The 57,671-nt window shown below is 43.0% G+C and carries 59 protein-coding genes and 1 tRNA gene (2 of these 60 running past the window's edge); 51 read left to right on the forward strand and 9 right to left on the reverse strand.

Annotation, left to right across the window (positions count from 1 at the left end; genetic code table 11):
• From betB to V1497_RS08930, 4 genes are all read left to right on the forward strand, one after another.
• On the forward strand, positions 1–652 hold the final stretch of the coding sequence (betB, locus tag V1497_RS08915; RefSeq protein WP_349410620.1) for a betaine-aldehyde dehydrogenase. 824 nt of this gene lie to the left of the window's left edge; only the last 652 of its 1,476 coding nucleotides appear in the window; the start codon falls outside the window, past its left edge; it ends in the stop codon at positions 650–652.
• 46 nt (positions 653–698) lie between these two features.
• Positions 699–1,907, forward strand: coding sequence for an iron-containing alcohol dehydrogenase (locus V1497_RS08920; protein WP_349410621.1), 1,209 nt, complete (start codon positions 699–701; stop codon positions 1,905–1,907).
• Positions 1,908–2,101: 194 nt separating this feature from the next.
• On the forward strand, positions 2,102–2,446 hold the full coding sequence (locus V1497_RS08925; RefSeq protein ID WP_349410622.1) for a hypothetical protein: 345 nt from the start codon (positions 2,102–2,104) through the stop codon (positions 2,444–2,446).
• A 165-nt stretch (positions 2,447–2,611) separates the two neighbouring features.
• Positions 2,612–3,049, forward strand: coding sequence for a hypothetical protein (locus V1497_RS08930; protein WP_349410623.1), 438 nt, complete (start codon positions 2,612–2,614; stop codon positions 3,047–3,049).
• 29 nt (positions 3,050–3,078) lie between these two features.
• On the opposite strand, the gene V1497_RS08935 is transcribed toward V1497_RS08930, so the two are convergent.
• Positions 3,079–3,175, reverse strand: a tRNA-Sec gene (locus tag V1497_RS08935).
• A gap of 684 nt (positions 3,176–3,859) precedes the next feature.
• Between V1497_RS08935 and V1497_RS08940 the strand changes: the two genes are divergently transcribed.
• The 6 genes from V1497_RS08940 (at position 3,860) to phnC (ending at position 9,849) form a co-directional block, all read left to right on the forward strand.
• On the forward strand, positions 3,860–4,423 hold the full coding sequence (locus V1497_RS08940) for a recombinase family protein (protein WP_349410624.1): 564 nt from the start codon (positions 3,860–3,862) through the stop codon (positions 4,421–4,423).
• Between the two features lie 71 nt (positions 4,424–4,494).
• On the forward strand, positions 4,495–6,426 hold the full coding sequence (selB, locus tag V1497_RS08945) for a selenocysteine-specific translation elongation factor (protein ID WP_349410625.1): 1,932 nt from the start codon (positions 4,495–4,497) through the stop codon (positions 6,424–6,426).
• On the forward strand, positions 6,401–7,429 hold the full coding sequence (locus tag V1497_RS08950) for a glycosyltransferase family 4 protein (RefSeq protein WP_349410626.1): 1,029 nt from the start codon (positions 6,401–6,403) through the stop codon (positions 7,427–7,429). Before selB ends, V1497_RS08950 begins: the two co-directional genes overlap by 26 nt.
• A gap of 6 nt (positions 7,430–7,435) precedes the next feature.
• Positions 7,436–8,332, forward strand: coding sequence for a phosphate/phosphite/phosphonate ABC transporter substrate-binding protein (phnD, locus tag V1497_RS08955; protein WP_349410778.1), 897 nt, complete (start codon positions 7,436–7,438; stop codon positions 8,330–8,332).
• A gap of 6 nt (positions 8,333–8,338) precedes the next feature.
• Complete coding sequence (gene phnE, locus V1497_RS08960) at positions 8,339–9,097, forward strand: phosphonate ABC transporter, permease protein PhnE (protein ID WP_349410627.1); 759 nt, start codon at positions 8,339–8,341, stop codon at positions 9,095–9,097.
• Entirely contained in the window at positions 9,097–9,849 is a 753-nt protein-coding gene (phnC, locus tag V1497_RS08965) for a phosphonate ABC transporter ATP-binding protein (RefSeq protein ID WP_349410628.1), read from the forward strand. Before phnE ends, phnC begins: the two co-directional genes overlap by 1 nt.
• 32 nt (positions 9,850–9,881) lie before the next feature.
• Here phnC and selD read toward each other — a convergent pair whose 3' ends face one another.
• On the reverse strand, positions 9,882–10,934 hold the full coding sequence (gene selD / locus V1497_RS08970; protein WP_414703616.1) for a selenide, water dikinase SelD: 1,053 nt from the start codon (positions 10,932–10,934) through the stop codon (positions 9,882–9,884).
• Positions 10,935–11,398: 464 nt separating this feature from the next.
• Between selD and V1497_RS18695 the strand changes: the two genes are divergently transcribed.
• Positions 11,399–11,542 (forward strand): Rdx family protein, encoded by a 144-nt coding sequence (locus V1497_RS18695; RefSeq protein ID WP_414703617.1) that lies wholly within the window; start codon positions 11,399–11,401, stop codon positions 11,540–11,542.
• 69 nt (positions 11,543–11,611) lie between these two features.
• Positions 11,612–13,009, forward strand: coding sequence for an L-seryl-tRNA(Sec) selenium transferase (gene selA / locus V1497_RS08980; RefSeq protein WP_349410631.1), 1,398 nt, complete (start codon positions 11,612–11,614; stop codon positions 13,007–13,009).
• 94 nt (positions 13,010–13,103) lie between these two features.
• Here the strand turns inward: selA and V1497_RS08985 are convergent, their stop codons facing one another.
• The gene (locus V1497_RS08985) at positions 13,104–13,244 is read right to left on the reverse strand and encodes a small acid-soluble spore protein P (RefSeq protein WP_349410632.1); all 141 of its coding nucleotides are present in this window, start codon (positions 13,242–13,244) and stop codon (positions 13,104–13,106) included.
• 126 nt (positions 13,245–13,370) lie between these two features.
• Between V1497_RS08985 and V1497_RS08990 the strand changes: the two genes are divergently transcribed.
• A complete protein-coding gene (locus V1497_RS08990; RefSeq protein WP_349410633.1) occupies positions 13,371–13,628 on the forward strand; it encodes a hypothetical protein in 258 nt (85 codons plus the stop codon).
• A gap of 49 nt (positions 13,629–13,677) precedes the next feature.
• On the opposite strand, the gene sspO is transcribed toward V1497_RS08990, so the two are convergent.
• A complete protein-coding gene (gene sspO / locus V1497_RS08995) occupies positions 13,678–13,803 on the reverse strand; it encodes a small acid-soluble spore protein O (protein ID WP_349410779.1) in 126 nt (41 codons plus the stop codon).
• Between the two features lie 271 nt (positions 13,804–14,074).
• Here sspO and acnA point away from each other — a divergent pair, with 271 nt between their 5' ends.
• The 8 genes from acnA (at position 14,075) to V1497_RS09035 (ending at position 21,918) form a co-directional block, all read left to right on the forward strand.
• Positions 14,075–16,786 (forward strand): aconitate hydratase AcnA, encoded by a 2,712-nt coding sequence (gene acnA / locus V1497_RS09000; RefSeq protein WP_349410634.1) that lies wholly within the window; start codon positions 14,075–14,077, stop codon positions 16,784–16,786.
• A 66-nt stretch (positions 16,787–16,852) separates the two neighbouring features.
• Positions 16,853–17,533, forward strand: coding sequence for a thermonuclease family protein (locus V1497_RS09005; RefSeq protein ID WP_349410635.1), 681 nt, complete (start codon positions 16,853–16,855; stop codon positions 17,531–17,533).
• A 119-nt stretch (positions 17,534–17,652) separates the two neighbouring features.
• Positions 17,653–17,781, forward strand: a complete 129-nt coding sequence (locus tag V1497_RS09010) for an FbpB family small basic protein (protein WP_349410636.1) — start codon at positions 17,653–17,655, stop codon at positions 17,779–17,781.
• Positions 17,782–17,870: 89 nt separating this feature from the next.
• Positions 17,871–18,011, forward strand: coding sequence for an acid-soluble spore protein N (locus tag V1497_RS09015; RefSeq protein ID WP_349410637.1), 141 nt, complete (start codon positions 17,871–17,873; stop codon positions 18,009–18,011).
• A gap of 163 nt (positions 18,012–18,174) precedes the next feature.
• Positions 18,175–18,684 carry a hypothetical protein gene (locus V1497_RS09020; protein ID WP_349410638.1) on the forward strand — a complete coding sequence of 170 codons (510 nt, stop codon included), beginning with the start codon at positions 18,175–18,177 and terminating at the stop codon, positions 18,682–18,684.
• A gap of 129 nt (positions 18,685–18,813) precedes the next feature.
• The gene (locus tag V1497_RS09025; protein ID WP_349410639.1) at positions 18,814–21,147 is read left to right on the forward strand and encodes an AAA family ATPase; all 2,334 of its coding nucleotides are present in this window, start codon (positions 18,814–18,816) and stop codon (positions 21,145–21,147) included.
• Between the two features lie 11 nt (positions 21,148–21,158).
• Positions 21,159–21,590, forward strand: coding sequence for a thioesterase family protein (locus V1497_RS09030; RefSeq protein WP_349410640.1), 432 nt, complete (start codon positions 21,159–21,161; stop codon positions 21,588–21,590).
• Between the two features lie 7 nt (positions 21,591–21,597).
• On the forward strand, positions 21,598–21,918 hold the full coding sequence (locus tag V1497_RS09035) for a hypothetical protein (RefSeq protein WP_349410641.1): 321 nt from the start codon (positions 21,598–21,600) through the stop codon (positions 21,916–21,918).
• 34 nt (positions 21,919–21,952) lie between these two features.
• On the opposite strand, the gene V1497_RS09040 is transcribed toward V1497_RS09035, so the two are convergent.
• Positions 21,953–22,255: a HesB/YadR/YfhF family protein gene (locus V1497_RS09040; RefSeq protein ID WP_349410642.1), complete on the reverse strand. Its 303-nt coding sequence runs from the start codon at positions 22,253–22,255 to the stop codon at positions 21,953–21,955.
• A 154-nt stretch (positions 22,256–22,409) separates the two neighbouring features.
• On the opposite strand from V1497_RS09040, the gene V1497_RS09045 reads away from it, so the two are divergent.
• Positions 22,410–23,291 (forward strand): GDSL-type esterase/lipase family protein, encoded by an 882-nt coding sequence (locus tag V1497_RS09045; RefSeq protein WP_349410643.1) that lies wholly within the window; start codon positions 22,410–22,412, stop codon positions 23,289–23,291.
• A gap of 9 nt (positions 23,292–23,300) precedes the next feature.
• Here V1497_RS09045 and V1497_RS09050 read toward each other — a convergent pair whose 3' ends face one another.
• Positions 23,301–24,704 (reverse strand): Na+/H+ antiporter NhaC family protein, encoded by a 1,404-nt coding sequence (locus tag V1497_RS09050; RefSeq protein ID WP_349410644.1) that lies wholly within the window; start codon positions 24,702–24,704, stop codon positions 23,301–23,303.
• A gap of 90 nt (positions 24,705–24,794) precedes the next feature.
• Between V1497_RS09050 and dat the strand changes: the two genes are divergently transcribed.
• The 4 genes from dat to V1497_RS09070 all read left to right on the forward strand — a co-directional run bounded on the left by dat (position 24,795) and on the right by V1497_RS09070 (position 28,595).
• Positions 24,795–25,643 (forward strand): D-amino-acid transaminase, encoded by an 849-nt coding sequence (dat, locus tag V1497_RS09055; protein WP_349410645.1) that lies wholly within the window; start codon positions 24,795–24,797, stop codon positions 25,641–25,643.
• A 349-nt stretch (positions 25,644–25,992) separates the two neighbouring features.
• A complete protein-coding gene (locus V1497_RS09060) occupies positions 25,993–27,486 on the forward strand; it encodes a DEAD/DEAH box helicase (protein WP_349410646.1) in 1,494 nt (497 codons plus the stop codon).
• A gap of 32 nt (positions 27,487–27,518) precedes the next feature.
• Positions 27,519–28,010 carry a metallophosphoesterase family protein gene (locus V1497_RS09065; RefSeq protein ID WP_349410647.1) on the forward strand — a complete coding sequence of 164 codons (492 nt, stop codon included), beginning with the start codon at positions 27,519–27,521 and terminating at the stop codon, positions 28,008–28,010.
• A 24-nt stretch (positions 28,011–28,034) separates the two neighbouring features.
• Entirely contained in the window at positions 28,035–28,595 is a 561-nt protein-coding gene (locus tag V1497_RS09070; RefSeq protein WP_349410648.1) for a GNAT family N-acetyltransferase, read from the forward strand.
• A 93-nt stretch (positions 28,596–28,688) separates the two neighbouring features.
• Here V1497_RS09070 and V1497_RS09075 read toward each other — a convergent pair whose 3' ends face one another.
• Complete coding sequence (locus V1497_RS09075) at positions 28,689–30,281, reverse strand: cation:proton antiporter (RefSeq protein ID WP_349410649.1); 1,593 nt, start codon at positions 30,279–30,281, stop codon at positions 28,689–28,691.
• A gap of 186 nt (positions 30,282–30,467) precedes the next feature.
• Between V1497_RS09075 and V1497_RS09080 the strand changes: the two genes are divergently transcribed.
• From V1497_RS09080 to V1497_RS09100, 5 genes are read left to right on the forward strand one after another with little or no spacing between them, the layout of a single operon-like run.
• Entirely contained in the window at positions 30,468–34,091 is a 3,624-nt protein-coding gene (locus V1497_RS09080; RefSeq protein ID WP_349410650.1) for a dynamin family protein, read from the forward strand.
• On the forward strand, positions 34,084–34,263 hold the full coding sequence (locus tag V1497_RS09085; protein WP_349410651.1) for a hypothetical protein: 180 nt from the start codon (positions 34,084–34,086) through the stop codon (positions 34,261–34,263). The genes V1497_RS09080 and V1497_RS09085 overlap by 8 nt, the downstream gene beginning before the upstream one ends.
• Positions 34,264–34,275: 12 nt before the next feature.
• A complete protein-coding gene (locus V1497_RS09090) occupies positions 34,276–34,536 on the forward strand; it encodes a DUF2533 family protein (protein WP_349410652.1) in 261 nt (86 codons plus the stop codon).
• Between the two features lie 59 nt (positions 34,537–34,595).
• Positions 34,596–34,928, forward strand: coding sequence for a thioredoxin family protein (locus V1497_RS09095; RefSeq protein WP_349410653.1), 333 nt, complete (start codon positions 34,596–34,598; stop codon positions 34,926–34,928).
• A gap of 44 nt (positions 34,929–34,972) precedes the next feature.
• Positions 34,973–35,422 carry a CBO0543 family protein gene (locus V1497_RS09100; RefSeq protein WP_349410654.1) on the forward strand — a complete coding sequence of 150 codons (450 nt, stop codon included), beginning with the start codon at positions 34,973–34,975 and terminating at the stop codon, positions 35,420–35,422.
• Positions 35,423–35,446: 24 nt separating this feature from the next.
• On the opposite strand, the gene V1497_RS09105 is transcribed toward V1497_RS09100, so the two are convergent.
• Positions 35,447–36,610 (reverse strand): aminotransferase A, encoded by a 1,164-nt coding sequence (locus V1497_RS09105; protein ID WP_349410655.1) that lies wholly within the window; start codon positions 36,608–36,610, stop codon positions 35,447–35,449.
• Positions 36,611–36,762: 152 nt separating this feature from the next.
• Between V1497_RS09105 and V1497_RS09110 the strand changes: the two genes are divergently transcribed.
• The 14 genes from V1497_RS09110 to V1497_RS09175 all read left to right on the forward strand — a co-directional run bounded on the left by V1497_RS09110 (position 36,763) and on the right by V1497_RS09175 (position 52,054).
• The gene (locus V1497_RS09110) at positions 36,763–37,593 is read left to right on the forward strand and encodes a sulfurtransferase (RefSeq protein WP_349410656.1); all 831 of its coding nucleotides are present in this window, start codon (positions 36,763–36,765) and stop codon (positions 37,591–37,593) included.
• A 257-nt stretch (positions 37,594–37,850) separates the two neighbouring features.
• Positions 37,851–38,456: a trimeric intracellular cation channel family protein gene (locus V1497_RS09115; RefSeq protein WP_349410657.1), complete on the forward strand. Its 606-nt coding sequence runs from the start codon at positions 37,851–37,853 to the stop codon at positions 38,454–38,456.
• A 148-nt stretch (positions 38,457–38,604) separates the two neighbouring features.
• The gene (gene ablB, locus V1497_RS09120) at positions 38,605–39,471 is read left to right on the forward strand and encodes a putative beta-lysine N-acetyltransferase (RefSeq protein WP_349410658.1); all 867 of its coding nucleotides are present in this window, start codon (positions 38,605–38,607) and stop codon (positions 39,469–39,471) included.
• A 64-nt stretch (positions 39,472–39,535) separates the two neighbouring features.
• Positions 39,536–40,951: a sigma-54 interaction domain-containing protein gene (locus V1497_RS09125; RefSeq protein WP_414703618.1), complete on the forward strand. Its 1,416-nt coding sequence runs from the start codon at positions 39,536–39,538 to the stop codon at positions 40,949–40,951.
• A 199-nt stretch (positions 40,952–41,150) separates the two neighbouring features.
• Positions 41,151–42,542, forward strand: a complete 1,392-nt coding sequence (ablA, locus tag V1497_RS09130) for a lysine 2,3-aminomutase (RefSeq protein ID WP_349410659.1) — start codon at positions 41,151–41,153, stop codon at positions 42,540–42,542.
• An 11-nt stretch (positions 42,543–42,553) separates the two neighbouring features.
• Positions 42,554–42,826: a YokU family protein gene (locus V1497_RS09135; RefSeq protein ID WP_349410660.1), complete on the forward strand. Its 273-nt coding sequence runs from the start codon at positions 42,554–42,556 to the stop codon at positions 42,824–42,826.
• A gap of 103 nt (positions 42,827–42,929) precedes the next feature.
• Positions 42,930–44,300 (forward strand): aspartate aminotransferase family protein, encoded by a 1,371-nt coding sequence (locus tag V1497_RS09140; RefSeq protein ID WP_349410661.1) that lies wholly within the window; start codon positions 42,930–42,932, stop codon positions 44,298–44,300.
• Between the two features lie 17 nt (positions 44,301–44,317).
• Positions 44,318–45,052, forward strand: coding sequence for a CoA transferase subunit A (locus V1497_RS09145; RefSeq protein ID WP_349410662.1), 735 nt, complete (start codon positions 44,318–44,320; stop codon positions 45,050–45,052).
• The gene (locus tag V1497_RS09150; protein ID WP_349410663.1) at positions 44,995–45,657 is read left to right on the forward strand and encodes a 3-oxoacid CoA-transferase subunit B; all 663 of its coding nucleotides are present in this window, start codon (positions 44,995–44,997) and stop codon (positions 45,655–45,657) included. The genes V1497_RS09145 and V1497_RS09150 overlap by 58 nt, the downstream gene beginning before the upstream one ends.
• Positions 45,658–45,720: 63 nt before the next feature.
• Positions 45,721–46,971: a peptidase gene (locus V1497_RS09155; RefSeq protein ID WP_349410664.1), complete on the forward strand. Its 1,251-nt coding sequence runs from the start codon at positions 45,721–45,723 to the stop codon at positions 46,969–46,971.
• A 118-nt stretch (positions 46,972–47,089) separates the two neighbouring features.
• Positions 47,090–48,580, forward strand: coding sequence for a hypothetical protein (locus V1497_RS09160; RefSeq protein ID WP_349410665.1), 1,491 nt, complete (start codon positions 47,090–47,092; stop codon positions 48,578–48,580).
• A 23-nt stretch (positions 48,581–48,603) separates the two neighbouring features.
• Positions 48,604–50,067 carry a hypothetical protein gene (locus V1497_RS09165; protein WP_349410666.1) on the forward strand — a complete coding sequence of 488 codons (1,464 nt, stop codon included), beginning with the start codon at positions 48,604–48,606 and terminating at the stop codon, positions 50,065–50,067.
• Positions 50,064–51,569, forward strand: a complete 1,506-nt coding sequence (locus tag V1497_RS09170) for a hypothetical protein (RefSeq protein WP_349410667.1) — start codon at positions 50,064–50,066, stop codon at positions 51,567–51,569. Before V1497_RS09165 ends, V1497_RS09170 begins: the two co-directional genes overlap by 4 nt.
• A gap of 80 nt (positions 51,570–51,649) precedes the next feature.
• Positions 51,650–52,054: an ester cyclase gene (locus V1497_RS09175; protein WP_349410668.1), complete on the forward strand. Its 405-nt coding sequence runs from the start codon at positions 51,650–51,652 to the stop codon at positions 52,052–52,054.
• A gap of 34 nt (positions 52,055–52,088) precedes the next feature.
• Here the strand turns inward: V1497_RS09175 and V1497_RS09180 are convergent, their stop codons facing one another.
• Entirely contained in the window at positions 52,089–52,349 is a 261-nt protein-coding gene (locus V1497_RS09180) for a DNA alkylation repair protein (RefSeq protein ID WP_349410669.1), read from the reverse strand.
• Between the two features lie 93 nt (positions 52,350–52,442).
• Here V1497_RS09180 and V1497_RS09185 point away from each other — a divergent pair, with 93 nt between their 5' ends.
• The 6 genes from V1497_RS09185 to V1497_RS09210 all read left to right on the forward strand — a co-directional run.
• Entirely contained in the window at positions 52,443–52,574 is a 132-nt protein-coding gene (locus V1497_RS09185) for a hypothetical protein (RefSeq protein WP_349410670.1), read from the forward strand.
• A gap of 231 nt (positions 52,575–52,805) precedes the next feature.
• Positions 52,806–53,510 (forward strand): YveK family protein, encoded by a 705-nt coding sequence (locus V1497_RS09190; protein WP_349410671.1) that lies wholly within the window; start codon positions 52,806–52,808, stop codon positions 53,508–53,510.
• Between the two features lie 5 nt (positions 53,511–53,515).
• Positions 53,516–54,148 carry a CpsD/CapB family tyrosine-protein kinase gene (locus V1497_RS09195; RefSeq protein WP_349410672.1) on the forward strand — a complete coding sequence of 211 codons (633 nt, stop codon included), beginning with the start codon at positions 53,516–53,518 and terminating at the stop codon, positions 54,146–54,148.
• 188 nt (positions 54,149–54,336) lie between these two features.
• Positions 54,337–56,157, forward strand: a complete 1,821-nt coding sequence (locus V1497_RS09200; RefSeq protein ID WP_349410781.1) for a nucleoside-diphosphate sugar epimerase/dehydratase — start codon at positions 54,337–54,339, stop codon at positions 56,155–56,157.
• A gap of 17 nt (positions 56,158–56,174) precedes the next feature.
• Positions 56,175–57,059: a UTP--glucose-1-phosphate uridylyltransferase GalU gene (gene galU / locus V1497_RS09205; RefSeq protein ID WP_349410673.1), complete on the forward strand. Its 885-nt coding sequence runs from the start codon at positions 56,175–56,177 to the stop codon at positions 57,057–57,059.
• Positions 57,060–57,131: 72 nt separating this feature from the next.
• Positions 57,132–57,671 carry the start of a glycosyltransferase family 4 protein gene (locus tag V1497_RS09210; protein ID WP_349410674.1) on the forward strand. 615 nt of this gene lie beyond the right edge of the window, so 540 of the gene's 1,155 nt are visible here — the first part of the coding sequence; its start codon is at positions 57,132–57,134; its stop codon lies off the right edge, out of view.

The following is a 57,671-nucleotide window of genomic DNA, read 5'->3' on the forward strand; positions in this document are numbered from 1 at the left end:
AGTCTATTTCCATGCTGGTCAAGTATGTTCAGCAGGATCCCGACTACTTGTAGAGGATTCCATCCATGATGAATTCGTAGATGCTCTTGTTGAACGTGCAGAGAAAATCCGTCTAGGTAATGGCTTTGATGAAGATACGGAATCAGGTCCTTTAATTTCTGCAGAGCACCGTGCAAAAGTAGAGAAATATGTTGAGATTGGTAAAGAGGAAGGTGCGAAACTGGTCGTTGGAGGTAAACGCCCGGACAATCCAGAGCTTCAGGACGGCTTCTTCTACCTGCCGACGATCTTTACAAATTGTGAAAACGATATGCGTATCGTACAAGAAGAGATTTTCGGTCCCGTATTAACGGTTGAGCGTTTCAAGTCAGAGGATGAAGTTGTCAAACGGGCTAACAGCACGACGTATGGTCTTGCTGGAGCAGTGTTTACGACGGATTCCAAGAAAGCTGAACGAGTTGCGAACAAACTGCGACTTGGTACAGTTTGGATCAACGATTTCCATCCTTACTTCGCGCAAGCGCCATGGGGTGGCTACAAACAATCCGGTATCGGTCGTGAACTAGGTAAACAGGGACTTGAGGAATATACAGAAGTGAAGCATATCTTTGAAAACCATGCTCCTGAACCGGTTAACTGGTTCAAAGGATAAATAACAGAAAAGAGAAACTTTATCACATCATAGGAGGAATTCAGCAATGGCACTAAACATGAATATTGAACACATGAACAACTTCCACACTTTCGAAATCCCTACAGTAATCAAGCACGGAATCGGTGCAATCAAGCATGCTGGGGAACAAGTGAAAAATTTAGGCGTATCAAAGGTACTACTTGTAACAGACCCTGGAATTTATGATGCAGGGGTTACGAAGCCTGTAACGGATTCGTTAGAAAATGCAGGAATCGAAATCGTCGTCTTCAATAAAGTCGAGCCGAACCCTCCTGTCCGTGTTGTCAACGAAGGATCCAAACGATTTTTAGAAGAAGGCTGTGACGGTCTTATAGCAGTTGGTGGCGGTAGCTCCATGGATACGGCAAAGGCAATCGGTGTAGAAGCTGTACACGGTGAATCAGTACTTGAATACGAAGCAGCGGAAGGTAAGAAGCCGCTATCGAAACGTATTCCACCATTGACTACAATTCCGACGACTGCAGGTACTGGTTCTGAAGTGACGCAATGGGCAGTTATCACAGACGAAGATCGTGAATTCAAGTTCAACACTGGAGGCCCATTAATTGCTGCGCATATGACGATCATTGATCCAGAATTGCATGTATCCATGCCTCCACACGTGACAGCAATGACAGGTGTCGATGCACTTTCTCACGCGATCGAGTGCTACACGATGCATTTTGCTCAACCGGTCACGGATGCTGTTGCGCTGATGGCAATTGAATACGTTGCAACATATATCCGTCGAGCATATGCAAATCCAGAAGATGTTGAAGCACGTTACGGAATGGCTCAAGCGGCTATGCTTGCTGGTCTATCTTACGGTAGTGAATCAGCAGGTGCAGCACATGCGATGGCGCAAACACTAGGTGGAATCGTTCCGGTCGCCCATGGTCAGTGTGTAGCAACAATGCTTGGACCTGTCATGGAATATAACTGGAAAGGAAACCCTGCTAAATTCGCTCGCATCGCAAAAGCAATGGGTGTGAACACGCACGGTATGACTGAAAATGAAGCTGCTAAAGCAGCAGTGAACGAAGTGTACAAGCTTGTTGAAGAAATGGATATTCCAAGTTTGAAGGAACAAGGTGTACCAGAAGATATGATTCCTCGTCTGGCGAAGGAAGCAATGAAGGATCCTCAAACAGTCGGTAACCCACGTAAGCTTAATGAAGAAAGCTATAAGTGGATCTACAACCGCTGCTATGATTTGACTCCGAAAACTGTTTAATTGATATAACCGTAAATTGTCCCACGCAAGGACTTGTGCCACTACAGGCACAAGTCCTTTTTTATGAATCGCAGAACAAACATCACCTTCAAACCTTGCCAGGAAATACCTGTAATGCCGAATGGTCATCGTCCCACTCAATATACGGGTCATTAACATACAATAATGTATCTTATAGAAGGGGAGGTTTGGAAATGAGCTTGTTCGATTCGGATTGCAATGACAAGAAGCGTAAAAAGAATCGTTGTGAAGGATGCGTGTGTGATCAATTAAAGGACCTGGAACCTGGTACACCTGTGTTCGTCAGAACGATCGCAGGGGGCCTCAAATCGTCGATCAAGGGAAGATTTTTGTGTTTTGATAAGGAAACGTGTTGTGCTACCTTTTCAGAAAGGGTTTTCAGCACAGATATGACAACGGTGATTGATTGTAATGATATCGTTTCCTTAGCGATCGGAAATGATGAATATATGGAAAACATGAACAGAATCATGAATGACGTCTATGAAGCACTAAGGAGATTTACTCCACCAAGTTGATGGAAGAAAGCGGCTGAAAATCAGCTGCTTTTTTAATTTGCCTATTTGTGTGTTGTAGGCAGAAAATGGGATGGTGCTATCTTATGGTGGGGGAGGGGAGTGATAAATGCGTGAGGATGCGGTATAATGTACAATTACGAACAAGTACGACTCGGGAGGCTTCTGATGAGTAAAATATTTGAAACGACAGTCTCAATTAATGGAACGTTGATAGACGTTTGGGAATACTTCATCGCTTTAGAGGAAAATGGTTCGGAATGGATGGGCATCAGCCAATCGCTTGAAAAAGAAACAGATGGGGAAGTTCATGAAGGTTCGAGGTTTGTCTTCTATGCAAGAGGTAAAAAGCAAACAACTACAATTACAGAATTCGAACCGATGAAAAAGGTGACGTTGACTTCGGTGCAAGGGGATTTCAGAGCTGATTACACCTATCATTTCATCAATGCAGCTGAAGCAACGGATGTGAAGCTGATTGCACACTGTGAAGCAAAAGGGATCATGAAGCTGTTGTCGCCGCTTATAAAGATGGCAATCAAGAAATCTGATCAGCACCATTTGGAAGCAATGAAAACGGCATATGAAAAAAAGAGGGTGACCTAATCGGTCACCCTCTGTGTTTTTTTATGTATTGGCGGGACTGTGTGGGAATCGAACCCACCGGAGACGGCACGCGCCTCCCGAGAGGTTTTGAAGACCTAGGCGGACACCAGTACCGCAGCCAGCCCCAAGTTGATTACAGATTATCATTATAAACTCGCTTCGACAAAATATCAAATACTTTGACCTGAAGGCAGAAAATTGTTGAGGACTATAGTCAACAGATTGCAAATTATGACATCTTTCGTGAAATTAAAAGCGAGACAATCCGTAGTGTAGAGTACCTTGCCTATTGAATTCTGATCTGGAACTGGAGGCCAGGATTCTTTTTATTTACCTATTGATGAAAATGTCGATTTATATTAAGCTTGAGAAGCGTGTCGAAAAATGACATTGTAACAATACTGAAACAATGTTATCCCCAATTCTATAAGTTATCCACGATAGAAAAATAAATCTCATATATATAGGATATTTATACAAAAAACGAGCATTTTAATTCCAAGCAAAATTATCCACAACGATCTGGAGTTTTCCACGATTTCCTCCTGCTCTTAAAAAGTCAGCGTTTAGAGACATTTTGTTATGTTACAGGAATGCTACAAAGTTATCCCCGGTTACCCACAGTTATCCACCAAAAGATAACCCTTCTCTAAAACACTATAATTTGAGAAGATTATAGGCACATTGTACTATTGTCGTTTGTCCTGTGTCAAAATCATGTCTCAACGAAATTGGTGAGATATAATTATGAAACATCCCTTTTTTGATATATCATAGAGTAAAAGATGTTTTAGAAGGGAGCTGGCAGGATTGGCGAAACTCGGGTATGCAAGAGTAGCGGCAGGTCGAGAGGCACTTCATGATCAAGTAGACGCACTGAAGGAATACGGATGCAATAAGATTTTTACCGATGATAAAACAAGTAAAAATACAGACAAAGATGGTTTGAAAGCGATGCTGGATTATGCAAGAGAAGGTGATGTCGTCGTTGTATTGAAATTGGATCGCTTAGCCCGCAGCATCCAGGAGCTTCAACAGACCACTGATGAGTTGAGAAGCAGAGGCATCGACATCATTTCTTTGACCCAAAACATTGATACGTTATCCAAACAGAAGGACGCCCTATTTGATTGGATTGATATTTTTGCAGAGTTCGAGCGGGAGTTACATAGTGAGAGAATCAAGCTTGGAATTGAAAATGCGAGAGAAAAAGGTGTCAAGCTAGGGAGGACAGAGGCCGATCTATCCCTGAAAGAACAAGCATTTGAGATGTATTGTTCAGAAGATCATACGATGAAGGAAATAATAGAAGAAACTGGACTGAGCAGAGCGACAATCTATCGATATATTGATAAGAAGAAAGCGGAGAAGTAAGCCGATTTGTTGCTTCTCATCCTTCCAATCGATAAAGTAGAAAAAGAGACACAAGACGGCAGGTGAAGAACATGTCTGTGAATTATTTTACCATTGGTATGGCAGGCCATATCGATCATGGGAAAACGACACTTACGAAGGCATTGACGAACGTCGATACGGATCGATTGAAAGAAGAAAAGGAGCGGAACATCTCCATTGAACTCGGTTATGCACCGTTTAATCTGGGTGAAGGGTTTCAAGTGTCCATCATTGATGTTCCTGGCCATGAAAAATTCATCCGTCAGATGATTGCTGGTGTAGCTGGCATCGATTTCGTGATATTGGTCGTTGCAGCAGATGAAGGGGTCATGCCGCAAACGAAAGAGCATGCACAAATATTGGATTATCTAGGTGTAGAAAACGCTGTCATAGCTGTCACAAAAACATCCAAGGTTGATCAAGAAATGCACCTCCTCGTTGAAGAGGACATCCGTAGTGAATTTTCAGGGACTGTTTTCGATGATGTTCCGATGTTCTTTGTAGATAGTCTATCTGGTGATGGAATCGAGGAATTGAAGGAAGGGATCATCCAACGTCTTCCACGTGTGGAGCAAAGGAATTCAGCTGGGAAATTCAGAATGCCGATTGATCAAGCCTTCACGTTAAAAGGAAAAGGTGCAATCGTCAGGGGGACGGTGTTTGAAGGAACGGTGAATACTGGTGATGATTTGTTTTTACTCCCCGGCATGGAAACTGTCCGGGTCAGGCAGCTGCAAGTGCATAAAGAGACAGTAGAGACAGCCTATGCAGGCCAAAGGACAGCGATCAACCTCGGAGGAATTTCTTCAAAAGAGATTGTTAGGGGAGACATCCTGACAACGAATCCAGCTTTAAGGCCTACAAAAACGATCGATATCGTCCTCCAGGTAAATGGAGAATTGAGTTATAAACTCAAGCAGCGTTCCAGAGTCAAATTACATACAGGTACATCAGAGGTTATGGGAACGATTGTCTATTTCGATCGTAATGAGCTTAGTGAGGGTGAAACTGCAAATATCCTTTGTCAGTTAAGGCTTGATGAGCCTGTCGCTGTGCTCCGTGGAGATCGCTTCATCATCAGGCGTCCTTCTCCTGTTGAGACGATCGGAGGAGGCTGGATTCTGGACCCACTCGGATCTAGATATCGATTTGGTTCTGAAACGATAAAGATGCTTCAACAGAAAATGGAAGGTTCGGTAGAGGAGCGGATCTCGGATGCAATTGAAACACGAAAAGTCATCTCCACCATCAAGCTGAGTGAAGCGATCGGTGCATCAGAGGATGAAACGACCGAAGAATTAACAAAGATGGTTGATAAGGGAGCTGTAGTATACCTGGAGCCTGACGTCGTAACGTTACAGACACTGGTTGATCAAGCCCGGGATAAGTTGATGAATGAATTAAAAGCATTCCATCAGCGATACCCGATGCGTTTGGGTCCTGGTAAGGCAGAAGTCGTGCAAGAACTGAAGAAGCATTATCCAACGATGTTAATTGAATATGCCATTTCAGATTCACTCAGAAAGGAAGCTGTTGTCCAGCACGGTCCTTACTTGAAAGCTTCGCTTCACGAGCCGGCTTTTCCAAAACAATGGGAGAAAAGGATGCGCAATGTCGTCGACCGACTTCAAGAAGGCGGTATCAAGCATGAAGGATTGGCTGAAATGGTTCGCCAGCAAGATATACCAGAAACGTTTCTCCCAGAATTGGAAAGATATTTGCTTGAAACAAACCGCGCCATTATACTCGAGGACGGCACATTCGTGCATATGAATGTCTTCGTCGTCTCGTTGAGAAAATTATATAAGCAAACCAATAATGAAAGCTTCAATGTCCAGGATGCAAAGGGGATCCTCGATCTATCAAGAAAATATTGCATCATGTTTTTAGAGAAACTAGACTCGATGGGATTGACGAAACGGATTGAGGACCAACGGAAGTGGGTGAATCATAAGCTTGGACAATATATCGAAACTGAATGAATCCTTTTCGGTAGGATTCTGGACGCCTTACCTGTACACGCAACGAGGTAATGCGACGACTGCAAAGAGAATCATCTCAGGTCTGCAGGCCGAAGGGCATCATGTAGAAGCATTCGCATATGAGGAAGAAAAGTGGACGTCAACGATTCAAAGCAGGATGACAGCCTGCGATGTGTACCATGTCCTTCATTTCAATCGTTTCGCAGCCTGGATGAACGAACGGAAAGAAAGATTGAATAAACCTTATCTCGTCACATCTGGCGGGACAGACGTGAATGAACACATGGAAGAATCGCATTCGAAAAGATTACTTGAGGATGCGGAAGCGTTAACCGTCTTTACTCAAGAATCCGCTCAGCGCGTTTTGTCGGTTTACCCGCAATTCAAGGAGAAGCTCCATGTCATTCCACAAAGTGTGTACATCCCTGAAAAGAATGAAGCACCTACAGTTTCATTTCCGAAAGGATCTCCTAACGTCTTGTTGCCCGCTGGATTACGCGAGGTGAAGGATGTCTTCCATGTGTTTGGATGCTTGGAGAGACTTCAAAAAGTGTATCCTGCGTTGAAGTTCATGATTGTCGGTGAGTCCCTTGATTCTGAGGTGTTAGCTCGCGTCGAACAGTTGGAACAAGAATTTTCATGGTTTCACTATGCAGGGAGCATGCCGATTGAGCAAATGACATATGTTTATGGATGGGCGGATATCGTGCTGAATACTTCCATTTCAGAAGGACAATCGATTGCCATCATGGAGGCCATGTATTATGGTGTCCCCGTCATTGCAAGGGCAAACGGAGGGAATAAAAGTCTGATTTCTCATGGTATGAATGGATACATATACGAAGACGAAAGAACTTTTGAGCGTTTGTTCGTCCAATTGCTGAATAACCGCAATCTCTACCAAACGTTTTCTGAAAAAGGAAAAGAAATCATTTCAAGAGAGTTTTCGGTGAAGAAAGAAATAGAAAACTACATGAAGATCTATAAACAACTGATGAGGTGAAAAATGATGAAGAAATTGATGATGGCAGTGTTTGCAATGCTCTTGATGCTAGGTCTGGCAGCATGTGGAGGAGCAGATGAAGAACAAGGTGAAGGAAATGGTCAGAAGAAAGAACTGACGATTGGAGTCATTCCTGCACAGACAGAAGGTGAAATGCAAGGAGCTATGGATAAGCTTGAAAGTCTCCTTGAGGAAAAAATGGAACGAGAAGTGAAGATTGATACCTATCCGGATTATAACGGGGTAGTAGAAGCGATGAATTTTAACAAAATCGATATGGCGTTTTTCGGGCCATTGACTTATGTCATTGCCCACGAAAAAAGCGGGGCCGAAGCAATCATCACGCAATTGGTTGATGGAGAGCCATTCTATCATTCGTATATCATCACCCACAAAGACAATGGATTTGAAACGTTGGAGGACTTCTTGAAGGATAGTGAACAATATGATTTCGCTTTTGGTGATCAGAACTCGACTTCCGGATCATTGATTCCAAGCATCGAACTTGGTGATCGTGGTGTTTTCACGAATGAAGATGAACATAAATTCAATACGGTCCGCTATACAGGATCACACGATGCCACAGCTTTGGCTGTCCAAAACAAACAGGTGGACGCTGGGGCAATTGACAGCGCGATCTATAACCAACTTATCGAGTCAGGTAAAATTGATGAACAACAACTGAAAGTGATCTGGAAATCCGATAAGCTGTTTCAGTATCCTTGGGCGGTGAACAAGGAAATGGATGATGAAACTGTTGAAAAATTACAAGAGATCTTCATCGACATTGATGATAAAGAGATTTTAGATGCATTTGGTGCGTCAGGTTTCACAAAAGCATCTAATGAAGATTATGAAAGCATTCGACAAGCAGCGATCAAGCAGGGAGTCATTAAGGAGTAGAAAGAAATGGCCTGGTTTAAACGTCGTCATATCATCACGACATTTTTATTGACGTTGATCATTCTGATCAGCATGAAAGCGATGGAATTCGATTTATCCAAGTTTCGTGATTTCCGAAACATGATTGAATTTTTATCAGGATGGTTTCCGATCAATACCGAAATTATCCCGAAAATGATAATGGAAAGCCTTGATACGATGGCGATGGCGTTCCTGGGGAGTTTTCTCGGCCTCGTCATCGCGTTGCCACTCGCGTTTGTAGCGGCTCGGAATACGAGCCGTTCTCCTTTTTTGTATGGATTTTTCCGAATCGGCTTGAGCTTTCTTCGTTCCATACCAGAGATCGTATTCGGATTGATTTTATTAACCGCACTTGGGCTGGGCCCTTTTCCTGCAGTTATTGCAATCATCCTTCACAACATAGGAGTACTCGGTAAGCTAATTTCCGAATTGATTGAAGCTGCGGATGTTGGTCCTCAGGAAGCGATGAAATCCGTAGGGGCAAGAAGATGGATAGCGAACCTGTTTTCCATTCTTCCGCAAATATGGCCCAACGTGTTATCCCACTACTTTTATCGTTTTGAAGTTGCAATCCGCACATCACTCATTCTTGGGTTCATTGGGGGAGGCGGAATCGGCCAGCAGCTGTTCAATCATTTTAAAACATTCCATTATCAGGCGGTGGCGGTCGATGTCATTTTGATCATGATCATGGTCATCCTTGTCGATTTTGCTGGTAGTAAAATAAGGGAAACGGTGATTTGATGGGTAATGAAGCAATCATCCAACTACAGAACGTTAGCGTACAATACCCTCAATCCGAGCATGTAGCTGTCAACGATCTAAGCCTAGCAATGGAATCCGGTGAATTCATCTGTGTGTTAGGTAAAAGTGGTGCGGGTAAATCAACGATGATCCGTTGTTTGAATGGTCTACAACGACCAAATGAGGGTAAAGTATTGTTTGAAGGAAACGACATTACCGAATATAAAGAAAAAGCTTTACGTGAAGTGCGGACAAACATGGGAATGATCTTTCAGCATTTCAACCTGATTCCGAGACTATCTGTCATGCAAAATGTGCTGACGGGGACATTCGGTAAGCGAAACGATTGGTTGAACTTGATTGGTTACTTTTATAAAGAGGAAAGGGACGAAGCGCTTAAAGCGATAGAAGCCGTCGAGTTAGGTCAGCATGTCCATAAGCGGGTGGAGCATTTGAGCGGAGGCCAGAAACAACGGGTGGCAATTGCGCGTGCGCTCCTTCAAAAACCAAAAGTCTTCCTAGGCGACGAACCGGTCGCAAGCCTTGATCCGGGTACGGCAAACCGGATCTTCCAGCTCATCAAACGGATTCATGAAAAGCATCAGCTGCTTACATTGATTAACGTACACGATGTGACTTTGGCGAAGAGGTATGCAACCAGGGTTCTTGCGTTAAAAGATGGAAAGCTCATCTTTGATGGGAAACCAGACCGAGTGACCGACGACATATTGGAAACGATCTATGAAGAATAAGAGAAGAGTGATCGATTGATCACTCTTCATTTTTATTTACCTGCATATAAGAAGTATTCTTGTTTTTCTTTAACAGTTCCGATGATGGAAGTCTCAGATATATCGTGTTCCTTCATTAATTTCACGTATTGTTCAGCTTCATCTGTAGGCATGCTGATCAGAAGCCCCCCGGACGTGATCGCGTCGCAGAGCAGCCATTGTTCAAGCTCTGACAATCCATCATATTGTACATCTTCAGCAATCCAGCGATGGTTCGCCTTCGTACCGCCTGGAACAAAACCACGTTCAGCAAGTTGCATCGTTCCTTCAAGGACCGGTACATCGTTCAAGTGTACTTCCATTGAAACGTTGCTTCCTTTCGCCATTTCGGATGCATGACCGAGCAAACCGAAGCCTGTCACGTCTGTAACTGCGTTAGGATTGAAATCCGTTAGGAGTTCTGCTGCTGTTTTGTTCAATGTCGCCATTACTTCTGAAACGCGCTCGAGCTGTTCAGTGGTCAATCCTTCTTTCTTGATGGCTGTCGTTTGGATACCAACACCGATTGGTTTCGTCAAAACGAGGGCATCTCCTGGTTTTGCTCCGACATTTTTGAAGATCCTATCTGGATGGACGACACCTGTAACCGATAAACCGAATTTTGGCTCGTTATCATCAATGGAATGTCCACCAGCGATGACGGCACCGGATTCCTTCACTTTATCTGCCGCACCTTTCAGGATTTCAGCAAGGATATCTGGACCAAGTGATTTGATCGGAAAGCCAAGTATGTTCAAGACGGTTTTTGGTTGACCTCCCATCGCGTAGACATCACTTAATGAGTTGGCTGCAGCGATTTGCCCGAACTGATATGGATCGTCAACGATTGGCGTAAAGAAGTCGACTGTTTGAATGATTGCTAAATCATCTGTCAGCTTATATACTCCTGCATCATCAGACGTATCTATACCGACAAGTAGGTTTGGATCTTTTTCACGTTCTGGTAATTGACGCAAAACTTGCGCCAGGTCTTCAGGACCGATTTTGCATCCTCAACCACCTTTTGACGATAAGGTCGTTAATCGAATTTTTTCTTCCTTATTCAATGAAAGCACCTCCTATCCATAGTATAAACATCTTTTTTGCGATTTGAGAAATAATATACTAGAATGAAGATAATTCAGAAAACGAAATATTAAGATTAAGTTAAAAATGATGTTGATTTTTTCGAAATTCACTCCCTTTCCGCGGGCGAACCGCGAGCCTCACTTCCACAGGATGTGGTGGCTTCGACGTTCACCACAGGACGTGGTGGGTTTTATTCGAAGATCCTATGTGATAATTGACCCACATGTTTGCTGCGGGGTCTCGCCTGGCTCGCTGTTCCCGCAGGAGTGTCGTAAATTTCAGTTCAAAATCAACTTCATGAATAACTAATTATTGTAAGTTATAAACTTGAGGAGGAATTTTAATGAGTTACAAAGTATCAGTCGAATTCTGCATGCAGTGAAACTATGCACCAAAAGCCGCGAGTTTCGCGGAAGAGCTATTCAATCATTTCCGTTCCGACGTGACATCTCTTGATTTGATTCCAAGTTCCGGTGGCGCATTCGAAGTCACAGTGAACGGGACGAAATTGTACTCAAAGCTTGATACGGGTGAATTCCCTGACAACGACAAGCTATTTGCTGATATTGAAAAATTGAACCGATAATCGTGACACCTCCTGAGGATTCCCTGGAGGTGTTCTTACGCCTTTAGAGGAATGATGGGAGTGAATGAGATGAAAGAACAACTACGTTTATTACCAGCCGTACATATGATCCAGGCAGATCCACGTTTCAAAATGGCTGCTGAAGAAAGTGATTTTACAGAAAGCGGGCTGACTGTAATCGTCCAGGATATCCTGAATGATTTACGGGAGCGAATCCTGAATGGGGAATACGTGGGTTGTGAGACGAAAGAGAAAATGATCGATCTCATCTTTCAGAAGATTGGAGACCATATAACAACGAACGGTAGCTTTGAATTAAAGCCTGTCATCAATGCAACAGGAGTCGTCATCCATACCAATCTAGGTCGTTCGAGATTGAGTGAGGATGCTCTTAAGCAGATGAATCGAGTTGCAAGGCATTATTCAAACCTTGAATACAATCTCTCGGAAGGGAAGCGGGGTTCAAGACATGACCTAGTTGATGGTCTCTTGCAGGACATCACGGGAGCAGAGGCAGCGATGGTCGTCAATAACAATGCAGCTGCTGTCTTTCTTGTGCTAAGGGCTTTAGCAAAGGACCGGAGTGTTGTCGTATCTCGTGGTGAACTCGTTGAAATTGGTGGCTCATTCAGGGTGTCTTCTATTATGGAAGAGAGTGGTGCCCATTTGACAGAAGTAGGAACGACCAACAAGACACATTTGCATGATTATGATGCTGCCATTGATGAATGGACAGCCATGCTTATGAAAGTCCATACGTCCAACTTCAAAGTCGTTGGATTTACAGATTCTGTACAGACAGAAAAGTTGGTAGAACTGGCTTCCCGCTATGAAAACCTTTTGACATATGAAGACCTTGGGAGTGGAGCGCTATACGATTTTGAGAAAGAGGGGATCGGGGATGAACCTCTTGTCAGTAAAGTGATTGCGACAGGAGTTGACCTCATCACGTTCAGCGGAGACAAGTTGTTAGGAGGACCGCAATGCGGTGTGATTGCAGGAAAGAAAGCGTTGATCGATAAGCTGAAAAAGCATCAGCTCGCTCGAGTGCTCAGAGTCGACAAATTTACGTTGGCTGCGCTGGAAGCGACCCTAGTTGCGTACAAGTATGGACAAATTGATGAGATTCCTACTGTCCGTGACATTTTACGCTCAGCTGAAGACATAAAAATACAAGCAGAACGTTTCATATCAAAAGCATCAAAGCTGACAAACCTCTCAATGGACCTGCTGGAGAGTACATCTAGAATTGGTGGGGGCACAATGCCTGAGGTTGAGCTTCCGACATATGTCGTTTCGGTCCGGCCTGAGCGTCTGACGAGTGAGGAACTGTTCAATGCGTTACGGTCTGCTGAAATACCCGTCATTGGACGAATCAAGGAAGAGCAGGTCATTTTGGATCTTCGGACCGTCACCCAAGAAGAGGAAGATGAAATTATCAGAACGTTAGAATCCATTTCGGTTTAAAGACAATCATATTGGGTATAAAAAAACCGTAGAAAGACTTTTTTGGAAAGTACGATCTACGGTATATTCGCATACAATCTGCTAACTTGGGACCTTACAAATGGCCCCCGTGCTTTTGGCGTGTATGGTTTCGATTCTTCACTTTCTTTGAACCATCTAATGGTTCAGGCTGACCATGATTATCGCCTTTAGGTGCATTTTTCCTTTGATCCTTTGATGTATTTCGCTCTGTCATACAGAACCCCCCTTTATAGGTAGTATGCTGGAGTCGAATGAAGGATATTCATGACCTGGATGGAATAAATCAGTCGATCCTGTCTCATATTAATGACAGACCATTATGAAAGGAAGAGGGATTCTCATGCCGTATCATAAGGATAAACAACAAGCGTTCCAGGCTGCTCAACAAGGCTATGAGCAAGCGATCAAGGCGAATGGAGCCGCACTTGAGAGTTCGGCAGACCCTGATTTTGCAGCAAAAGAGCAAATGTTTACCCAAGAATTGAATGAAGCGCTACAGCAGATTGATAATGCATTGGAAGTCGCAAGTGAACACCAACGTGCACAATTGCGTCAATACCAGGAAGATCTGTACAATTTACGTAAAGACCTATATTGATAAAAAGAGGAAGGGTTGTCATTCCAAATGATGACACCCCTTCGTTTTTTCATTGATTTTTTTTGCGTTTTTTATTGTTTTGACGTTCAGCTTCTGTCAAAGGTTCATTAGCGAACTCATGGTCGAACCCGGTAGGCTGTTGAATCGCTTGTTTATCTGAAGTTGCTGGGTTCACTTTACCTCTTTTTGGTTTAGCCAATGGATTTCACCTCCACGAATTTAGTGTGTTTCCAAAGCATTGAACACATACATAGTGAAATTCTTGAAAACACATGGGCATAAGAAAAACTTATGAACATACATAAAAATATTGAAATTTACTTATATAGTGGTCTATACTACACTAGTGTAGAAGGAAGGATAAAACCAATAGAAACACAAACAGTAATCTTTCGACAGCATTCCAGTAATTGATGTATCATGGATAGGAGAAGGAGGTTTTTTGCATGAGCACAAACGATGTTTATAATGCAAAAAAGACATTTGATGCGAACGGAAAGACGTATCATTATTATGACTTGAAAGCGCTTGACCAAGCGGGAGTCGGAAACACATCCCGTCTACCTTATTCTGTTAAGGTATTGTTAGAATCTGTTTTACGTCAATATGACGGTAGAGTAATTGACAAAGAACACATTGAAAACCTTGCGAAGTGGGGAACAAAGGACGTTAAAGACATTGATGTACCTTTCAAACCTTCCCGTGTCATTCTACAAGACTTCACAGGTGTTCCAGCTGTTGTTGACCTGGCATCATTACGTAAGGCAATGGCGGATATGGGTGGGTCACCAGATCAGATCAACCCTGAAATTCCAGTTGATCTTGTCATCGACCACTCTGTACAAGTTGATAAGCACGGAACGGACGATGCGTTGAAATTCAACATGAAACGTGAATTCGAACGTAACCTTGAGCGTTACAAATTCTTGCGTTGGGCACAAACGTCCTTCGACAACTACCGTGCTGTACCACCTGCAACAGGTATCGTACACCAGGTAAACCTTGAATACTTAGCCTCTGTTGTTGGTGCTCACGAGGCAGATGGAGAAACAGTAGCATATCCGGATTCTCTAGTCGGTACAGATTCCCATACGACAATGATCAACGGAATCGGTGTACTTGGCTGGGGTGTAGGTGGAATTGAAGCGGAAGCAGGAATGCTTGGCCAGCCATCTTACTTCCCGGTACCGGAAGTCATCGGTGTGAAATTGACTGGTGAAATGCCTGAAGGAACGACAGCAACAGACCTTGCATTGAAAGTGACGCAAGTTCTTCGTAAGAAAAACGTTGTCGGTAAGTTCGTCGAATTCTTCGGACCAGGCCTTGCAGATATGACGCTTGCTGACCGTGCGACGATTTCCAACATGGCGCCTGAGTACGGTGCAACTTGCGGATTCTTCCCGGTTGACGATGAAACCTTGAACTACATGCGTTTGACTGGACGCTCTCCAGAACAAGTCGAGCTGGTTGAGAAGTATACAAAAGCAAATGGAATGTTCTACACACCTGGAACAGCTGATCCAGAGTTCACAGATGTTGTTGAATTGAACCTTTCTGAGCTTGAGCCGAACCTATCTGGACCGAAACGTCCGCAAGATTTGATTCCACTTTCTGAAATGAAAGATGCGTTCAACCGTGCATTGGTTGCACCAGCTGGAAACAGCGGATTCGGTTTAGAAAAAGACGAAATCAACAAGTCCGTTGAAATCAAGCACCCGAACGGTAAAGTTTCCAACATGAAGACTGGAGACCTAGCGATCGCTGCAATTACAAGTTGTACGAACACGTCCAATCCTAGTGTTATGCTCGGAGCTGGACTCATCGCGAAAAAAGCGGTTGAGAAAGGCCTCGAAGTTCCTGAGTATGTGAAAACAAGCTTGGCGCCAGGATCCAAGGTTGTTACAGGTTACCTTGAAGAATCCGGTTTAATGCCTTACATGGAAAAGCTCGGATTCAACCTCGTTGGTTACGGCTGTACGACATGTATCGGTAACTCCGGTCCATTGGCTGAAGAAATCGAAGAAGCAATTGCTGAAAGCGATCTTATCGTATCTTCTGTCCTATCTGGTAACCGTAACTTCGAAGGACGTATCCACCCGCTTGTAAAAGCGAACTACTTGGCTTCACCGCCACTTGTTGTCGCTTATGCTTTGGCTGGTTCCGTCAACTTCGATCTTCAAAAGGATTCATTCGGTAAAGATAAAGACGGAAATGACGTGTACTTCAAGGATCTATGGCCAACTACTGCTGAAATCAAGGAAGCGATGGATGACGCTGTTAAGCCTGAACTGTTCAAGAAAGAATATGAGCGCGTATTCGATGATAACGAAGAGTGGAACGATCTCGATACGACTGAAGAAGAGCTATATAGCTGGGATGACGACTCTACGTACATCCAAAACCCACCATTCTTCCAAGGCTTGTCTAAAGAGCCTGGCAAGATTGAAAGTCTCAATAACATGCGCGTTGTAGGTAAGTTCGGTGACTCTGTCACAACGGACCACATCTCTCCGGCAGGGGCGATCGCAAAAGACAGCCCTGCAGGTAAATACTTGATGGATAACGGCGTCAAGCCTTCCGAATTCAACTCATACGGTTCTCGTCGTGGTAACCATGAAGTTATGATGCGTGGTACGTTTGCAAACATCCGTATCCGTAACCAAATCGCCCCTGGAACAGAGGGTGGATGGACGACTTACTGGCCGACAGAAGAAGTCATGTACATCTACGATGCTTGCATGAAGTATCAACAGGATGGTACTGGACTTGCCGTACTAGCTGGTAAGGATTACGGAATGGGAAGCTCCCGTGACTGGGCTGCGAAAGGTACAAACCTTCTTGGCATCAAGACAGTCATCGCGGAAAGCTTCGAGCGTATCCACAGAAGTAACCTTGTATTGATGGGTGTATTACCGCTTCAATTCAAGGATGGAGACAGTGCTGAATCACTTGGATTGACAGGAAAAGAAACATTCGATGTCGACATTGATGAGAATGTGAAGCCACGTCAATTGTTGAAAGTGACTGCAACAGATGAAGAAGGGAACAAGAAAGAATTTGAAGTTGTTGCTCGATTCGACAGTGAAGTTGAAATCGACTACTACCGTCACGGTGGTATCCTTCAAATGGTTCTCCGTAACAAACTTCAAAACGCTTAAATGTCAACAAGACGAGCAGCTCCACAAAGGAGCTGCTTTTTTCATACATAGAGGAGTGGAATTTCTGTGAAGAGAGTCACCTTAAGTCTCGTATTGTTCATTTTCGCGCTTGCTGGATGTGCCGGTCATGAAAGCCCCGATACCTATGAAGTAACGAAGGTCATCGATGGTGATACGTTCAAAGTGAATTATGAAGGAAAAGAAGAAACCATTCGTCTTCTGTTGATTGATACACCTGAAACGGTCCATCCAAGAAAGCCTGAACAGCCTTTTGGAAAAGAAGCAAGTGATTTTATGAAAGATAAGTTATCCGGAGAATATGTACGTTTGGAATTGGATGTATCGGAGCGTGATAAGTATGGTCGGATTCTTGCATATGCATATGATGCAGAAGGTGAAATGCTGAATGAACAATTACTTCGTAAGGGATTAGCTCGTGTCCCATATATCTTTCCGCCAAACACGAAGTATGTTGATCGGTTCCAGGAAATCCAGAGAGAAGCTCAAAAGAAAAAAGTTGGAATATGGAGTATAGAGGATTATGTAACTGACGAAGGATTTCAGACCACTGAAAACACTAATGAAAACGATCCATCACAGTGTAAAATCAAAGGAAATATCAACTCAAGCGGAGAGAAGATCTATCACCTCCCAGGTGGTTCATCGTACGAGGTAACAAAGCCTGAACAAATCTTCTGTACGATTGAGGAAGCGAAAGATGCTGGCTTCCGACCTGTAAAAAGGTGATTCACAAGTCCCGGTAACCCTGAATTTTCGCACATCCTATAAACTTTCAGATAATTTGAATAAAAAGATTTGGAACTGGGAAGAATGATCATAGAGATCATTGTGCGAGGAGGGTACATATGCGTAAGGGCAATAAACGATCATTCAAAGAACTCGTTCTGGAGAATAAGCGCGAGCTGCTGAAAGATCAAGAAGCTATGGAACAGATTGAAATCAGATTAGAAAATCGGCATATGAAGAACAATTGAAAACAGGAAAACCTGTTTTCTTTTTTTTCGCAGATTAACGTAAGCCCTCAAGGAAAATGGGAAGCCTATGTAGGAAGGGAGCTGATGAAATGAGTAATCCGAAACGTCACCCGAAGGATTTCGTACCCAACCACATCGGCACGCAACAAAAGGCTGCTGGTGGAAACAAAGGGAAACAGATGAGCAATAAATCCGATGAACAACCGGATTATGTCCCTCCAAAGGGTTAAGTGAAGAGTATGTGGCTTTTACGCTACATGCTTTTTCATTTTCATGGATCCTGATTAGTCCAAGGATCTGGATAAAACAGGGTAAAAAAGATGGTCAAAAGCCCTCTTGAAATACGGTTAACATTCGAACCCTATGGATGTACGACGGGGAGGAATGGAAGAAATGACAGTTCAAGCAATGATTCAACCACTTGAAGTGACAAACAGAGATAAAAACGATCCATTCTATCGAAAGCTCGAAATTCATATGCAGCGTCTCGGGCATCTCATTCCGTTCAAGGAACAATTGAACTGGGATCATCCGATTACGAGCATTGAGCTTGGGGATCTAGAAACATTGAAGAATTTTAAGAAAAAGACAGCCAAAAATGATGGTGTACTGCTTTTATATGCGAAATTGACAAAAGGAACGATATATCAACATATTATCCTACATCCGAACAGTACCGGAATCTATTTACCTTTCCGGTTTGAGGATCCTTTTTACATGACGATTGGAAGTAAGAAAATATGGATCGGCTCATCCGTCCGTTTGCTTGAAGAGCTCGGGTGGTTGGAGTTGACGATGGCTGAAGAAGAAGATCAATCAATCGTCTCCTTCTGGAAAAACATGAAAGAAGCGTGTGAAACTTCAGTTGAGCATACGACACCGTTCATGCTTCAAACCTCATAATAGACATCCTTGAACAGACTGATCCGATTCGGGTCAGTCTGTTGTATTTTCAGGAAGCCTAAGTACGGAAGGAAGGGGAGTGAATGTGATATAATGGGACCGATTGGGAATTGCAGGTGGTGAACAAACATGAAGAATGCACATCGAGACCGAAAGAATAAAATAACGGACTGGATCGATGCTCTAAACAAGAAGGACGTTTATCCTCCGAATGTAGAGATCGATCTATTAAAACAGCTTCAATACGTGGAACAAGCGTTTTCTGCGGAAGAAGCTTATGAATTAATCGGAAAATTGAACGCCATGATCGTCAAGGTGAGAGTGGATCGAAGGCATGAGATCGATGATGCCATAAAGCATCGGGTTGAAATCGCATTGTCGCATGCCCGACAGGACACACTTGTGAATGATGTCGTTTACTCGGTTTATACCATGAAACTGAGACGATGGTTTGAAAAGATGGAATTACCTGTTATAAGAGAAACGGATAACGTGCCTGCTAAGCGTAAGGCTGCAGAGGACCTTATTCAAACGGCAAACACTGTCCTTGAAAACGAAGAGGAAATAGTGGCTCTCGCCAATCAAGCCCTCGTTTCAGCAAAGGTGATTGGTGATGTCGACCGTATGGATTGGATGAATTCGAGATATGGAGAGATTGAACACGTATTCCATGTTTTCCGTCGTCTTCGTGAGGTGACAGAGGAATACAGGTCCTCGTTATCCGGATCCTTCCATCCATCTGCCCTTCAGACAGAAATGAAGGAAAGAATCACAGAGATCCGCTCGATTCAAAGTGAATGGATGAATGAGGAACAAGAACAAAAGCAAGGTAGCACTGCTTTAATGCAGTTGAACGAAATGATCGGTATGGAAGAAGTGAAAGAACGGGTCCATAAGCTATACCAATTCTTGCAATTCCAAAAGCATCGGCAGCAACATGGCTATCAAATGAAGGATGAATTGAGTCTGAATATGGTTCTGACAGGACATCCAGGCACAGGTAAAACGACGATTGCGAGGTTGTTGGCAGCATTGTATCATGATCTCGGAATCCTTCCGAACAGTAAGGTGACTGAAGTTGATCGTTCACAGCTTGTGGGTGGATATGTCGGTCAAACAGAAGAAAATACGATGAAAGTGATTCAACAGGCTGTTGGAGGTGTCCTGTTCATTGATGAGGCATACACCTTGAAACGAGAAGGTTCATCAGGTAATGACTATGGGCAAACCGCTATTGATACATTGGTTTCAGCGATGACGAGCAGTGAGTATGCAGGAAAATTTGCTGTAATCCTCGCGGGATACCCGGAAGAAATGAGACAGTTTCTTCAAATGAATCCAGGACTGCAAAGTCGCTTTCCAGAAAGCAATCATATTTACCTTCCACAATACTCGAATGAAGAATTGCTTCAGATTGCTGAGAAGGTGGCATTTGAAAATGATTACACCTTCACAGAGGATGCACTTCTACGGTTAGAGGAAAAAATTGATTATGCCCGTGTGGATGATTCGTTCGGTAATGCCAGGACAGTACGGAACTTGGTTCTGGATGTCATCTTCCAAAAAGGGGCGAACATTGAAACGGTAGAGGATGCAACGACTGAGGATTTCACGACGATTGCAAAAGAGGATGTGAAATTACAGGAGCCTACCTTTGATGAAGATCCGGATGAGCAGCTGAAGCAGCTTGTAGGGATGGACAAAATAAAAAATGAAATGGAATCTCTAAGCGCATTTATTGAGGTCCAGCAATTACGTCGTGACAAGGGATTACCTACCGTACCCATCCAGCTCCATTCTGTATTTGTTGGAAATCCGGGTACAGGGAAAACGACGGTAGCATCAATTTATGCGAATTTGCTTAAGAAAAAGGGCTTCTTGAAACGTGGTCACTTGATTGTGGTTGGAAGATCGGATCTTGTTGCTGGCTATACGGGACAAACTGCAATCAAAACGAGGAAAAAGGTACGGGAGGCGCTTGGAGGCGTTCTTTTCATTGATGAAGCGTATGCTTTGTATAATCGTCAAGGTGCGGATTTCGGCAAGGAAGCGATTAATACCTTAGTGGAAGAGATGACCAAGCATAACGAAAACCTCGTCGTTATCCTTGCGGGCTATCCGGAAGAGACGAAACAGCTCCTAAATAGTAACCCAGGGCTTTCTTCGAGATTCAAGAAATTTTTCCATTTTGAGGATTATTCAGTAGCTGAGCTGATTGAAATCATGAAGAGGCATTCTCAGAAGTACGGTTATGTATGGGGGGAAGATACGGTTTCTTATTTGGAGGAATCGCTCACTGATATCCACATTGACGGAAATGGACGCTTCGCAACCGATTTGATCGATTTGACGATCCAGCTCCAAGCGCAACGGGTGATGCATGAAGCATTGACTCCAGATGAACAATCTTTGAACCGCTTGGAGAAAAAAGACTTCAAACAAGCGATACAATTGATGGAATAAGGAATGATTTCATGACAGTAACAAACACTGAAATAGAAGTAAGGTATGCAGAGACAGATCAGATGGGTGTTGTGCATCATGCAACGTACCTCGTCTGGTTTGAAGTAGGTCGCACCCAATTCATAAAAGACCTGGGGTTCAGTTATGCACAGATGGAGGAAGACGGTGTCCTCGCACCCGTCACTGACATTTCCATTTCGTATAAAAAACCTTTCCGATATGGGGAGACCGCTCGGATAAAAACATGGTTGGAAGAATATTCAGGCGTAAGGGCGATCTATGGGTATGCCATCTATAATGAGAGCGATGAGCTCTGCATTACTGGGTATTCCACACACGTCCTGGTTGATAAAGATTCGTTCAAACCACTTATCATGAAGAAGGTGCTCCCAGAGTGGCATAAGGCTTATACGAAGGCAGTGAAAGGGAAATCGAAGGGATAAGGACCATATGGCATTTGGGATCAGGCGTACAGAATTGGAAGCATGGAAACGAAAGGCTGAACAGAATGAAATCGCTTTTCTGACTCATTATTGGATTGATCCAAGATTCCCCGAATATGAAACAGTGACGAAGGTTGGGTGCAACGATCTTGATAAATTGATTGAATGGGGAAAATCACATGGCTTGAGGAAGGAATGGATCGATCACCATTCCGGTTATCCCCATTACGACCTTCTCGGTGAACGGCAATTGGCGATTTTACGAGCTGAAGGACAGTTTGAACAGATCCAACGGTTCAATTTGGATAAAAGAGTAGGAAACGAATAAAAAAAACACAGGATTTCACCCTGTGTTTTTAACATCAATCATGATCTTGTCCAGAATACTCGAAAGAGATTTCATCATATTTACGGCTGTATTTGATTTTAAGGTCATGATCATCAAAATACCAGATGTCCTTTTCTTCAATGAAGAACGTGATCCCATCAGATTCAAACGTCTTTGCTGGTTCAAATGGGGACTCTTTTGAAATACCGAGTGAATATCCAGATTGGACGGTACTACACCCTCCGACCCGTGCGAAGAATCTGACATGATCGCCCTCTGATAGATCGAGTTCATTGATGAACCATTGCACTGCTGGTTTCGTTATCGAGAATTCCATAACCGATCCTCCTATTCTCTATTGCGGACTTACTCATAGAACATATAAGTTGAATTCAATGTATCAACACGTACTTAGGATTGCAACTCATATGCAAGTGTGGGCCTATTTTATATTACAATAGTGGTAGATTGACCTAGATTGAGGGGATATAATGAAAAAATACAAGTGGATATACCTGATCCTCATCCCACTAATCGTTATGATTGGTTTTCTTCTTACGACGAATCAAATTCAGGACCAGCCTGAGTCTGACCCGGTTATCGGACCGATTGTCACTGAACCCTCCAACGATGAAGAAGAAAAAACCAAAGATGACGAAAAGCAGAATGACGAAGGTGAAAAGAAGGGTAAGAAAGATGATAAGAGTGAGGAAGTAACGGAGGCGGTCATTGAGGATATCCATATCGTCGGATTAGGGGATTCCTTGACGAAAGGTTCTGGTGATAAAACGAAAGGTGGTTATATCCACCCCGTTTCACAATACATTCAAGAGAATTCAGAAGACCCTGTCAGCATGAAGAATTTCGGCATCCACGGTCTGCCTAGCGAAAAGCTGGTCAAAAAAGTCGATAAAGAAAATGTCCAGGAGCACATCAAAAGTGCGGATCATGTCTTCATCACGATCGGTGGTAATGACATCCTGAACATTATTGAATACAATTTCTTCAGTTTGAATATGGACTTGTTTGAAACAGGGAAGGAGCGGTATCGGAAGAACCTGTTCGTTATTGTTCAGACGATCAGGACATTGAATCCCGATGCAAATATTTACTTGATCGGGTTATTCAATCCTTTCCATAACTTCTTCCAGGATATAAAGGAGATCGATGGGGTGATTGGAGAATGGAACGATACGGCCGAAATGGTTGCAGAAATTAACGAAAAGACGTATTACATCCCGATCGACGACCTTTTCACCGATGAGGATAGCGACGCGCTCTTCTCCAATGATAAATTGCACCCGAACCAAAAAGGGTACAGTAAAATGGCGAACCGTATCCAGGATTATGTACAATTGCCAGAGGAGGACTGATCCTCCTCTTTACATAATGAAGGTGATACCGAAATATAAAATAGCGGATATCCCTACTGCGATCAACGCGGCTTTAAGCTTGAACCTTGCGTATTCCATTACTTGAAGGTTTAAGATTCGACTGATCGTATTGATATCATCACTCAACGGGGACGCGAACGATCCGAAGGTTCCACTTGCAAATACTGCTCCGATTACGAGTGGTAATGAAACATCTGCCATGGAGGCCATCGAAATCCCCAAGGGCATGATGATACCCCACGTCCCCCAGGCTGAACCGATGAAATAGGAGACAGCTGATCCAAATAGGAAAAGGATCGGCGGGACAAGTATGGCTGGTATCCAGGAAGCATTTTCAGTGATGAATGCTGAAAAACCGAGATCCTCAGTAACAGATGCAAGTCCCCAAATGATTGAAAGCAGCAGAATGACGGACATCAGATTGTTACCTCCGAAAACGAAGCTTTCAATCAACATCTTTAATTCGAAATTCTGAAAAAGGTAGAAGAGGACTGTCAATAACGTCGTAATCAACAAGGCGATGACCATCGCATCTAAAACGTTCGCCTTGATAAATGCTTGGAAAAAACCAAAGCCTTTTTGAGCCCCATCATACCAGGTTAGAGCTAGCGTTAGGATGATGACGACGAATAGAGGAAGCAATAAATTCAATGGTTTTGACGGAAGGTCGAGTGAAACTGCTGGATCACAATTATGCCAATCATCTTCGTCCTTCTCATCGGAAGGCTCCTCTTGTTCTCCATCAGAAGAATGATGAAAGAAACTAAGATAGATCCCTACGAGGAAGATTGAGATGGCAAAGAAATTGAAGGGTATACTTTGGATGAACAGTCTGTATGGATCTCCTTCTAAATTTTGATTATGAAGACCGAGCTCAATGACTGAAACCATATAACCGACAAATGCGGTCGCAATCGGAATCAACACAATGATTGGAGTTGTGGTGGTTTCAATGACAAAGCCTAATTCTTTCTTAGTCATACTCACACGTTTCATCAATGCCCGCATGATCGGGCCGATTGTGACGAATCGGAAACTTGGAGCACTGAATGTTCCGAGTGTTGAGACATATGTTAGGAGTATAGCTTCCTTTTTCGTATCGACTCTTTCCGAAGCAGCTTCAACAAAGCCCTTGATCCCTCCGGCGATTTTGATCATACCGACAAGACCAGAAAAAACATAAAGGAAAACGATGATTTTGATGTTGTTCTTATCAACCAGTGCGGTTACAAGATAAGTAAGCATCGTTTCTATACCGCCGATCGGAGAAGGATTACTCAAATAAGCACCCGCAATCAGACCGACAAGGATACCTGGTAGTACTTGTTTCGTAAGCATGGCTATGGGAATGACTACTAAGAAGGGGATGATGGATATCCAATTTCCGTCCATGTAAATCACCTAAGTCCTTTATGATGTGAACTTTTATAGCTTGCGGATTCAATTGCATTTTATACTTTAGAAAAAACGGAGGGGAACACGATGATATTAGTACAAGACAAGTTGATGGAACAGAAGGAATTACATATCGGAATGGAAGATCGGGGCTACCAATTCGGGGACGGCATCTATGAGGTGATCCGTATTTACAACGGTTGTTTTTTCGGTATGGATGAACATTTGACACGTCTAGAAAGAAGTGCAAGGGAACTTCAGATGAGCCTGCCCTACGCAAAAGATTTGTTGAAAAAGCGTTTAGAGGATCTTGCAGCTGTTAACAATGTAAAAGACGGACAAGTTTATTTGCAGGTGACAAGAGGGGTTGCAGAAAGGACACACCACTTCCCGGATCACGCGGACGGTGTTCTTATCGCTTATACGAAAGAGGCTCCAAGACCTTATCAAAAAATGGCGGACGGCATCGGGGTCATCACGACAGAGGACATTCGTTGGTTGAGATGTGACATCAAGAGTCTGAACCTGTTGGGGAATGTGTTGAGTAAACAAAAAGCGAAGGATGCAGGGTGTGATGAAGCGATTCTAATACGGGACGGGATCGTCACGGAAGGAAGTTCATCCAACGTCTTCATTGTAAAAGAGGGTGAATTGGTGACTCATCCCGCGGATAACCTGATATTGAATGGAATAACACGCAATGTTTTGTTCAAGATTGCTGAAGAATCCCAGCTCAATGTCGTTGAAAAGAAATTTGGAATGGATGATTTATTGAATGCAGATGAAGTGATGATTACAAGTACAACAATGGAAATCACTCCTGTCGTCACCATCGATGGTAAACCTGTCCAAGACGGTAAGCCTGGTCCAATAACGAAACGATTGCAGGAAAAATTCAATCTCCGTATCCATGAAGTGCAAAGTGTTGAAAATTGATTTCTTGTTTTTCTGATACAACCATGATATATTTTAATCTGAATGAATAACCGGTAGCTCATATAATGAACGTAAACATGGTGAGGCACTTCCGGAACCGGGAAGTGCTTTTGTATGTCTTGAATCTCCAATTGTTTACGGAATTGAAAACAGTGGAACTTTCAATAATAAGAGCAAAGGTACTAAGCAAGGCAATGTTAGTCACTCGAATGGACATGAGTTCATATAGATTCGTATAATGACACCTCTTAAACGGGGGAATGAAAATCGGATGACGTTTGAGTTGAGCCGAACGTCACTTACTTTTTACATGCTAACGCTGCCTTCAATTAAAAAGGAGTTAGATGATTTGACAACATTTAAAGATTTAGGAATTGAAGCACGTACATTGAAAGCAATTAATGACATGGGATTCGAAGAACCAACCCCGATCCAAAGAGATGCGATTCCAGTCGCGCTTAAAGGAAAAGACTTGATTGGTCAAGCGCAGACCGGAACAGGGAAGACTGCAGCATTCGGAATTCCGATGATCGAAAAAATCGACAAGGATCAAACAGGTGTTCAAGCGTTGATTGTAACACCGACGCGTGAGTTGGCGATCCAGGTCGCAGAAGAATTGAACAAGATCGGGCATCACAAACGCATCCGCACATTGCCGATCTATGGCGGACAGCATATTGGATTGCAGATCAAAGCATTGAAAAAACGTCCGCAAATCCTCGTTGGTACACCAGGACGTTTATTGGATCACTTGAATCGAAAAACGATTCGATTAGGTGAATTGAAAACCGTCATTCTAGACGAAGCGGATGAAATGTTGAACATGGGATTCATTGACGACATCAAAGCGATTCTTGGTCAAATCCCTGAAGAACACCAAACGATGCTGTTCTCAGCAACAATGCCAAAAGCAATTCAATCCCTTGCGAACCAGTTCATGAAGGAAGACCGGGAAATTATCCGCGTAAAAGCGAGTGAGATGACCGTTACGAAAATCGACCAGCGGTATGTGAAAGTTCATGAAAAGGAAAAGTTCGATGTCCTATGCCGATTACTCGATATTCAGGCACCAGAACTTGCCATCATTTTCGGCCGTACGAAGAAACGTGTAGACGAAGTGACGGATGCATTGAACAAACGTGGTTATTCAGCAGACGGAATCCATGGCGATCTCTCGCAGCAAAAACGTGACCGCGTTATGAAGAAGTTCCGTACTGGCCGGGTGGACATCCTCGTTGCAACAGATGTTGCTGCTCGTGGAATTGATATCAGTGGTGTTACACACGTATACAACTTCGATATTCCTCAAGATCCAGAAAGCTATGTACACCGGATCGGACGTACAGGTCGTGCTGGAAAAACAGGAATTGCCATTACGTTCATGACATCCCGTGAATTCGATCACTTGAAGACAATTGAACAAATCACGAAGAAAAGAATGGAACAGATGACGATTCCGACGACGGATGATGCATTGGAAGGTCAACAGCGTATGGCTGCGGACCAATTGACGAATTCCATCAAAAATGAAGATCTGGAGTCTTATTATAGTGTCGCAGATGAGTTGCTTGCACAATACAACCCACGCGACTTGGTTGCAGCAGCGCTTAAAGGATATACGAAAGAACCGGATAAGACACCAGTTGATATTACACCAATCAAACCATTGGATTCCAAGAAAAAATCCAACAAAGGTGGCGGCGGTCGACCATTCAACAAAAACAATAAAGGGAAAGGTGGACGTCCTCCAAAGCGTGGAGGCGGCAACCGACCTCAAAACAACCGTTCTGGTGGAAGTCGACAAAACCGTTCTCACCGTTCTTACAAGCAACGGGTGAAATAAGAAAATTTAAGTAAAACAGGAAGTGATGCTTCATGAAAAAAATCCTCCTGTTAGCGGATACGCATATACGAACTTCTGGGAAACTTTTCCCAGAAGTTCTTTTAACAGAGATGGAAAAAGCAGATCTGATCTTACATGCAGGAGATTTCATTGAATCAAGTGTAGTGGAAGACTTGATGAAGTTTGCTCCAGTCGAAGCTGTATATGGGAATGTTGATTCCGAGGAACTGCAGGAAAAGCTTCCGGATAAGAAAGTTGTGGAAATAGAAGGTTTTCGGATCGGACTCGTCCATGGTCATCTCGGAAAGGGAAAAAGCACACCGGAACGGGCTTTGCGTTCATTCGAAGGCGAGGCAGTAGATGTCATTGTGTTTGGACATTCCCATATTCCTCATCATGAAGAGGTGGATGGGATAACACTTTATAATCCAGGATCAGCGACAGCCAAACGATTTCAAAAGAATTATTCATATGGTTGGCTGACGATTCATGACTCCCTCCAAATTGAGACACACTACTTTTAGTAATGTGTACAGGAGGGATGATGTGTGACGTTGAAACGTGAACCACACATTTATACATTCGAAGCGAAGGATGGAACAGATGTCACCATTCGCCCCGCGGATATACGTGATGCCGAGCAAATCATCAGTGCTGCTGAATCGATTGTTAGTACCCGTTCGTTCATCCAAAAGGAAGAGACACGTTCGCTTGAGGAAGAAAAAGCATTCATCACTGATATGAAGCTTTCAAACAACATGTATTCCGTTGTTGAGGCTGAAGGTAAGATTGTGGGCATCGCCCGTGTGATGAGAGGCGAGCTCGAAATGAAACGCCACTGCGGTGTTTTCCGTACCTGGGTGACCGAAGATGCGCAAGGGAAGGGAATTGGGACGAAAATCATGGCCTATACACTCGATTGGGGCCGGAAAGAAAATCTTCATAAGATTTGGCTGACAGTCTTTTCAAACAATCCGATTGCTTCAAAATTGTATGAACGCTACGGTTTCGTGTATGAAGGGACCCAGAAAGACCAGCTATGTATTAAAGGTGAATTTGAAGATGAAATTTACATGGCGTATTTCTTTGATCAGAGGGATCGTTGCTGATCACCCCATAATAATGATTAACCAAATGAAATAAAGCTTGAAAAAGACACGGACTGAGGGGTGATCAGTGATCACTCTCAGTCCGTTCATCGTTCATTCACTTTCTGTTTTATGGAGAGCGACTTGGTCCCCCATATTTTCCCGTTCGAGTAGGTCACGGATGAACCGTTTCTCTTCTTCTGTCACTTGATCAGATATGAGATGTCTGCTTTCCAACTGTTCAAGTGCTTCATGTTCTGCGTATAAGGCTTGACGGATTGCACGAGCCGTCGATTCTTTCCTTAATTCTGGCTCTTTTTCATAAAGGCTTTCAAGACGCTCATTCAATTCTTTTAATTCTTCATCGTATTGATTGACCAGTCGGTTGAAGACGATTGATGATAACGTTCCTTCCGCTGTCATTTTCTCAAGTTGTTTACGTCCTGAGTGATAGCGGTAAATTCTGCTTTGAATCCGGTCGTATTCCAGCTTCTCATCCTTGGTCGCTTTTTCACCTAAAAGTGCCACGAGCGGTTTGATCGTCAATCCTTGTACGATTAGCGAGAAGAAGACGACCCCAAATGCAAGCATCAAAATCTCCTCACGGAAGGGAAAGTCGATTGGAAGACTGAGAGCAAGCGCTAAAGATAAAGAACCCTTCAGACCACCCCAGTTGAAGATATGCTTCCACTTCTTGGGTAATGATCGGATAAAACCAATGGATGTATAGACAGCGATGCTTCGTGCCACCACAACGATCCCGATTGCGGCAAGAACTTGAAGCCAGTTTACCGCATCGAATATTCTCGTGATTTCCAAACCGACAAGCAGGAAGACGAGAGTGTTCGCCACAAGAGAAGCGACAGCCCAAAAGGTCCGGATACTTAAGCTCGTTGTCGGGCTCATACCGATCTTTTTCCCGAAGTTACCAAAAATGATACCGCTGATAACAACAGCAATTACGCCTGAAACGTGAAAGGCTTCTGCTACGAAAAAAGATCCGTAGAACAAAAGCATGGAAAAGACGATTTCCAATGGATAATCATCAAAGAATGTTGTAAGGCGTGAGAAGAAGTAACCGAATGCACCTCCCACGAGTAAACCACCGAGTACGACCTTCAGGAATTCACCTAGGGCGATACCGATTCCGCCTGCTCCCGCATCCAATATCGCATCAAATTGGTAGGCTGCAATCGTGAACAGGACGACAGCAAGTCCGTCATTGATAAGACTTTCTCCTTCCATCACAGTTGAAATCCGATGGTTAACGCCCATTGATTTGAAAATGGACAAGACACTGATCGGGTCTGTAGGGGCCATCAAGGCAGCAAAGACCAGCGCTGCCTGAATTGATAATCCGAGGAACAAAGCGGTCATCCATCCTGCTGTCACGAACGTAATGAATGTTCCGACAACGGCCAGCAACAAAATCGGGAGCTTGTTCTCCTTCAAATGTGAAAAGGGCAGGTTCAGCGTCGCTTCACCTAGCAGGGTTGGAAGGAAAATTGATATGATTGCAAAATGAAAAAATTCGTCTTCTGCAAAGGTTTCCTTCAACTCTTCCAACCCGCTATATGGCATAATCCCAATCACGACACCGATGACGACGAGGGCGATCGGATACGGCTGGTTCCATTTTTTCGCAACAGCAGTAATTCCAGCGGCAATCGCTAATAATAATAAGACCAGTTCAAATTGTGATTCCATACTAACTCTCCTCTCCCATCAAATTCTGACAAGTCATTTTGCTATTTTCAGTGTTACCAATATCAACCTATCCAATGTCATTCCCTTTCTTTATATCGAAAAAAACACAATGATCTTAAAGTGACGCACAGAAGTTGGCAAATATGATAAAGTAAGATTAAAACAAGAAAAAATCAGGTGTATAACATGACAACGAATGAACAGAACAAAAAGATTCATTGGATTGATCGGTTGTATCAGCTTGCAGGACATTTATCTGAAAACAACGCGGATCAAGCCCTTCTACATAAAATTCATCAGCTTGCCCAAAAAGCTGATTCAGAAGAATTGACTGTCGCTTTTTGTGGCCATTTCAGCGCCGGAAAGTCGAGCATGATCAATAAATTGATGGGAGATGATCTCCTTCCGTCTTCACCGATACCGACGAGTGCCAATATCGTCGCGATCAAGGAAGGGGAACCAAAGGTAGTCCTCACAGATCAGAAAGGCACGAAGGTATCCTATTCTGGAGAAATCAATCTGGAAGAAGTAAAGAAAGCCTCTAAAGACGGTGAGGCGGTAAAGACCATCGAAATTTATAAACACCATCCATTCTTACAGGACGACACGACCTTGATGGATACACCAGGAATCGATTCCACAGACGATGCACACCGGATTTCGACTGAATCAATGCTACATCTTGCTGATGTCGTGATCTATGTTATGGACTACAATCATGTCCAGTCTGAATTGAATTTCAATTTCACGAAGGAAATGCAGGACCTCGGAAAAGAGGTTTATCTCGTCATTAATCAAATCGATAAGCATAATAAGGACGAATTGTCATTTGCCGATTACAAAAAACAGACCATTGATGCATTCAAGCAATGGGGTGTACATCCGAAAGCAACCTTCTTTACATCATTGAAACGTGAGAACCATCCTGAAAACCAATTGGTTCGATTACAAGAGGAGTTAGAAAGGATCAAAACGGATAAGCACACCTTCATTCACCAAACAATGGATCGAATGACTTCTCAAATCATTAACGATTATTTAGAAAATAAATATGCGGTGGACGAAAACGCGCAACTTGATGGCAATGACAGCTTGAATGACATCCAGGATACAGAACAAGCCATCCAGGAGCTCAACGCACAAGGTTCGACAGTTGAAAAGGAATTTCAAACAGAACTGAAGAAATTGATTGAAAATGCCAGGGTGGCACCTTATGAAATAAGAGAACTTGGAAGAGCCGTATTGGAATCATTACGGGAGGATTTCAAGGTAGGTATTCTCTTTTCCCGAAAGAAAACGGAAGAGGAACGCGAAGCACGTATCGGCCAATTTGTTGAGGCTGTCAATGAAAAGACGAAAACCGAGCTTGAGTGGCATTTGAAGGACGCCTTGCAAAAGCAATTGAAAAAGCTGAATGTCCATGACTCACAAATCGAGAACGACATATTGGAAATGGAGCATCGATTTTCTGAAGAGGACGTAAGACGTCTTCATCAAAAGGGCGCGACCTTTAACGAAGCTTATGTGCTTCAATACAATCGTGATGTTGAAGACGATTTGAAGAAAAGATATCGGAAAACGGCTGTTACCTTGTTTGAATCGATGAAGAACAAATACATGGAGGAACAAATCGAGCCTCAGAAACAGCAACTGCTAGAAAAGCTCGAGAATCTTGAAGGAAAACGCAAGGAAGCAGAAGCGGCCAAAGCTGAAAGGAACAAATTCGTAGCTGAGAGGGAAACGCTTCAATCCATACTACAGGCGGTTGAAAAGGTTCCTGGTGCTGAAGAATGGTTGAAGGAGATCAAGGATCGGCTTCAAATCACTGAATTGGAAGGGGACTGGTTAAAAGCAAAAGGTCATGAAGAACGAGCTTCTCTCCAACCATCCGATGATGCTGATCGCCTTCCACAGGCTGAGCCAGTTTCAAATCGTGATGTAGAGCTAGCCGCATCTCAGCTTGATAGAGCTTCTGATCTTCTTTCAGGCTGGGATTCGTTACGTGATTTGACAAAAAGGATGTCGGAACGATCAGAGAAGATAAGAAACAACCAGTATACGATTGCGTTGTTCGGTGCTTTCAGTGCTGGGAAGTCGTCCTTTGCAAATGCATGGCTGAAGGAAAGTGTCCTCCCCGTGTCTCCAAATCCGACGACGGCGACAATCAATAAGATTTTACCTGTGACTGAAAACGATAAGCACGGAACCGTCAAGATCGAAATGAAGTCAGAGGAGGTCGTACTTGAAGAGGTCAATCATTCTTTACAGCGTTTTGGTGAGAAATGCGAAACAATAGAACATGCACTCCAATTGATCCAAAGACTTGATACCGAAAAACCTGACCCTCATTACAACTTCCTGCAGGCTGTCGCCAAAGGCTATCCGTCGATGAAGGATTATCTAGGCTCGGAGCAGATCATCGATCATGAAAACTTTGCTTCCTTTGTCGCACAGGAAGACAAGGCATGCTTTACGGAATCGGTTGAGCTCTATTATGACTGTGAGCTTACCCGCCAAGGGATTACTCTCGTTGATACCCCTGGAGCGGACTCCATTAATGCGCGTCATACATCTGTTGCATTCGAATATATCAAAAATGCTGATGCGATCGTATTCGTTACTTATTACAATCATGCATTTTCAAAAGCTGACCGTGATTTCCTGATTCAATTAGGACGAGTGAAAGATACATTTTCAATGGACAAAATGTACTTCGTTATCAATGCAGCTGACTTGGCCAGTGATGACGAAGAGCGGGAAGCGGTAGTCGAATATGTAAGATCACAGCTCAATGCATATGGAATACGGCATCCGAGAATGTATGCATTATCCAGTAAGGAGGCCCTTCTAGAAAGACAAGGGAACAAGATCGGTGATGCATCGATGTTCGGTACATTTGCTGAAGCGTTCCAAACCACAACGATCAAAGAACGGGATGAAATATTACGCCAACAAGCTACTCAACTGCTTGAAGCAGGAAGGGACCGCTTAACAGAGTGGATTCGAAACGCGCAGGCTGATACGGAGCAGCAAGCAGCTCAAAGGCAGAAGCTAAAGGCGGATCAGGCACGCTTGACAGAGCAAATTAACGCAAGTACGACCAAATCCTATGAAAAAGCTGTTGTTCAAGAAACGAAAGAACTTCTTCATTATGTCGTACAGCGGTTGATGCTTACCTTCAATGATGAATTCAAAGTCGCTTTCAACCCGTCGGTCCTTTCGCAGAAAAACATCGGGAAAGAACAGCTCCAACGATGCCTGGATGAATTGTTGGAATCAATGGCGTTCCAGCTTGCTCAGGAATTGAGAGCCACGACACTCCGTATAGAGAAAAGTGTCAATGAGCAGCGGCTTCAATTTTACAAAATGGCAGCTGAATTCACTGCTGAACGATGCCGTTATGAATTTATGGAGCTGGAAGAAACGAGACTTGATACACCAGAGGTGGAACCTCAATGGTCTGAACAGACACGTGCTCAAATGGTACCGTTGTTAAAGCGTTTCAAAAATCCGAAACAATTCTTTGAAGGAAATGGAAGGGACATCTTACGTGAAGAGCTTGCAGAGACCTTCAAGCCAGAAATGCAATCCTTAGTAGACGAATACACTGAGAAATTCACTGGTTTTTACCAAGAAAAGCTAGTAGAAGAGTTGGACAATTTGAAAGAACAGCTGCAAACAGAGTTAGAGCAATATTATAATGGATTGCTCGAATCATTCGGTTCAAAGGAACAGTTGGAACGTATGCAAAAGATGGAAGCTGAACTTACAAGTATCATTAATCAAGAGGCACAGGTCAAGCATGACTGACAAACGTTTTCACTGCTGTGCAACATGTGTCCATTTCAGAGTTGATAAGAGACCGAGATCCATCTCCTATTATTGTGAGCGACTCGGTTATGAGACGAAACCAGATTATACGTTCAATTGTTGGACACCCAAAGAACATGTGAAGAAATTGATGGATAAGGAAAAAAGATAAGGAGGCTGCTCAATGTCAGTACATCAGGAAATCTCAAAACATAGCCAGGATCAACATGATAGAGTCCGCCGATTCTCTGAATTGGATGCTGCTCGTGAAAAGTGGATCGAAATCGCGCTGCAAAAATGTAGGGAAAAAGAAGACTTCGCAGATGCCCTTGATGAAATTAATGCAGTTACGGATCAAATCAATGAATTGGCCCGGAAAGGTATCGTACCTCAGCGGAAGAATGTTACGAAGGAAATGGTAGAAGAATATTGCAGAAAGCAATAAACCTGAAGAGGGTGTGATGGAAAACATCGCACTCTTTTTTTACGAAGGAGGAAATACCCTTGAAAGAGATGAATGAACTGAAGTCGATCGATCAAGTCAATGCATTCATTGACGAACATAAAATGGCTTTTCTGTATATCTCAAGAACGAATTGCAGTGTATGTCACGCCCTGCTTCCACAGGTCCGCGAGATGCTGATGCAATATGCAACCCTGCAAATGGGCTATGTGAACGCTGATGAGGTGCCAGATATTGCAGGTCATTTTTCGATTTTCACCGTACCGGTCCTGTTGTTGTTCGTGGAAGGAAAGGAAATGATCCGTGATGCACGTTTCGTCCAGATGGATCGCTTGGAATCCCAACTGGACAAGATTTATCACTTGCAGGAATAAAAAGAGTGGTAAAAGCTCAATCCTTTAATAAGGAGTTGAGCAGAATGTTCATCAATACATTGTTCGGATTATTGGTACCGTGGATTGCAGCGTTATTTTTGCTGAAGAAGGATTTGAGGATTTTTCTATTAACGGCTCCCTTTGCTGCTGTCGTTGCATTTACCTTTGATGTTCTCGGCATCTACTTTCAATTTTGGCGGATCGATCCGAAAAACGAAATAGAGATGTTTGCAGCGTTGCCGATGTATTTAGGCATATATCCAATCTTGACTGCATATTTGTTTTACTTCATCAAAAGGACAGGACGTAATCCCGCCTTTTGGATTCTGATCTTCAGCTTATTGACAACCGTCATCGAATTTATAGGTGTAATGATCGGAATGGTCCATTACTATAACGGCTGGACCATTGCTTGGACGTTCGTCTCATATTTACTTGCCTATATCGTTTGTTACGGTTATTTCAAATTATTGAAGAAGTATGTCGATATATAAAAAAACGAGCAGAAATCTGCTCGTTTATTTTTTCTTTAGATTTTTAATGAATCGTTCTAAACGATCCAGTCCTTCTTTAAGTTGATCAATATGGTAGGCATATGAAATTCGGATATAGTCGTCTCCTAAATCGGAGAATGCAATTCCAGGTACGACAGCGAGCTGTTCTTTCTCTAGCAATTGTGTAGCGAAATCCCAGGAGCCCATTCCAAATTCCTTGATAGATGGGAACAAATAAAACGCTCCTCCAGGTCGATGGATTTCAAGACCCATTTTCTCCAACCGGTTACATGAATAGGCCAGCCGTTCTTCATAAATCTTCCGCATCGGGGCCGCGTCGTCCTTTCCAGCGGTTAAAGCTTCTACTGCAGCTGCTTGGGTAATCGATGAAACACAAGTCACATTGTATTGATGGACCTTCAAAATATGCTTGGAAATCACAGCATCAGAAAGCAGGAATCCGATTCGCCAGCCTGTCATGGAATGCGATTTCGAAAGTCCGTTGATGACGATCGTCTTTTCCTTCATCCCCTCGTAAGTCGCAATCGACTGATGGCTCTGGTCATAAGTCAATTCACTGTAAATTTCATCAGATAAAACGAAAACGTCTTTATCATGAAGGAGATCAGCAATCTCTTTCAATTCTTCTAGCGATAACGTCATACCCGTAGGATTGGAAGGGTAGGGGAGGATTACGCATTTCGTCTTCTCAGTAAGATGCTTTTCAATTAAGGATGCGGTCAGTTTGAATTCCGAATCTCTTGTATCGACATGGACAGGCTTTGCACCACATAAACGGATGACAGGCTCATACCCTGGATAGACGGGAGCGGGTAAAATCACTTCATCTCCCTCCACAAGAATCGTCCGAAGGGAAATATCAATTGCCTCGCTTGCTCCGCTCGTTGCAATGATTTCCTCTTCAGCACTGTATGCCAAATGGTATTTTTCTTTAATAAATTGTTGGATCGCCTTCCTCAATTCGATAGACCCAGCATTATGTGTATATGTCGTTTTGTTCGCATCAATTGCGGTTTTACCTGCTTCCTTCACATGTTCGGGTGTCGGGAAATCCGGAAGTCCGAGCGTCAGTGAGATCGCCTCGGGATAGGATGAAACCTTGTTGAAGAACTGTCTGATACCGGAAATTTGTATGTCTTTCACTCTAGGATTGATCCATTGCTCCATTGAAATATGACCTCTCTTTATTTAGCAATTAACGATTCTGAATCTATCTGAAGTTTAATTGTTTCTGTTTACGACGTCAATGAAGCTCGCTCCATTTGTCATCAATACTCGCAATTCGATACAATGTAGGAAAACGAAAGAGAGCAGGTGAAATGATGAAGAACATCGTATCAGTAGATTGGTTGTATGAGAATCTTGAAAATGAAAATGTCATTCCGGTAGACTGCAGATTTTACCTGGACAATAAGGATCAAGGTCAGGAAGAATACCATGATGCGCATATTCCAGGCGCGCATTATGCGGATTTAGAGAAGCATTTATCTGGAACCGTTCATGAACATGGCGGACGTCATCCGTTACCAGAGCTTAATCAATTCGTAAACTTCTTGGAGTCGATTGGGGTCGATGAAACGAAAACGGTTGTTGCCTACGATGCCCAAAATACTGCAATGGCAGCTCGACTCTGGTGGATGCTGAAATACCTTGGACATGAGAAGGCTTATGTTCTCGATGGAGGATTCCAGGCCTGGGAAAAGAAAAATTATCCGTTGACTGAAAAACTGCCCGAAACAGAAAAGACGACTTTCAATCCGGATATTCAATATGATATGGTTGCTGATTTGAATGAAGTGAAGGATGCTACAGAAAATGATGACATCGTATTGGTTGATGCACGGGATGAAGCTCGTTATCTAGGAAAAACCGAACCGATCGATCCAAAAGCTGGACATATACCGAGCGCACTTAATCGCTTTTTCATGGAAAACATTGAACAAGGGCAATGGGTGTCTTCCAGCCAGTTGAAGGAACGTTTTGAAGAACTGACCGACAAGCCTGTTATCAATTATTGCGGTTCCGGTGTAACCGCCTGTGTAAATGTGCTGGCACTTGATGAAATCGGCAAGAAAAGCAAATTGTACATCGGAAGCTGGAGCGACTGGAGCTCCTACGATGAGAATCAAGTTGAGACGGAACGAAAATAATTGACTAAAATTTCACGTACCGTACTTATAGTTAATAAATAGTGATTGATCGAAAAGAACTTCATTAGGGTGATGAAGATTAAAACAGCGCCCATATACCAGACAAATGACCAGCCTTCACCATCAGGCTGAAAACTTTTTACACAAAAGTTTAATAAAATCCCTATTATGGATTGCCAATCCCTTGGAATCGTTGTAAACTCATTTTGGCTTTATTATTATTTCGAGTTTTTTCGGTTCAAAGGGGTGATCTCTGATTGACATGGGAGGTACTGAATGTCATCGGCACGATGGCATTTGCAATAAGTGGAGCCATCATTGCGATGGAAGAGGATTATGATCTGTTAGGTGTTTTGATTTTAGGATTGGCTACTGCATTCGGTGGTGGAATTATCCGGAATATCTTGATTGATGTGCCAATGTCGACATTATGGGAGCAGGATATCCTTATAAAGGTGACTGTATTGATCATTATTGTCGTCTTTCTCATTCCGGACAACTGGATTCTGTTCACCAAAGGCTGGCTGAATTTCTTTGATGCAGTCGGATTATCAACCTTTGCGATCCAGGGTGCGCTGTATGCCTATGCAGCAGAACACTCATTGGCACCGATCATCATGGCGGCGGTCATGACGGGAACAGGCGGAGGTATTGTGAGAGATTTGTTAGCTGGACGGAAACCGACAGTCCTTCGCTATGATATTTATGCGGCATGGGCTATTCTTGCCGGCGTCTTCATTGGAACGGGAATTGTTGATAAGCCGTGGGAATTGTATGTCCTCTGTGTTGTATTGATTACATTGCGGCTATTTTCCGCTAGGTACCGTTGGAAGCTCCCACACCGATACTTGCAGACACTATAGATGATAGAACCACAGCTTTCGAGAAGAAAGTTGTGGTTTTTTCTTTTGCATGGGTGAAGCTGGGGGTTGTCTTTATCTTTTCACTCGGCAGGAAAAGGGCATGATCATATGGAATCTTATAGAAAAATATCTTGATTGGGGGCAAGGAATGATGAGGGAATTAAAGGTGTTCCAGGAAGATCGTGTCGTTTCTGCAACGGATTTTACAATGAATGTTTCGCTGGATTTTTTTAATGAACGACTGAAAATAGAAGACTATCGTGGAAATGTAGAATCAATTCATAAACAAATTGTACGACTGCTCGAAGATCATCCTTTTACAAAGGTCATCGTGAAATCCAGACAGGAAGATTGGAAGCATTTTCTTACACTTGGATATCAATTTGAAGCGATCTTCACAGGGTTTTTCAATGGAAACGATGCGTATTCCATGGCCATGTTTACTGAAAATGCCCGTCGAACGAGTGAATATTGGGTATATGAAGATGAAACACTCCAACAGGTTAAAGAGCTTTCACGATCATTAGACGTTCCTGCAGATCCCAGCTATACGATTCGGAAAGCGGAAGCATCAGATGCGGCAGCCCTCGCTGATCTGTATCAAGCCGTGTTTGAGATCTATCCGACACCGATGAATGATCCCGATTACATTCATAAACTCATCAATCATCATTCCATCTTCTACGTTGCTGTTTATGAAGGCAAGATTGTAAGCGCAGCTTCCGCCGATATCCATTCGACATATAACAATGCTGAACTTACAGATTGTGCGACATTACCGGAGCACCGCAAGAAAGGTCTTATGAAAATGTTGATCGCCAAACTGGAGCACGAGTTGAAGGAGCAACAGATCTATTGTGCATACTCCATTGCACGTGCACTTTCCTTTGGTATGAATGCTGTATTCCATCAACGCTATTACGAGTATAAAGGCCGGTTTACGAATAATTGCAACATTTATAACAAGCTTGAAGATATGAATCTATGGGTTTGTGATTTGTCTCGCAGAAAGTAGTGCCGAAAATCCAGCACTCATATGATGAATTTTGGGCATCTTGTATCAGGGGAGGGATTGGTACATGCTACTGGATGTGACCAATACAAGAGAAATGCTCCAAGCCATCTTAAGTTCGATTGATGAGGGGATTCATGTCATCAACAACGAAGGGATTACCGTATTTTACAATGAGATTGCCTCAATGCATGACGGTGTACCTGTCGAAGATGTATTAGGCCATCACCTGCTCGATGTTTTCCCGACTTTCTCGAAGGAAACGAGTACATTACTGAAGGTAGTGGAATCTGGTGAGCCGATTTATAATCAGCATCAACGGTATCCCAATGTAAAAGGAAAACTGATCACGACTGTCAATACAACGTTGCCTATCATCGTTCAAGGTGAAATTGTCGGAGCGGTTGAAATCGCAAAGGATTTCTCAAAAATCCAACAGCTATCCTGGAAGCTTCTTGACCTGGAAGCGCGTGTCAAAGGCTCAAATACAAAGGATAAACCGAAGGAATATGAAAACGGTACAAATTTCAAGATGAATGACATCCTGACGCAAAACAGTCTTTTTTTGAAAGTGAAGGAGATGGCACTGAAGGCTGCTGAATCCTCTTCTCCTGTGATTGTATATGGTGAGACAGGGACTGGAAAAGAACTGCTTGTCCAAGCGATCCACAATGCCTCTGACCGAAGCAGACGGTCCTTTATCGCCCAAAATTGTGCAGCCATTCCATCCTCGTTGCTTGAGAGCATTCTCTTTGGAACTGCTAAAGGAAGCTATACGGGAGCAGTAGACCGACCGGGACTTTTTGAGCTGGCGGATGGGGGAACGTTGTTTCTGGATGAGTTGAACTCGATGCCTCTCGATACCCAGGCAAAGCTGCTACGGGTCCTGCAGAACGGGAAAATCCGCCGAGTTGGGAGTACGTCTGAAAAAAGCGTCGATGTACGGGTCATCGTAGCGATGAATGAAGATCCGAAAGTTTGCATTGAAAGAGAAACGTTAAGGAAGGATCTTTATTATCGGTTGAATGTCATCTTTTTAAAGATCCCACCACTCCGGGATCGTAAGGAAGACATCCCATTATTGATGGATCACTTCATCCAGCGATACAACTTCAAGTTTGGTAAACTGGTCATTCGTGTTTCGGATGAGGTGAAGCACTTGTTTAAGGAGTACCAATGGCCAGGTAATGTACGTGAGTTGGAGCATGCAATCGAATCAGCACTGAACCTAATCACGGAAGATACATTGACACTTGAGCATATTCCGATCCATTTAATCGAAGCATCAGATGTCCCAGGTGAGGAGGTCCGTATCCCTTCACTCCGTGAGGCCATATCAGACACAGAGGAAAAATGGATCAAAAAAGCGATGGATGCGACAAACGGGAACATCCAAAGAGCTGCAAAGTTACTCAAAATCCCACGACAAACGCTCCAATATAAGCTGGCGAAAATTACTGAAAAACACACTGCCGAAAATTAGGCGGTGTTTTTCATTTTATGGACGTTTTGAAATGAATTGCCCCCCCCAGGATCCCTATCCTTGTAAATTTCAACTAGTCATTCACCCTTTTCTGCCTAGTCTTCATATGATGTAGAAGCTATTGTTTTCAGAAATATAAGAATTGGCACAAAACTTGCATTAAATAATGATGAGCAGAACTTTTACTGGGGGGAATGACATGAAAGAGTTCACGTTTAAACCGAAAAGGCATTGGAAGGATGTCGAGCTTTGGAAAGATGTTACGGATGAGCAGTGGAACGATTGGCTCTGGCAGCTGACCCATACAATACGAAATGTCGATCAGCTAAAGAAAGTCGTTAATCTGACGCCAGAGGAAGAGGAAGGCGTACGAATCTCAACGCGTACGATTCCGTTGAACATTACACCTTATTATGCGTCACTCATGAACCCTGACGATCATCGTTGTCCGATACGTATGCAGTCCGTGCCAATCTCAGCAGAAATCAATAAAACGAAGTATGACCTAGAGGATCCTTTGCATGAAGACGAGGATTCACCGGTTCCAGGTCTGACGCACCGTTACCCGGATCGCGTACTTTTTCTAGTGACAAACCAATGTTCCATGTATTGCCGGTATTGTACGAGACGTCGTTTCTCTGGCCAGATCGGCATGGGTGTACCGAAGAAACAACTGGATGCCGCCATCGGGTATATTGCTAACACACCTGCCGTAAGAGATGTGTTGATTTCAGGTGGGGATGGGTTGTTAATCAATGACAACATCCTAGAATACGTATTGAAGAACTTACGTGCGATCCCACATGTTGAAATCATCCGAATCGGTACACGTGCACCGGTCGTGTTTCCGCAGCGTATTACGGAAAACCTGTGCAAGATTCTGAAGAAATACCATCCTGTCTGGTTGAATACACATTTTAATACCTCGATTGAAATTACCGAAGAATCGAAGAAAGCCTGTGAAATGCTGGCTGATGCAGGTGTGCCGGTTGGGAACCAGGCCGTTATTCTGGCGGGAATCAATGACAGCCCTTACATTATGAAAAAACTGATGCATGATCTCGTTAAGATCCGGGTCCGCCCTTATTACATTTATCAATGTGATTTATCAGAAGGAATTGGTCATTTTCGAGCACCGGTTTCAAAAGGGCTTGAAATCATGGAATCACTGCGTGGTCATACATCCGGATATGCGGTTCCTACCTTTGTCGTCGACGCGCCTGGGGGAGGAGGCAAGATTTCCGTTCAGCCGAATTATATCATCTCGCAAAGTGCCGATAAGGTCGTCCTACGAAACTTTGAAGGGGTCATCACCACTTATCCAGAACCAGAAAACTATGTGGCTGGGCGGGCTGAGGCATACTTTGATGAACATTATCAAATCACAGAAAAACCGAAGACGGTTGGAATTGCAAGCTTGATGCGGGATGAAGCGTTCAATCTAGTTCCTGAAGGGTTACAGCGGTTGAACCGACGTAAAACGTATCAGGAGGATCCCGACCACTCCTCGCTGAAAGACCGTCGCTCGAAGCGTGATGAAATGATTGAACGGAAATGGCAAGCCGAACAGAACAAAACGGCTGGAGACTAAGGGGGAATTCGATGCAATGTATGTGGTGTGAATCTGAAAAAGCAAGTCAAGGTGCAGCTACAAGTTACTGGGAGCTGCCAGACGGGTCCCGTGCGATTGAAATCAAGGCTATTCCCTCGATACAGTGTCCGGATTGCGGCATGGAGTATCAAGAAGAGTCTTTGATTGAAGAGATTGAGGACCAACTGATGCTGATTGATACAAAGCCTCTGCCAAACTCATTGACGTTTAAAGAACTTATGGATGTTCCAAGATTTTTGAAGAAGAATTATTTCAAGCTTTAGGAAGAATGGCTTCCTTTAAGGAAAATAAAACAATCTTAAGCAAATGGAAGGGAGCAGATGAATGAGCTGCTTCTTTCCTCATCGGAAAGAGGTGTACACCGCCATGACCAACAAATCACATCTCATCAAACCGTTACTTGGCGCATCCTACCCTGAAGTGGCATATGGAAAAGGCATCTATCTTTATGATACTGAAGGCAATCGTTATTTGGACGGAGCCTCGGGTGCAGTTACAGCCAATATTGGGCATGGTGTCGGCGAAATCGTCGAAGCGATGAAGGAGCAGGCGGAAAAAATATCGTTCGTCTACCGTTCTCAATTTACAAACCGTCCAGCTGAGGAGCTTGCAGAAAAGCTCGCCCAAATTGCGCCAGGTGACTTGGATTATGTCTTTTTCGTAAACAGCGGTTCCGAAGCGACTGAAACAGCTTTGAAAATTGCTGTCCAATACTGGCAGGAACAAGGCAGACCAGAGAAGAATCGGATCATTTCGCGCTGGACCAGCTATCATGGAATCACTTTGGGCGCATTATCCATGTCTGGGCATGTTTTAAGACGTAACCGATTCAGTTCATTATTGGCTGACTATCCTGCTGTTTCGCCACCTTACTGTTATCAATGTCCGTTCTATGACACCTTCCCAACCTGTGGGATGAAGTGTGCAGAGGAACTGGAGACCGCCATACAACGGATCGGACCAGACAAGGTCGCAGCATTCATATTTGAACCGATTATCGGAGCAGCAGGAGGGGCAATCGTTCCACCCGAGCCTTATTATGCGCGAGTAAAAGAGATTTGTGATCGGTATGAGGTGCTCTTGATTGCGGATGAAGTGATGACAGGCTTTGGACGTACTGGAGCCGGTTTTGCCATGGAGCATTGGGGGGTTCAACCGGATATCATGGCGTTAGGAAAGGGATTGAGCGGTGGTTATACGCCGATTGGAGCGACAATGGCTTCCGAACGAATCATCAAAACGATTGAAAGTGGATCTAGGGTGATCATGAGCGGACATACATTAAGTGGTAATCCGCAATCTGCGGCGGTGGCGTCAGCCGTTCTCAGCTACATGAACATCCACCAGGTTACGGACCGTGCAGCTGCCTTTGAACCGCTCGTTGAGCAAGAGTTGAGACAGATCGCAAGCCGTTATCCTGTCATCGGGGATGTGCGTGGCAAAGGACTTCTTTGGGGGTTAGAATTCGTCAGTAATCCAGATACGAAGGAATGCTTCCCGATCCAAACCTTTGTGACAGAACGAATCATAAAGAAATGCTTTGAAAAAGGGTTGATTGTCTATCCGGCAATCGGTGGGATCAACGGGACATCTGGAGATGCAATTATTGTCGCGCCACCACTAACCATTAATAAAGAGGAAATCAAACTATTGATGACAATCCTGGAAGAAGCGATCGCTGAAATCAGTCATGATCTCGATCACGACGGATTGTTGCAGCATCGTTCAATCAGTTAGGAAGGAGGAGGTGAACGATGGAACCGAAAATCCCTTCAAAAGTAGTGGAAATGAAGGAAGTAGCAAAACTGTTCAAGGACGGAATGACGTTGATGTGTGGTGGATTCGGAGGTGTCGGTGCACCACCGGGTCTCGTGAATTTAATACTTGATACAGGTGTAAAGGATATAACACTCATATCCAATGATGTCGGTTTTCCATGGATCGGACCAGGCAAGCTTGTCACAGACAAAAGAATCTCACGTCTGATCGCTTCCCATATCGGCTCTAACCCTGAAGCAGGAAAACAAATGCATGATGGCGAACTTGTAGTTGAGTTTTATCCCCAAGGAACGTTAGCTGAAAAGATAAGAGCAGGTGGCATGGGTCTTGGGGGGATCCTGGTCGATGTGGGAATAGGAACATTGGTTGAAAAAGGGAAACAGAAGGTAACGGTTGATGAGCGGGAATATATGATCGAACCGGCACTCACTGCGGATGTTTCCATCGTCTTCGCGAAGGAAGCCGATATTTATGGCAACCTGACTTTCGATAAAAGTGCAAGGAACACGAACCCTCTTGTGGCGACAGCAGGAGACATTACGATTGTTGAAGCGGAAACCATCGTGGAAGCAGGCGAATTGGATCCTGAATGTATCGTAACGCCAGGGGCATTCGTCGATTATGTCGTACCGAGTAAAGGGGTGGATTGGAAATGGGTCTGGGAGCTGAAACGCGCAGACGGATCGCTGAACGTGCCGCCCAAGAAATAACAGAGGGGATGATCGTTAATTTAGGTATCGGCATTCCGACATTGGTAGCGGATTACTTGAAGCCAGAGCTAGGTGTGATGCTGCACACCGAGAACGGCATCCTCGGGATGGGACCTTCACCTGAATACGGAACGGAAGATGGGCATCTATCGAATGCGGGAGGATATCCGGTCACGCTCGTTACAGGAGCATCCTATTTTGATAGTGCGATGGCCTTCGGAATCATTCGTAAAGGGTACCTTGATATGACGATTCTTGGAGCTCTTGAAGTGAGTGAGCAAGGGGATATCGCCAATTGGATTGTGCCCGGAAAAAGAGTCCCAGGCATGGGTGGAGCCATCGATCTCGCACAAAAAGCGAAAAAAGTGATTGTCCTCATGAACCATACGAATAAGGATGGCTGCTCGAAAATTGTTCAAAAGTGCCGTTTACCTCTTACAGTCCAAAAAGGTGCTCATATGATCATTACAGAGATGGCGGTTTTCCAAATCGACACAGAAGGCTTACAACTAATTGAAATCATGCATCCTTATACGCTTGAAGAAATCGAAAGCGCAACCGAAGCATCCTTTACTGTGAGCTCTGAACTCACGATCAATTCGTGAGTTTTTTCCTTTATTCATAAAGGTCAGAGCTGACCATACATAATGCAGAGGGGGAACGAGTCGATGAAGATCAAACAATGGATTGAGGAAAATAAAACGGAAGCGATTGAATTCTTACAAAAACTAGTACAAGAAGATAGTGTACAGGGAAATGAAGAGGGAGTCCAAATGCTTGTTAAAGAGCATCTCGAAAAGATCGGACTTGAAACGGACTATTGGATACCTGAAGATGATGCGTTTTTGAATCATCCTTATTTCTGCTCGACCCGAAAGGATTTTTCCAGAAGCCCTAATCTTGTTGGCATATGGCGTGGGACAGGCGGAGGAAAATCAATCGTATTGAACGGTCATATCGATGTCGTTCCACCAGGGGACCTGAATCAATGGGAGGCAGAGCCCTATAGCGGGCATATCGAAGACGGTAAAATGTACGGTCGAGGGGTTACGGACATGAAGGGTGGGAATCTCGCTCTTCTTTTGGCTGTTCAATGTCTGAAAGACCTCGGTGTCACACTGAAAGGGGATGTGTTGTTCCATAGCGTCATCGAAGAAGAAAGTGGTGGTGCAGGAACATTGGCGGCGATCTTAAGGGGATACACAGCGGATGCGGCTCTGGTACCTGAGCCGACGAATATGAAAATCTTTCCAAAGCAACAAGGGTCGATCTGGTTTCGCTTGAAGATCAATGGTTTATCAGCTCATGGTGGGACAAGGTACGAAGGGGTTAGTTCCATCGAAAAGTCGATTCCGGTCATCCAGGCCATTCAGAAATTGGAAAGGGAGCGGAACAAGCGTGTAGAGGATCCGCTTTACCGGAACACCCCTATTCCATTGCCTATCAACATCGGGAAAATAGAAGGGGGAAGTTGGCCATCCTCTGTACCGGATGAAGTGCTCATTGAAGGACGGATCGGAGTAGGTCCTCAAGAAACGCTGGAGGAGGTAAAGGCAGAATTTGAACAGGCAATCGCTTATATCGAAGACCAATGGCTGCAGAAACATCCCGTCCAAGTGGAATGGTTCGGAGCTCGTTGGCTGCCTGGTTCGATTGAGGTCGAGCATCCCTTGATGGGAATCCTTCAAAAACACTACAAAGACGTAGTCGGCAAAGAACCTGAAATCGAGGCTTCTCCATGGGGAACAGATGGAGGACTGCTTACTCAAGTTGGTAAAACGCCTTCAATCGTATTTGGACCAGGTGTGACCTCCTACGCCCATTACCCAAATGAATATATTGAACTTCAGAAGGTGTTTCAAACAGCAGAAATTTTCACTCATGTCATCTATGAGTGGTGTGAGGGAGAAGGATTATAGCATTTATAGAGGGGTGACATTGAACCTTGGTGATGAAGGTTATTGTCAGCCTTTTCTGTTGTCTGCTCCTACCAAATATTAGAATTTATGGTAGGATGGATAAGAGAGGGGTGTCGGAGTGGCAAAAAGCATTTTATTGAAAAAGGTTCTTCCTCTTTTGCTGATCATCGTTATTTTCGTTTTTGTTCAAAGAGCGATGACAACGGATGAAATCGAACCTGTCGTGGTAGATGAAGAGCATTTCCTTATCCTCAATACATATGAAGAAGCGAAGTTTTACAACCGTATCTTATCCAGTTGGTCGGAACAACTTGAAAAAGCAGAGCATTATGATTTAATGAAGCAGCTTGGTGCTCAGGAAATACTTGTACTCGGCACGAAAAGAACGATCCAATTGCATGAGGCATGGAGCATGCATAATAAGATCTATTTGTTATATAGCGTGAATTTAATTCATAGAGATCGGACCGCTCGGGATATACCGAGTCTAGAGGTGAATAAGGTTGGGCTGAGACATGATAAAGGGGACCAAGTGGTCGTCTCGGCAGAAACGTTCCATGCACATCCGGAAGCGTTTAAGGAAATCGACTCCACTAAACCTTTCGTTTTTGACGGAAGAGTGTACCGTGGTTTGTGGATCGAGCCCGATATAGATGAAGGGTTCGCTACTGTCATGGATTGGGAGCAAACGTCGAAAGAAACGTTCCAGGACAGATTGAAAGATGTAAGCCAAATTACACTTTCTCAGGTAACCTTGACCAATCATAAAAAATCAAAGAGTCATAAAGTTAAAGATATCCCGATTGAAATGGCCTTTTCAAAAGGTGATGATCCGATTACAACCTATGAAATTGACAAAACCGTTCAATTGGGTGAAATGATTGCGGTGCATATCGATCATTTAGAAATCGGCGTGGATGGAAACCGCTTGGTTTATAATATGAAGCCTGATTCATTCAAATATAATCTACTTCTCTATACGATGGAAGGGAACAAATTGAACGACATACCGTTTGCTGATGAACATGGTGAGTCATCCGTTAGAGTCATTGATTTAACAGATCACAAAAAGCCTGAGTTGAGTTTCAGCATCAGAGGGGCACTCGTTCCGAGCGAACGGGAATACACCTTTCGATTTACTGAAGAGGATATTAAGCGTTACAAAGATTTTGCAAGCACCAATGAGCGGACACTTTTTGAAGAAATGTATTCAAATGATACCGGAGACAACATTACATTGGTTGATGTCTTTCATCCGAATACCCATGACAACATCCACCTTTTGTTCAGAATGAGAATGGAAGAAGAATACCATGATACACCTAAATTCCCGTTTCGGGATTATTCTGTCGTTTTAGAAGAGCGTAAAAACAACCCAACAGAAGGTGATACCGATCCATATCCATATGTCGAAGTAACGGATAAGGACGGAGAACGTATCGAACTCTTATCGGTATGGGAGATTATGCCTGGTCATGAATTTGGAATCGCCATGAAAACCGAACAATTCATCCAATCCGGAGGTCTCTCTTTCCGTCTGTTCCACTTTTCAGATCGGATTGAATTTCAACCGAATGAGGTCAAAATTAAACTGGATCATTCCCACTAGATTTATGCTTCAAGGAGGTCAACATGAAAAAGGCTTTACCCGTCATCATTGTAATCGTCCTATTCATTTTACTAGGACAGCAGTTACTTAAGGAAGAACAAACGAGCTTTGCAGTCGATGAAGAAGCGTTCACAGTGTTTGATACGTATGAGGAAATCCTAATGTACAGCCGTTTCTCGTCAGACCATTATTGGGCTCTTTTGGAGAAAGCGAGGGAGTATAATCTGATTCATAGATTTGAAGATAAAGTATTTCCGCTCAATCAAACGCACCGTACGATACAAATCCATGAGGTGTGGAACGCGGATAATGATTTCTATCTATTGTACAGCATTAATCTGCTGCCTAAAGATGAAAATCCAAGCGATGTTCCGTACATAACGATGTCAGACATCACCGTTCATAATGCAGAGGACCAGCAGGCAAGCCTATATATTCCTTATCAAAAGGATAAGGACATGTTCAGAAATAGAGATGGGCTCGTCTATGATAATCGGTTTTATAGAAGCCTGTGGATTCGTAGTGAGATCGATGGAAGCTTTTATACATCGATTCATGAATGGGAAGGCATTGATTACAAAAATAAACCGATTGATTATCGATGGGTAAATGCTGTTGAAAAGGTTACGTTTGATAACCTGATTCTGACTGCCCCTCAAACAGACATTCAAATGGATCCGATCCAGCTGGATATGACGTTGACCGATATGGATGAACCTCTGGAAGTAATTGAATTAGGTAATGAAGTGACATTGATGCCAGGTACTTCAATCAAGCTAGAGCGTATCGAATATGGACTTCGGAATACAAAGTTATATGTAGAACTAGGTGATAATGAACAAGAGATCCGCCATTTGTCCTTCATGGTAAACAGTATGGCATGGGATTCGTTTATTGAAACGGATGAGAATGGTGATTCGTATTTAAACCTTTGGAATGAACTTTCTAATTTTGATCAATCGAACATCCTGTTTACCGAAGCGCTCGTACCTGAGGAGAAAGAGTTGACTTATCAACTTACTGAACAGGATATGAATGCGTATAAGGAAATGCTTCAAAATGGAGAAACGACAATGATGAAATTGGAAAAAGAATTCGGAACACTTGATGACAAGCTCACCTTTAAAGCTTCCCATCTCGACACGATGACTTCGCCTGAGCGTGAAGAGATCGTATTAGCAGTCGATATAGAGGGGGATGCTCAGAGCCGCTATCGTTCCTGGTTCACCAACTACGAGAATATTCGAAATGATCCTGAACGTTTTAAAAACCGAAATAACCTTTCGTACATTGAAGTAACGGATGAAACGGGCACACCTGTTGATTCAGTAAGAATTATGGGACATGGTCGTCAAACGAAATTCCGTTTTTCCAAACAGGACTTCATGGAGAAGAAAGAACTTCATTTTCGCTTCTTCCATTTATCAAAACAGATCATTTTAGACACGGATATGACTACAATCCAAACGCAAGGAGGGACATCGTGAGAAGGAAGCAAACCCTACTTAAAATCATTCCCTTGCTGCTCGTTTTGGTCGCTTTTCTATTCTTAAGTGACAAGTTGAAGGAAAAAGAACGTACATCCTTTACGGTCGACAATGAGAAGTTTAATGTAGCCGAAACGGAAGAAGAGCTGCACAAGAGATTGACGAATGAAATCAGGAATTTCCACCCTGAATTGATGCTGAAATTGGATCGATATAATCTTCTCACGGATATCGAAGGTGTGGATGTTCAGATCATGGACGGTCAGCGTACATTCCAAATCGAGTCAATTTGGAATGAAGGAATGCGTCTGCTCCTTACGTACAGCATTGAATTATCTCCATTCGATCAAGAACCAGACGATGTTCCCCACCTTACGATCGACAGGCTGACATTTGGAAAAAATGAAAAGTCGATTGAGTTGCCTGTTGAAAATTTCGACGGAATACCCCAGCGCCAATTCCGTAGCGATGGGGTCGTCTTTAAAAATAAAATTTATCGGAGAGTCATAGTTGAATCGTATTGGCACGAGGATACGATGCAAACATTGATGAGCTGGGTAGAAGGGGATCAAACGGGTACCGATGAAATGACACGCATCGATCAAGCTATAAAGCAAATCAATCGGATTGCACTGAATGACGTTTCTTTTCACCAGAAATCCAACGATGAATCCGTCACGAACATTGAGAAAATCGACATTCCGTACAAGATGCAAGGTTGGAATCCTGTTTTAGCAAAATACCCGATCGATCGAGCGCACGTAGTGACTCCTGATACTCAAATCACCTTTGAGGAGTTTGAGATACGGCTACACCAAAGCCGCATTTATTTGGAGCTTGTTTCACCACATGAATTGAATGAGCTTGAATATAAAATGAATGGTGTCATAAGGACAGACAGGATCATGCGTGATGAGAATGGGCGTGATTATCTTGAGTTACCTCACTTTTTGAGACTGGATGAAACGAATGACGAGGTAGAGATGGAGATGCTTTCTGGAATTTTCAATACGGATGAAGAGATACGGTTTACCATTGATGACGAACTGGAAGCCTTTCGGAAAGGGCTGAAAGAGGGAAAGAGTCGATACCAGGTTGATCGTAGGATCGGGGAATTAAATGATATCGAATTTGAGTTAAGCTACTTGGATAAAGGAGCACACGGACCGTCAGACAACGTTTATGGGTTCTTCTTGAAGACGAAGTCAAATATGTTCACAGGAAGGAACCTTTATTTCGAGAACTATACCATCTATCAAAAAAATCTTGAAGAATACCCATATTCTAGGGATTTCGGTCGATACATGCCGTTCTTTGAAGTGAAGGATCAAAATCAGAATCCTGTAGAGTTTAACACGCTCCACTCGGATTCTGAAGGCCAATTTTTCGCAGTAAACAAAGATCGATTCAATCAGTTGGAGAAAATGCACGTACGTCTTTTTAACCTTCCTAAAAAAGTAGCTTTTTCTGGTGAGCGTAAAGTTACCATTAAAATGGAATAAGTGGTTCATACATTTTGACAGCATAAATACCGTCCCTCCTGAATAGGTATGAACGTATTCACCATGAAGGAGGGAAATCGATGGACTACAAACAGTTTGTCCAGTCGTTCCAGGATGAGGTGATCAACGGAAGGTGTTATGATAAATTTCTTGACTATTGCCATGAAGATTTCACCTACAAATCCAATGAAGAGAACTGTATCTTCGGGTTTGAAGCTTTTCGAGACCAAATGGAGCAGTATTTTGATGCCTTTCCTAATCTTACCTTCCAAACAATCAATATGTTTCAAGATGGAAATTGTATCATCCAATACTGGTGTGCCAAGGGTAAGCACAACTACAATAATTCACGTATACCTGGAAAGCCGATAAAATTCCATGGTTTTTCCCTCTTCCGTTTCAAGGGAAGAAAGATCTACGAAAACTATGTGTGTTATAACGAATATGATATCCTGAAACAATTAGGAATCTTCCAAAACGTATAAAAGCCCCCGTATTGGGAGGCTTTTTTATTTTCCTTTAACTTAAGAACGGGTTCTTTTGAGAATTCGCCCTTGCAATGAAGGTTTCTTCGTTCTCAATCAAACCGCATGCGGCACATTGCACTCGGTATTTCGAGCCCTGATAAGGAATGTGGAACATGTCCAAATTGTCATTGGAGTACTCTTCGACGATTTCTCCTGATTGCGGATCCATTTTGATCCCTTTTGGAATCTGTTCAATCACGTTAAAACGGGTCCTGTTCGTTTTGCAGCCAGGACATAAGTATGGTCCACTCATACGAACACCTCCTTTTGATAATGTAACCATTCCAATGCAGAATTATGAGGTAATAAACGTCCATACTAAAGGATTAAGGAGGGATCGATCTCAATGGGTAAACAAAAAAAGGGCAACCCGAACGCTCAACGAAATAACAATGCAAAAAAGATGGAACAACGAGCTGAAAAAGCGAATATGCCGAACTTCGCTGAAATTGAATCAAAAAAAATGGAAAGCGAATAACAAGGTGTTGAAGGGTTGACGACATTTTCGTCAACCCTTCAAATAAATTAAGAAAATTCATACTTCTATATTGACATCTAAAAATCCGTTTGATAAGTTGTTAGTAACAACTGTTTCTTATAACGAACAGCGACATTATTTAATTAAACTAAATATCGGTAACATATTTTTATTTTTTTAGCATTATGTTCTATATAAAGAACAAAAAGAACAGGCTGTGAGGAGGTAGTCATGGAAGAGCTTAAAATGAATGAACAAATGACATTACATGCTAAAGGAAAAGAGTTGAATCTGAATGATTTGAAATCTGCCCTCTTTAAAAGAAAGATTATGATTTTTGTCATTACTATGTTTTTCACACTGTTAAGTGCCTTGTACAGTTTTTATACATTCTACACGGTCAATGAAGCGTCCACACGCATTCTTGTGAAGGCCTCACCCGAAACGATGGAAACGTTGCTTGTCATGATGGATGAGCCGGTAGTATTAAGAAAAGTTGTTGAAGATTTGAACCTCTCAATGTCACCTGAGACCCTCTCCAACAAAATCTCAGTATCCACAGTAAATGAATCTCAAGTGGTCAAAATTACGGTTAGTGATCGTGATCCAGTCTTGGCTGCTAAGATTGCAAATAAAACAGCTGAAGCATACCAAAGCGAAATTCCCCAGTTATTTGGATTCAACAACTTTAAATTACTTTCCACAGCTGATGAACATAGCAGCAAGTCCTATATCAATTTTGATCTCTTCAAGAATTTATTTTTAGGTATCATACTTGGATTATTCATCTCTATCGGTATCGTTTTTATATTGGATAGTCTTGATCAAACGTTCAAAACTGAAACAGAAGTCGAAAACATATTAGGTATCCCTGTTGTTGGATCGATTTCAAGCTTCAAATCAAAACAATTCAGGACAAGCAATAGAAGAGGGTGAAATTCATGGGTGTTATGAAAGAACGACAGAAATATCGTAGATTGACCTCACAGTCCGTAGAAGAATTTCGGACGTTAAAAACCCATCTACTGTACTCTTTAAAAAGAAGAAACAGCAAATCTCTTTTGATCACCTCGCCTTCTAATCAAGATGGTAAATCATTTATTACTACACATCTTGCAACTGCTTTCGCAGAAGAAGGAAAAAAGGTTTTAATTATCGATGCAAACTTTAGAACCCCTGCCCAACATCATTTCTTTCAAGTGGAAAACCGAAAGGGTCTTACAAACATTTTATGTGGTGAAAAAACGATCGAAGATACGATCCAAAAGACAAACATATACTGCATCGACTTGTTGCCGAGTGGTCCTAAACCACCTAACCCGCCTCAATTGTTAAGATCAAATGTAATGTCTGACGTGATGGAATATGCATTTTGGAATTATGAAATCGTATTACTGGATTCTTCAGCCATTCTGGAAGTTTCCGATGCTGAAATCATCTCCAATTTATGTGAAGGCGTTCTACTCGTTATTTCGCAGGACAAAACGAAGGTACAAGAAGCGAATGAAGCAAAAAGGATATTGGAACTTGCTCATGCGAATGTAGTCGGAATCACCATCAACCGAAAAGGGTGAACTTTTATATCCTATCGTTCTTTATAAAGAACAAAAGGTGATGTCTCCTTGCCGTTATCAATGGAGGCACTCGGGCATGCTGTGGGTTGAAAAACCTTAGACGCTGGTCGTCGAAAGTGTGTTGTGAGGATGGGTTGAATGCCCTGTTTCATTTGTTTTCGATGTAGAAAGAGAAGGGAGTGATTCCTATTACTTATAGAAAGAGAGTTTCGTTATTCAGCGTACTTGATACTGGGCTGATTCTGTTTTCACTCTTCATTGCATTCATGTTGGTTTCTGAAGGTCCTGTACCTTTTTCACATATAAGCATAATAACCGGGATCTTGTTAATCAGTTATCATATTTCTTCCTACCATATGAACCTCTACAAAACAGCTTGGGAGTATGCAAGCACAAGGGAATTGATTGTCCTTCTAAAAACCTTCCTAATGTCAATGTCAAGTACATTTGTGCTGCAGATCATTGTTTTTCAATTTATTCATATTGAATTGGTGATTGTCGCAATGATGAGCATGAGTACATTGATTGGAGGTTTCAGACTACTGTGGAGGATTTTCACAAACAATTATATGACAAAGAGAAGTAATAAAAGGACTTTGATCATTGGTGCAGGATCGGCAGGAACTATGATTGCAAGACACCTGATCAATAACCAGGAAACCGATCTGTTACCGATTGCATTCGTGGATGATTGTGTGAAGAAACATCACCTCCACATTTATGGGATCCCAGTGTTGGGCGGTATGCGCTCACTAAAGAAGATCGTCGATGAATATAACATACACATGATTATCATTGCTATACCTTCACTAAGCAAAGCTCAACTCAATCCGATTATTAAAGAATGTGCATTGACGAATGCAAAAACTCAAATTCTTCCAAGACTTGAAGACATTGTCTCTGGAAAGGTTTCATTCAACCAATTCAGAGATATTGAAGTGGAAGATCTTTTAGGAAGGGAACCTGTTGATCTCGATATCCATACCATCGCGAGCACAATTACAGGTAAAGTCGTATTAGTGACTGGAGCAGGTGGTTCCATCGGATCAGAAATCTGTAGACAAATTGTAAAGTTCAAACCGAGACAGTTGGTTCTACTCGGGCATGGAGAAAACAGCATTTATACTATTCACCAAGAGTTGAAGGGTGGGGCTGGGAATCAAGACATTATTTTGACCCCTGAAATCGCCGATATACAAAATGCGGAAAAAATGATGAAAGTGATGAGCATGTATGTTCCTGATGTCGTCTATCACGCTGCTGCCCATAAACATGTGCCTATGATGGAGCGAAATCCAGATGAAGCGATAAGCAATAACCTGATCGGTACTTTAAATGTAGCCAAAGCATCAGATCAATGCGGAGTCCATACGTTTGTTATGCTGTCTTCCGATAAAGCAGTCAACCCCACAAGTGTGATGGGAAGCACAAAACGGCTGGCTGAATTGGTTATCCAGGATATCAATACACGTAGTCGAACAAACTTCACTGCTGTTCGCTTTGGTAACGTTCTCGGTAGTCGGGGAAGTGTCATCCCCTTATTCAAAAATCAGATTAAGGACGGAGGGCCTGTGACCATAACCCACCCGGATATGGTCCGTTACTTTATGACGATTCCTGAAGCTTCGAGGCTCGTCATTCAAGCCGGGGCCTTATCCAAAGGTGGAGAAATATTTGTGTTGGATATGGGAGAACCAGTAAAAATTGTCGACTTAGCTACCAATTTGATTCGCTTAACGGGTTACTCACTAGACGACATAAGGATCGAGTATACAGGAATTCGTGAAGGCGAGAAATTATATGAAGAACTATTGAATGAAGACGAAGTATCAAAGGAACAGATCCATCCTAAAATCTATCTTGGGCGTACATCAGCCATACAACTAAAAGAAATCGAAGATCTGATTAAATCCTATAAAGATATGGAAAACAATCGATTACGTGAAACGTTACTACAATTAGCCAACAAGAAAGCTGAAAGGGAAGTCGAACTACAAAGGTCAAGTTGAGGAGGGAATTTCACCTTATGAAAGTAAAAAAAGCAATCATTCCTGCAGCAGGACTTGGGACCAGGTTCCTACCTGCTACAAAAGCCATGCCAAAAGAAATGCTGCCGATCGTGGACAAACCGACTATACAATACATCATCGAAGAAGCAGTGGAATCTGGGATAGATGATATTATCATCGTGACTGGAAAAGGGAAAAGAGCGATTGAGGATCATTTTGACCATTCATTTGAGCTTGAACAGAACTTATTTGAAAAAGGTAAATTCGATTTATTGGAAGAAGTGAAGAAATCTTCTAACATTGTGGATATTCACTATATTCGCCAGAAACAGCCCCTTGGGCTTGGACATGCCATATGGTGTGCGAGAAAATTTATCGGTGATGAACCATTTGCAGTATTACTAGGAGATGACATCGTAAGGGCTGATCGCCCTTGCCTCAAACAACTGATTGAGCAATACGACCAGTACGAAGCCTCTATCTTAGGTGTTCAACCCGTACCGCTAAATGAGGTGTCCCGATATGGTATCGTAAATGGAACAAAGAAAGGAGAAAGGCTGCACGATGTTAATGACTTGATAGAAAAACCGGAAACATCGCTTGCTCCTTCCAATCTGGCGATCCTCGGGAGATATATTCTCAGTCCTGCCATATTTGAAATTCTAGAGAGGCAAGCACCTGGCTCAGGTAACGAAATTCAATTAACGGATGCAATCTCAGAACTCAACAAGTTTGAGAAGGTTTATGCTTATCAATTCGAAGGAACACGACATGATGTAGGAGAAAAAATGGGATTCATAAAAACAACGATTGAAATGGCATTGGCTCGGCCTGAATTGAGGAATGATCTTATGGTCTACCTCACGGATATTCTTGATCATCAGCTCATTGATGTGAACTGACAACTAAAAAATTTGAAATGAGGATGTATACCATAACTGGTTACATCCTTTTTTCAATTGAGGGTGATCCGGATGGCAAAAAAAGTACTTTTCACAGCGACTGTCGATTATCACTTCCTAGTCTTTCATCTACCGATCTTACGATGGTTCAAAGATCAAGGTTGGATAATCCATATTGCTGCGAATGGTCATTTAACAATTCCATACGTAGACAGAAAGTATGACATCCCGTTTGAAAGAATGCCTCTGAAGTGGAACAATGTCAAAGCATATCAAAAACTCAAGTCATTACTTGAGGAAGAGAACTATGATTTGATTCATACTCATACCCCTATTGGTGGTGTGCTTACAAGGCTGGCTTCCATGCAATATAAAAAGACGCCAACTAAGGTAATCTACACCGCACATGGTTTTCATTTTTGTAAAGGGGCACCATTAAGTAATTGGCTTCTTTATTATCCAGTCGAGAAATTTCTTGCTCGGCATACAGACTGTTTAATTACGATTAATGAAGAGGACTATCGAATCGCGACTTCTCGAAATTTCAAAGCTACAAGAATTCATTGGGTTAATGGAGTAGGTGTGGACACTAAAGCGTTCAAGCCAATGAGC

Source organism: Pseudalkalibacillus sp. SCS-8 (genome assembly GCF_040126055.1).
Classification (GTDB): Bacteria; Bacillota; Bacilli; order Bacillales; family Fictibacillaceae; genus Pseudalkalibacillus; species Pseudalkalibacillus nanhaiensis.

What these genes read in the sequence shown, in the direction of transcription:
- V1497_RS09180 (WP_349410669.1), bottom strand. Translation starts at nt 52,349, where the DNA reads ATGAGTGGACCATACTTATGTCCTGGCTGCAAAACGAACAGGACCCGT.
- ablB (WP_349410658.1), top strand. Translation starts at nt 38,605, where the DNA reads ATGATGAGGGAATTAAAGGTGTTCCAGGAAGATCGTGTCGTTTCTGCA.
- V1497_RS09100 (WP_349410654.1), top strand. Translation starts at nt 34,973, where the DNA reads ATGTTCATCAATACATTGTTCGGATTATTGGTACCGTGGATTGCAGCG.
- V1497_RS09030 (WP_349410640.1), top strand. Translation starts at nt 21,159, where the DNA reads ATGACAGTAACAAACACTGAAATAGAAGTAAGGTATGCAGAGACAGAT.
- phnC (WP_349410628.1), top strand. Translation starts at nt 9,097, where the DNA reads ATGGGTAATGAAGCAATCATCCAACTACAGAACGTTAGCGTACAATAC.
- V1497_RS09175 (WP_349410668.1), top strand. Translation starts at nt 51,650, where the DNA reads ATGGACTACAAACAGTTTGTCCAGTCGTTCCAGGATGAGGTGATCAAC.
- phnE (WP_349410627.1), top strand. Translation starts at nt 8,339, where the DNA reads ATGGCCTGGTTTAAACGTCGTCATATCATCACGACATTTTTATTGACG.
- V1497_RS09040 (WP_349410642.1), bottom strand. Translation starts at nt 22,255, where the DNA reads ATGGAATTCTCGATAACGAAACCAGCAGTGCAATGGTTCATCAATGAA.
- V1497_RS08925 (WP_349410622.1), top strand. Translation starts at nt 2,102, where the DNA reads ATGAGCTTGTTCGATTCGGATTGCAATGACAAGAAGCGTAAAAAGAAT.
- V1497_RS09150 (WP_349410663.1), top strand. Translation starts at nt 44,995, where the DNA reads ATGGGTCTGGGAGCTGAAACGCGCAGACGGATCGCTGAACGTGCCGCC.
- V1497_RS09065 (WP_349410647.1), top strand. Translation starts at nt 27,519, where the DNA reads ATGAAAAAAATCCTCCTGTTAGCGGATACGCATATACGAACTTCTGGG.
- V1497_RS08920 (WP_349410621.1), top strand. Translation starts at nt 699, where the DNA reads ATGGCACTAAACATGAATATTGAACACATGAACAACTTCCACACTTTC.
- selB (WP_349410625.1), top strand. Translation starts at nt 4,495, where the DNA reads ATGTCTGTGAATTATTTTACCATTGGTATGGCAGGCCATATCGATCAT.
- V1497_RS09015 (WP_349410637.1), top strand. Translation starts at nt 17,871, where the DNA reads ATGAGTAATCCGAAACGTCACCCGAAGGATTTCGTACCCAACCACATC.
- V1497_RS09155 (WP_349410664.1), top strand. Translation starts at nt 45,721, where the DNA reads ATGAAGATCAAACAATGGATTGAGGAAAATAAAACGGAAGCGATTGAA.
- V1497_RS09045 (WP_349410643.1), top strand. Translation starts at nt 22,410, where the DNA reads ATGAAAAAATACAAGTGGATATACCTGATCCTCATCCCACTAATCGTT.
- V1497_RS09085 (WP_349410651.1), top strand. Translation starts at nt 34,084, where the DNA reads ATGACTGACAAACGTTTTCACTGCTGTGCAACATGTGTCCATTTCAGA.
- V1497_RS09140 (WP_349410661.1), top strand. Translation starts at nt 42,930, where the DNA reads ATGACCAACAAATCACATCTCATCAAACCGTTACTTGGCGCATCCTAC.
- V1497_RS09025 (WP_349410639.1), top strand. Translation starts at nt 18,814, where the DNA reads ATGAAGAATGCACATCGAGACCGAAAGAATAAAATAACGGACTGGATC.
- V1497_RS08985 (WP_349410632.1), bottom strand. Translation starts at nt 13,244, where the DNA reads ATGACAGAGCGAAATACATCAAAGGATCAAAGGAAAAATGCACCTAAA.
- V1497_RS09125 (WP_414703618.1), top strand. Translation starts at nt 39,536, where the DNA reads ATGCTACTGGATGTGACCAATACAAGAGAAATGCTCCAAGCCATCTTA.
- V1497_RS09195 (WP_349410672.1), top strand. Translation starts at nt 53,516, where the DNA reads ATGGGTGTTATGAAAGAACGACAGAAATATCGTAGATTGACCTCACAG.
- V1497_RS09090 (WP_349410652.1), top strand. Translation starts at nt 34,276, where the DNA reads ATGTCAGTACATCAGGAAATCTCAAAACATAGCCAGGATCAACATGAT.
- phnD (WP_349410778.1), top strand. Translation starts at nt 7,436, where the DNA reads ATGAAGAAATTGATGATGGCAGTGTTTGCAATGCTCTTGATGCTAGGT.
- V1497_RS09020 (WP_349410638.1), top strand. Translation starts at nt 18,175, where the DNA reads ATGACAGTTCAAGCAATGATTCAACCACTTGAAGTGACAAACAGAGAT.
- V1497_RS08990 (WP_349410633.1), top strand. Translation starts at nt 13,371, where the DNA reads ATGCCGTATCATAAGGATAAACAACAAGCGTTCCAGGCTGCTCAACAA.
- V1497_RS09135 (WP_349410660.1), top strand. Translation starts at nt 42,554, where the DNA reads ATGCAATGTATGTGGTGTGAATCTGAAAAAGCAAGTCAAGGTGCAGCT.
- V1497_RS09010 (WP_349410636.1), top strand. Translation starts at nt 17,653, where the DNA reads ATGCGTAAGGGCAATAAACGATCATTCAAAGAACTCGTTCTGGAGAAT.
- dat (WP_349410645.1), top strand. Translation starts at nt 24,795, where the DNA reads ATGATATTAGTACAAGACAAGTTGATGGAACAGAAGGAATTACATATC.
- V1497_RS09050 (WP_349410644.1), bottom strand. Translation starts at nt 24,704, where the DNA reads ATGGACGGAAATTGGATATCCATCATCCCCTTCTTAGTAGTCATTCCC.
- V1497_RS09190 (WP_349410671.1), top strand. Translation starts at nt 52,806, where the DNA reads ATGGAAGAGCTTAAAATGAATGAACAAATGACATTACATGCTAAAGGA.
- V1497_RS09185 (WP_349410670.1), top strand. Translation starts at nt 52,443, where the DNA reads ATGGGTAAACAAAAAAAGGGCAACCCGAACGCTCAACGAAATAACAAT.
- V1497_RS08930 (WP_349410623.1), top strand. Translation starts at nt 2,612, where the DNA reads ATGAGTAAAATATTTGAAACGACAGTCTCAATTAATGGAACGTTGATA.
- V1497_RS09080 (WP_349410650.1), top strand. Translation starts at nt 30,468, where the DNA reads ATGACAACGAATGAACAGAACAAAAAGATTCATTGGATTGATCGGTTG.
- V1497_RS09035 (WP_349410641.1), top strand. Translation starts at nt 21,598, where the DNA reads ATGGCATTTGGGATCAGGCGTACAGAATTGGAAGCATGGAAACGAAAG.
- selA (WP_349410631.1), top strand. Translation starts at nt 11,612, where the DNA reads ATGAAAGAACAACTACGTTTATTACCAGCCGTACATATGATCCAGGCA.
- V1497_RS09110 (WP_349410656.1), top strand. Translation starts at nt 36,763, where the DNA reads ATGATGAAGAACATCGTATCAGTAGATTGGTTGTATGAGAATCTTGAA.
- V1497_RS09105 (WP_349410655.1), bottom strand. Translation starts at nt 36,610, where the DNA reads ATGGAGCAATGGATCAATCCTAGAGTGAAAGACATACAAATTTCCGGT.
- galU (WP_349410673.1), top strand. Translation starts at nt 56,175, where the DNA reads ATGAAAGTAAAAAAAGCAATCATTCCTGCAGCAGGACTTGGGACCAGG.
- acnA (WP_349410634.1), top strand. Translation starts at nt 14,075, where the DNA reads ATGAGCACAAACGATGTTTATAATGCAAAAAAGACATTTGATGCGAAC.
- V1497_RS09165 (WP_349410666.1), top strand. Translation starts at nt 48,604, where the DNA reads ATGAAAAAGGCTTTACCCGTCATCATTGTAATCGTCCTATTCATTTTA.
- V1497_RS09145 (WP_349410662.1), top strand. Translation starts at nt 44,318, where the DNA reads ATGGAACCGAAAATCCCTTCAAAAGTAGTGGAAATGAAGGAAGTAGCA.
- ablA (WP_349410659.1), top strand. Translation starts at nt 41,151, where the DNA reads ATGAAAGAGTTCACGTTTAAACCGAAAAGGCATTGGAAGGATGTCGAG.
- V1497_RS09075 (WP_349410649.1), bottom strand. Translation starts at nt 30,281, where the DNA reads ATGGAATCACAATTTGAACTGGTCTTATTATTATTAGCGATTGCCGCT.